This window comes from Marinobacter sp. bablab_jr008 (genome assembly GCF_016464145.1).
GTDB classification, from domain to species: domain Bacteria; phylum Pseudomonadota; class Gammaproteobacteria; order Pseudomonadales; family Oleiphilaceae; genus Marinobacter; species Marinobacter nauticus.
Genome location: NZ_JACDWW010000085.1, coordinates 1 through 57414 on the forward strand (window position 1 = coordinate 1; position 57414 = coordinate 57414).

52 protein-coding genes and 1 riboswitch (1 of these 53 only partly in view) are annotated in these 57414 nt (G+C 59.5%); of the genes, 26 read left to right on the forward strand and 26 right to left on the reverse strand.

Annotated elements, in window-relative coordinates; all coding sequences use genetic code 11:
- Positions 1-222 precede the first annotated feature (222 nt).
- Together JIF53_RS16990 and JIF53_RS16995 are read right to left on the reverse strand one after the other, a co-directional pair.
- Positions 223-876 carry a peroxiredoxin gene (locus JIF53_RS16990; RefSeq protein WP_011783808.1) on the reverse strand — a complete coding sequence of 218 codons (654 nt, stop codon included), beginning with the start codon at positions 874-876 and terminating at the stop codon, positions 223-225.
- Positions 877-1060: 184 nt separating this feature from the next.
- Positions 1061-2422 carry an alanine/glycine:cation symporter family protein gene (locus JIF53_RS16995; RefSeq protein ID WP_199453527.1) on the reverse strand — a complete coding sequence of 454 codons (1362 nt, stop codon included), beginning with the start codon at positions 2420-2422 and terminating at the stop codon, positions 1061-1063.
- A 198-nt stretch (positions 2423-2620) separates the two neighbouring features.
- Here JIF53_RS16995 and JIF53_RS17000 point away from each other — a divergent pair, with 198 nt between their 5' ends.
- Complete coding sequence (locus JIF53_RS17000; RefSeq protein ID WP_199453529.1) at positions 2621-3052, forward strand: CBS domain-containing protein; 432 nt, start codon at positions 2621-2623, stop codon at positions 3050-3052.
- Positions 3053-3085: 33 nt separating this feature from the next.
- Entirely contained in the window at positions 3086-3931 is an 846-nt protein-coding gene (fghA, locus tag JIF53_RS17005; RefSeq protein ID WP_199453531.1) for an S-formylglutathione hydrolase, read from the forward strand.
- 1 nt (position 3932) lies between these two features.
- Here the strand turns inward: fghA and JIF53_RS17010 are convergent, their stop codons facing one another.
- Complete coding sequence (locus JIF53_RS17010) at positions 3933-5060, reverse strand: HD-GYP domain-containing protein (RefSeq protein WP_199453533.1); 1128 nt, start codon at positions 5058-5060, stop codon at positions 3933-3935.
- Positions 5061-5309: 249 nt separating this feature from the next.
- Here JIF53_RS17010 and JIF53_RS17015 point away from each other — a divergent pair, with 249 nt between their 5' ends.
- Positions 5310-6329: a GGDEF domain-containing protein gene (locus JIF53_RS17015; protein WP_199453535.1), complete on the forward strand. Its 1020-nt coding sequence runs from the start codon at positions 5310-5312 to the stop codon at positions 6327-6329.
- Here the strand turns inward: JIF53_RS17015 and JIF53_RS17020 are convergent.
- Entirely contained in the window at positions 6290-7726 is a 1437-nt protein-coding gene (locus tag JIF53_RS17020) for an MATE family efflux transporter (protein ID WP_199453728.1), read from the reverse strand. The two genes, JIF53_RS17015 and JIF53_RS17020, sit on opposite strands and share 40 nt — an antisense overlap.
- A gap of 168 nt (positions 7727-7894) precedes the next feature.
- Between JIF53_RS17020 and JIF53_RS17025 the strand changes: the two genes are divergently transcribed.
- Together JIF53_RS17025 and JIF53_RS17030 are read left to right on the forward strand one after the other, a co-directional pair.
- Complete coding sequence (locus JIF53_RS17025) at positions 7895-8767, forward strand: carboxylate/amino acid/amine transporter (protein WP_199453537.1); 873 nt, start codon at positions 7895-7897, stop codon at positions 8765-8767.
- Positions 8768-9177: 410 nt separating this feature from the next.
- Complete coding sequence (locus JIF53_RS17030; protein WP_199453539.1) at positions 9178-10572, forward strand: sodium-dependent transporter; 1395 nt, start codon at positions 9178-9180, stop codon at positions 10570-10572.
- Positions 10573-10648: 76 nt separating this feature from the next.
- On the opposite strand, the gene JIF53_RS17035 is transcribed toward JIF53_RS17030, so the two are convergent.
- The 4 genes from JIF53_RS17035 to JIF53_RS17050 all read right to left on the reverse strand — a co-directional run bounded on the left by JIF53_RS17035 (position 10649) and on the right by JIF53_RS17050 (position 14585).
- On the reverse strand, positions 10649-11272 hold the full coding sequence (locus tag JIF53_RS17035) for a hypothetical protein (protein WP_199453541.1): 624 nt from the start codon (positions 11270-11272) through the stop codon (positions 10649-10651).
- Between the two features lie 83 nt (positions 11273-11355).
- Positions 11356-11934, reverse strand: coding sequence for a QsdR family transcriptional regulator (locus tag JIF53_RS17040; protein WP_011783819.1), 579 nt, complete (start codon positions 11932-11934; stop codon positions 11356-11358).
- Positions 11935-11995: 61 nt separating this feature from the next.
- Positions 11996-12718: a 3'-5' exonuclease gene (locus JIF53_RS17045; protein WP_199453544.1), complete on the reverse strand. Its 723-nt coding sequence runs from the start codon at positions 12716-12718 to the stop codon at positions 11996-11998.
- Positions 12711-14585: a putative nucleotidyltransferase substrate binding domain-containing protein gene (locus JIF53_RS17050; RefSeq protein WP_199453546.1), complete on the reverse strand. Its 1875-nt coding sequence runs from the start codon at positions 14583-14585 to the stop codon at positions 12711-12713. Before JIF53_RS17050 ends, JIF53_RS17045 begins: the two co-directional genes overlap by 8 nt.
- Positions 14586-14725: 140 nt before the next feature.
- Here JIF53_RS17050 and cobU point away from each other — a divergent pair, with 140 nt between their 5' ends.
- Complete coding sequence (gene cobU / locus JIF53_RS17055) at positions 14726-15256, forward strand: bifunctional adenosylcobinamide kinase/adenosylcobinamide-phosphate guanylyltransferase (protein ID WP_199453548.1); 531 nt, start codon at positions 14726-14728, stop codon at positions 15254-15256.
- On the opposite strand, the gene JIF53_RS17060 is transcribed toward cobU, so the two are convergent.
- Both JIF53_RS17060 and cobT read right to left on the reverse strand, forming a co-directional pair.
- Entirely contained in the window at positions 15240-15839 is a 600-nt protein-coding gene (locus JIF53_RS17060) for a histidine phosphatase family protein (protein WP_199453550.1), read from the reverse strand. The genes cobU and JIF53_RS17060 overlap by 17 nt on opposite strands.
- A gap of 4 nt (positions 15840-15843) precedes the next feature.
- Positions 15844-16896, reverse strand: a complete 1053-nt coding sequence (gene cobT / locus JIF53_RS17065) for a nicotinate-nucleotide--dimethylbenzimidazole phosphoribosyltransferase (protein WP_413231209.1) — start codon at positions 16894-16896, stop codon at positions 15844-15846.
- 120 nt (positions 16897-17016) lie between these two features.
- On the opposite strand from cobT, the gene cbiB reads away from it, so the two are divergent.
- From cbiB to bluB, 10 genes are all read left to right on the forward strand, one after another.
- Positions 17017-17976, forward strand: a complete 960-nt coding sequence (gene cbiB, locus JIF53_RS17070) for an adenosylcobinamide-phosphate synthase CbiB (protein WP_199453554.1) — start codon at positions 17017-17019, stop codon at positions 17974-17976.
- Complete coding sequence (cobD, locus tag JIF53_RS17075) at positions 17973-19037, forward strand: threonine-phosphate decarboxylase CobD (RefSeq protein ID WP_199453556.1); 1065 nt, start codon at positions 17973-17975, stop codon at positions 19035-19037. The genes cbiB and cobD overlap by 4 nt, the downstream gene beginning before the upstream one ends.
- A 24-nt stretch (positions 19038-19061) precedes the next feature.
- Positions 19062-19271: riboswitch (cobalamin riboswitch) on the forward strand.
- Between the two features lie 154 nt (positions 19272-19425).
- The gene (locus JIF53_RS17080; protein ID WP_199453558.1) at positions 19426-21234 is read left to right on the forward strand and encodes a TonB-dependent receptor domain-containing protein; all 1809 of its coding nucleotides are present in this window, start codon (positions 19426-19428) and stop codon (positions 21232-21234) included.
- Between the two features lie 26 nt (positions 21235-21260).
- On the forward strand, positions 21261-22151 hold the full coding sequence (locus JIF53_RS17085) for a cobalamin-binding protein (protein ID WP_199453560.1): 891 nt from the start codon (positions 21261-21263) through the stop codon (positions 22149-22151).
- A gap of 69 nt (positions 22152-22220) precedes the next feature.
- A complete protein-coding gene (locus JIF53_RS17090; RefSeq protein ID WP_199453730.1) occupies positions 22221-23135 on the forward strand; it encodes a FecCD family ABC transporter permease in 915 nt (304 codons plus the stop codon).
- Positions 23135-23929 carry an ABC transporter ATP-binding protein gene (locus tag JIF53_RS17095; protein ID WP_199453562.1) on the forward strand — a complete coding sequence of 265 codons (795 nt, stop codon included), beginning with the start codon at positions 23135-23137 and terminating at the stop codon, positions 23927-23929. Before JIF53_RS17090 ends, JIF53_RS17095 begins: the two co-directional genes overlap by 1 nt.
- A 152-nt stretch (positions 23930-24081) precedes the next feature.
- Positions 24082-25389: a cobyrinate a,c-diamide synthase gene (locus JIF53_RS17100; protein WP_199453564.1), complete on the forward strand. Its 1308-nt coding sequence runs from the start codon at positions 24082-24084 to the stop codon at positions 25387-25389.
- Between the two features lie 34 nt (positions 25390-25423).
- A complete protein-coding gene (cobO, locus tag JIF53_RS17105; RefSeq protein ID WP_199453566.1) occupies positions 25424-26035 on the forward strand; it encodes a cob(I)yrinic acid a,c-diamide adenosyltransferase in 612 nt (203 codons plus the stop codon).
- On the forward strand, positions 26036-27505 hold the full coding sequence (locus JIF53_RS17110) for a cobyric acid synthase (RefSeq protein ID WP_199453568.1): 1470 nt from the start codon (positions 26036-26038) through the stop codon (positions 27503-27505).
- Positions 27502-28203: a 5,6-dimethylbenzimidazole synthase gene (bluB, locus tag JIF53_RS17115; protein WP_199453570.1), complete on the forward strand. Its 702-nt coding sequence runs from the start codon at positions 27502-27504 to the stop codon at positions 28201-28203. The genes JIF53_RS17110 and bluB overlap by 4 nt, the downstream gene beginning before the upstream one ends.
- A 14-nt stretch (positions 28204-28217) precedes the next feature.
- Here the strand turns inward: bluB and JIF53_RS17120 are convergent, their stop codons facing one another.
- Positions 28218-28637 carry a hypothetical protein gene (locus tag JIF53_RS17120; RefSeq protein ID WP_023007792.1) on the reverse strand — a complete coding sequence of 140 codons (420 nt, stop codon included), beginning with the start codon at positions 28635-28637 and terminating at the stop codon, positions 28218-28220.
- A 15-nt stretch (positions 28638-28652) separates the two neighbouring features.
- Positions 28653-29249 carry a nucleotidyltransferase domain-containing protein gene (locus tag JIF53_RS17125; protein WP_323127210.1) on the reverse strand — a complete coding sequence of 199 codons (597 nt, stop codon included), beginning with the start codon at positions 29247-29249 and terminating at the stop codon, positions 28653-28655.
- A 96-nt stretch (positions 29250-29345) separates the two neighbouring features.
- Here JIF53_RS17125 and JIF53_RS17130 point away from each other — a divergent pair, with 96 nt between their 5' ends.
- Entirely contained in the window at positions 29346-30014 is a 669-nt protein-coding gene (locus JIF53_RS17130; protein WP_199453572.1) for a DNA-3-methyladenine glycosylase I, read from the forward strand.
- A 14-nt stretch (positions 30015-30028) separates the two neighbouring features.
- Here JIF53_RS17130 and cobS read toward each other — a convergent pair whose 3' ends face one another.
- The 9 genes from cobS to JIF53_RS17175 form a co-directional block, all read right to left on the reverse strand.
- Positions 30029-30790: an adenosylcobinamide-GDP ribazoletransferase gene (gene cobS / locus JIF53_RS17135; protein WP_199453574.1), complete on the reverse strand. Its 762-nt coding sequence runs from the start codon at positions 30788-30790 to the stop codon at positions 30029-30031.
- Between the two features lie 75 nt (positions 30791-30865).
- Positions 30866-32614 (reverse strand): ArnT family glycosyltransferase, encoded by a 1749-nt coding sequence (locus tag JIF53_RS17140; RefSeq protein WP_199453576.1) that lies wholly within the window; start codon positions 32612-32614, stop codon positions 30866-30868.
- Positions 32615-32623: 9 nt separating this feature from the next.
- Positions 32624-33292 (reverse strand): TVP38/TMEM64 family protein, encoded by a 669-nt coding sequence (locus JIF53_RS17145; RefSeq protein WP_011783837.1) that lies wholly within the window; start codon positions 33290-33292, stop codon positions 32624-32626.
- Between the two features lies 1 nt (position 33293).
- Positions 33294-34061, reverse strand: a complete 768-nt coding sequence (locus JIF53_RS17150; RefSeq protein WP_031211751.1) for a glycosyltransferase family 2 protein — start codon at positions 34059-34061, stop codon at positions 33294-33296.
- A gap of 87 nt (positions 34062-34148) precedes the next feature.
- A complete protein-coding gene (locus JIF53_RS17155) occupies positions 34149-35561 on the reverse strand; it encodes an ATP-binding protein (RefSeq protein ID WP_199453578.1) in 1413 nt (470 codons plus the stop codon).
- The gene (locus tag JIF53_RS17160) at positions 35558-36241 is read right to left on the reverse strand and encodes a response regulator transcription factor (RefSeq protein ID WP_022993398.1); all 684 of its coding nucleotides are present in this window, start codon (positions 36239-36241) and stop codon (positions 35558-35560) included. Before JIF53_RS17160 ends, JIF53_RS17155 begins: the two co-directional genes overlap by 4 nt.
- A 24-nt stretch (positions 36242-36265) precedes the next feature.
- Positions 36266-37813: an ArnT family glycosyltransferase gene (locus JIF53_RS17165; RefSeq protein WP_199453580.1), complete on the reverse strand. Its 1548-nt coding sequence runs from the start codon at positions 37811-37813 to the stop codon at positions 36266-36268.
- Positions 37797-38771, reverse strand: a complete 975-nt coding sequence (locus tag JIF53_RS17170; RefSeq protein WP_266096873.1) for a glycosyltransferase family 2 protein — start codon at positions 38769-38771, stop codon at positions 37797-37799. Before JIF53_RS17170 ends, JIF53_RS17165 begins: the two co-directional genes overlap by 17 nt.
- 4 nt (positions 38772-38775) lie before the next feature.
- Complete coding sequence (locus tag JIF53_RS17175) at positions 38776-39183, reverse strand: GtrA family protein (protein ID WP_011783843.1); 408 nt, start codon at positions 39181-39183, stop codon at positions 38776-38778.
- Positions 39184-39409: 226 nt separating this feature from the next.
- Between JIF53_RS17175 and JIF53_RS17180 the strand changes: the two genes are divergently transcribed.
- From JIF53_RS17180 to JIF53_RS17215, 8 genes are all read left to right on the forward strand, one after another.
- On the forward strand, positions 39410-40120 hold the full coding sequence (locus JIF53_RS17180; RefSeq protein ID WP_181861270.1) for a thermostable hemolysin: 711 nt from the start codon (positions 39410-39412) through the stop codon (positions 40118-40120).
- Positions 40104-42296 carry an AMP-binding protein gene (locus tag JIF53_RS17185; RefSeq protein WP_199453584.1) on the forward strand — a complete coding sequence of 731 codons (2193 nt, stop codon included), beginning with the start codon at positions 40104-40106 and terminating at the stop codon, positions 42294-42296. The genes JIF53_RS17180 and JIF53_RS17185 overlap by 17 nt, the downstream gene beginning before the upstream one ends.
- The gene (locus tag JIF53_RS17190) at positions 42283-43065 is read left to right on the forward strand and encodes an SDR family oxidoreductase (protein WP_199453586.1); all 783 of its coding nucleotides are present in this window, start codon (positions 42283-42285) and stop codon (positions 43063-43065) included. Before JIF53_RS17185 ends, JIF53_RS17190 begins: the two co-directional genes overlap by 14 nt.
- A complete protein-coding gene (locus JIF53_RS17195; RefSeq protein WP_199453588.1) occupies positions 43062-43682 on the forward strand; it encodes a hypothetical protein in 621 nt (206 codons plus the stop codon). The genes JIF53_RS17190 and JIF53_RS17195 overlap by 4 nt, the downstream gene beginning before the upstream one ends.
- Positions 43683-43760: 78 nt before the next feature.
- Complete coding sequence (locus JIF53_RS17200) at positions 43761-45275, forward strand: diguanylate cyclase (protein ID WP_199453591.1); 1515 nt, start codon at positions 43761-43763, stop codon at positions 45273-45275.
- An 82-nt stretch (positions 45276-45357) separates the two neighbouring features.
- On the forward strand, positions 45358-46224 hold the full coding sequence (locus JIF53_RS17205) for an MBL fold metallo-hydrolase (RefSeq protein WP_199453593.1): 867 nt from the start codon (positions 45358-45360) through the stop codon (positions 46222-46224).
- 7 nt (positions 46225-46231) lie between these two features.
- A complete protein-coding gene (locus JIF53_RS17210) occupies positions 46232-47956 on the forward strand; it encodes a SulP family inorganic anion transporter (RefSeq protein ID WP_199453595.1) in 1725 nt (574 codons plus the stop codon).
- A gap of 88 nt (positions 47957-48044) precedes the next feature.
- Positions 48045-48704 carry an energy-coupling factor ABC transporter permease gene (locus JIF53_RS17215; protein WP_114434334.1) on the forward strand — a complete coding sequence of 220 codons (660 nt, stop codon included), beginning with the start codon at positions 48045-48047 and terminating at the stop codon, positions 48702-48704.
- 9 nt (positions 48705-48713) lie between these two features.
- On the opposite strand, the gene JIF53_RS17220 is transcribed toward JIF53_RS17215, so the two are convergent.
- The 5 genes from JIF53_RS17220 to gdhA form a co-directional block, all read right to left on the reverse strand.
- On the reverse strand, positions 48714-50843 hold the full coding sequence (locus JIF53_RS17220) for a putative bifunctional diguanylate cyclase/phosphodiesterase (RefSeq protein ID WP_199453596.1): 2130 nt from the start codon (positions 50841-50843) through the stop codon (positions 48714-48716).
- A 250-nt stretch (positions 50844-51093) separates the two neighbouring features.
- Positions 51094-51627, reverse strand: a complete 534-nt coding sequence (locus JIF53_RS17225) for a response regulator transcription factor (protein ID WP_199453598.1) — start codon at positions 51625-51627, stop codon at positions 51094-51096.
- Positions 51628-51629: 2 nt separating this feature from the next.
- On the reverse strand, positions 51630-52901 hold the full coding sequence (locus JIF53_RS17230) for a sensor histidine kinase (RefSeq protein WP_199453600.1): 1272 nt from the start codon (positions 52899-52901) through the stop codon (positions 51630-51632).
- Positions 52902-52950: 49 nt separating this feature from the next.
- The gene (locus JIF53_RS17235; RefSeq protein ID WP_199453602.1) at positions 52951-55539 is read right to left on the reverse strand and encodes a PEP/pyruvate-binding domain-containing protein; all 2589 of its coding nucleotides are present in this window, start codon (positions 55537-55539) and stop codon (positions 52951-52953) included.
- Positions 55540-55546: 7 nt separating this feature from the next.
- A complete protein-coding gene (gene gdhA / locus JIF53_RS17240) occupies positions 55547-56896 on the reverse strand; it encodes an NADP-specific glutamate dehydrogenase (RefSeq protein WP_041654459.1) in 1350 nt (449 codons plus the stop codon).
- Positions 56897-57147: 251 nt separating this feature from the next.
- Here gdhA and JIF53_RS17245 point away from each other — a divergent pair, with 251 nt between their 5' ends.
- On the forward strand, positions 57148-57414 hold the 5' end (the start) of the coding sequence (locus tag JIF53_RS17245; RefSeq protein WP_199453604.1) for a TonB-dependent receptor domain-containing protein. It continues 1779 nt past the right edge of the window; the window shows 267 of its 2046 coding nt (coding positions 1-267); it begins with the start codon at positions 57148-57150; the stop codon falls past the right edge of the window.

Consider the following 57414-nt stretch of genomic DNA (forward strand, 5'->3'; position numbering starts at 1 on the left):
CAAATTCAGTGAATCCACAAACGCATCAATGACGCGAACCGGGTGATCTTCGGGGACATAATCTTCAACGCTGGGTGGGAGCAACAGCGCCTGACTTCGAGGGGTGCCTTCAAGATGCCTCATAAAAAATAACCGCGAGCCATGTCGCGGTTATTTTGCCAGCTTCGGAGGCTGTTTTCACACAGCCTCCATTTGGCTGCCCTTTTTGTTTGTGGCGGTGGATCAGTCACCACTCCAGTTAGCACGTGGGTCTGGTGTCATCCGCAGGTAGGACTTCACGGCTTTGTAGCCTTTCGGGAAGCGCTTTTTGATCTCATCTTCATCCTGCAGTGACGGCACAATCACCACATCACTGCCACTCTCCCAGTTGCCGGGTGTGGCCACGCGGTGTTCGTCGGTCAGTTGCAGGGAATCGATTACCCGCAGCACTTCATTGAAGTTACGACCGGTGGATGCCGGATAGGTGATGATCAGTCGAACCTTCTTGTTCGGGTCGATGATAAACAGCGAACGCACGGTCAGGCTGTCGTTGGCGTTCGGGTGGATCATGTCGTACTTCTCGGACACCTGGCGGTCGTGGTCCGCAATGATCGGGAAGTTGACCGTGCAGCCCTGAGTCTCGTTGATGTCCTTGATCCAGTCGTGGTGAGAATCGACCGGGTCGACACTCAGGGCAATGGCCTTGACGTTACGTTTGGCAAATTCGTCTTTGAGCTTGGCAGTCAGGCCCAGCTCGGTGGTGCACACCGGGGTGAAGTCGGCCGGGTGGGAAAACAGCACGCCCCAGCCATTGCCCAGCCACTCGTGAAAGCGAATGCGGCCCTCGGTGGAATCCTGTTCAAAATCGGGTGCAGTATCTCCAAGACGCAGACTCATACTTACTCTCCTTCGACACGGTTGTTGGCAAATTCGTGTATTGCGCCGGCGTTGCCCGCCGTTGTTGTCTGATCAGTGTATACGAGTAACTGTGGTGATGGATGCGCCAGTTACAAGGGGGACTTGATCTGGCGCATCCAACGGTTCGCTCACATCCTTGTGAGCGTCTTGCATAGACAGGGTATTACTCCACGCCCAGAGCCTTCTGCTTGTCGAAGTGCTCCCGGGTCAGTTTGAACACTACCGGGCTCAACAGCAGCAGGGCGATCAGGTTGGGCAGTGCCATCATGGCGTTCAGGGTATCGGCCACCAGCCAGATAAAGCCCAGGTTGATGGTGGCGCCCACCGGAATGGCCACAATCCACAGTACCCGGTAAGGCAGAATGGCCTTCACACCGAACAGGAATTCAATACAGCGCTCGCCGTAGAAAGACCAGCCAATGATGGTGGTGAACGCGAAGATCGCCAGGGCAATTGCCACCACGTAGTTGCCAAAGCCCGGCAGGCCGGTTTCAAAGGCCAGGGAAGTCAGTGCCGCGCCGGTTTCGCCGGACGTCCAGGCACCGGAGGTGATGATCACCAGGCCGGTGATGGAACACACGATAATGGTGTCGATGAAGGTGCCCAGCATGGCCACCATGCCCTGCTTGACCGGGTTCTTGGTTTGCGCTGCCGCGTGGGCGATGGGGGCCGAGCCCAGGCCGGCTTCGTTGGAGAAGATACCCCGGGCCACACCAAAGCGGATGGCAGCCCAGACCGCAGCACCGGCAAACCCGCCCTCGGCCGCGGCCGGGCTGAAGGCATAGCTGAACACCATGCTCACCGCTTCCGGAATCTGGTTGGCGTTAATGGCCAGCACAATCAGGCCAATCAGTACGTAAGACACGGCCATGAAGGGCACCAATGCGCTGGCTACCTGGCCGATACGCTTGATGCCGCCAATCAGTACCATGCCCACCAGTACCATCAGGATCACACCGGTTACCCAGTGGGGCAGGCCAAAATTGGTTTCCAGCACATCGGCGACGGAGTTGGCCTGAACCGTGTTACCGATGCCAAAGGCGGCCACAGAGGCAAACACCGCAAACAGGATGCCTAGCCAGGCCCACTTGCTGCCGAGGCCGTTACGGATGTAATACATGGGGCCGCCCACGTGGTTGCCGCGCTCGTCCACTTCCCGGAAGCGAACCGCCAGCACCGCCTCGGAGTATTTGGTGGCCATGCCCACCAGGGCTGTGAGCCACATCCAGAACAGCGCACCAGGGCCGCCCAGGAAGACTGCGGTGGCAACGCCGGCAATATTACCGGTACCCACGGTGGCAGACAGCGCGGTCATCAGGGCCTGGAACGGGGGAATGTCACCGTCGTCCTCGTCACCGCGGGCCCGGCCGCTCCACATCAGGCGGAAACCGGCCCCCAGTTTCATGATCGGCATCAATTTCAGGCCGATACTCAGAAACAGGCCGACGCCCAGGATCATCACCAGCATGGGAGGGCCCCATACCAGTCCGTTGATTTCACTTACAAAATTGGAAATGGCTTCCATGGGTTCTCCCACTGTTTACCACGGATGAATCAGGATTATTGAGCCCTGAAAGGGCATAACCCATTGAGTTTAGTCGACAATTATCCGATGTAAACCGTTTTCATAACGCCGGTTTTTCATTTCGGTGTGCTTTGCCTATGTTTAGAGTATGGAAGTGCTCAATCGGGCACCGTTATTCTGTCTGAAAGGAAGTTGTCGATGCGCTCATTGAAAATATCTGAAGTGATGTGGAACCACATTGAACCGATACGCTGTGGTACGCCGGTCACCAGGGTGGTGAAAGCCCTGCTGGCCAATCACGTCACCGGTTTGCCGGTGGTGGATGATCATCGCCGTGTGCTGGGCTTTGTCTCGGAACAGGACTGTATACACTCGCTGCTGGTCAGCAACTACCACCACGAAGGTGATCCCCTTGTGGATGACGTGATGTTCCGGCAGCCGATGACGGTATCGCCGGACATGTCGGTGGTGGATCTGGCCCAGAATCTGGGGGCTGGAAAGCCAAAAGTGTACCCGGTGGTTGATCATGGCAAACTGGTTGGTATCGTAACGCGTACTGCCATTCTGGCGGAATTTGCCAAGTCCGGTTTCAGCATCGACAAACCCAGCTATGCCGGGGCTGAGGACTGATCGCTAACCACATCTTTGACTCCGGGGGGATCTATGGACCTGTTATCCACCAACGTCTGTTTCGATGGCGAACACCGCCGCTATCGCCATACCTCCGCTACCCTGGAGTGCGACATGGAATTTGCGGTGTTTCTTCCTCCTGCGGCGCTGGGTGCTCAGGCCAAAGAGGTGCCGGTGCTGTACTGGTTGTCGGGCCTCACCTGCACCGATCAGAATTTCATGCAGAAAGCCGGCGCCCAGAAACTCGCTGCAAAGCTGGGCCTGGCCATTGTCTGCCCGGATACCAGCCCCCGTGGCGTAAATCTGCCCGGCGAGGATGACAGCTATGATTTTGGCTCCGGAGCCGGATTCTATGTGAACGCGACCCAGCAGCCCTGGGCGCCGCATTACCGGATGTATGACTATGTGGTCAAGGAGCTGCCGCAGCTGGTGGAAAACGAATTGCCGCTGAATGGTGAACGTTCGGTCAGTGGCCATTCCATGGGCGGGCACGGGGCTCTGATTGCGGCTTTGAAGAACCCGGGGTATTACAGGTCGGTATCGGCCTTTGCTCCAATTGCCAACCCGATGGCTTGCCCCTGGGGCCAGAAGGCGTTTAGCGGATACCTGGGTGACGATCAGTCGGCGTGGGAAGCCTGGGATGCCACCATGTTGATTCCGACGGCAAAGGAACGGCTGCCGCTACTGGTGGACCAGGGTACGGCCGATGAGTTTCTGGACAGCCAGCTGAATCCGGATGCCCTGGCCGATGTGTGTGAGAAGTTTCATCATCACCTGAACCTGCGTATGCATCGGGGCTATGACCACAGCTACTTCTTTATCGCCTCGTTCATTGACGATCACCTGAACCATCATGCCCGGGCGCTGGGGCTGACCTGAGTCAGGAGCGGAAGCCCCAGAGCATGCTGAAATCCATGGTTGGCATGATCTCGGGCTCTTCCGGCGCGCGCACGTTGTATTCCAGCAGGCTGGTATCGCGCTCAAAGGTGCCGCTGTAGCGGTTGCCTCGGGGGCCGAATATCGCCTTCACGAAAGGTCCCCGGGTTCGATCAGCCCGGCGTGTGACCACCCCCACCTCGTTATTCACCAGCCGGACCAGCATGCCCGGGGGGTGATCGCCCAGTACCTGCAGCAATGAACGCGGAATGGCCGGCCGGAACTTGCCATCTGCCAGGGTGGCGATGAGTTTGCGGGCCTCGGTGATGTTCATACGATTGCGGTAGGCCCGTTTGGTAATCATCGCCACATAGCGTTCAGACAGCGCCAGAATTTCCGCTTCCGGCAGGATTTCCCCGCCACTGAGGCCCTCCGGATAACCTGAACCATCCGCCTGTTCGTGGTGCTGGGCAACAATCCGGAGCAGCAGCTTGTTGCTTATGCCGGCAGACTTCAGTGCGTCGATACTGCGCAGGGGGTGCTTGCGAATCACCGCGCGCTGGTCGTCCGTGAGCACCTTATTGGAGGCGTTGAGTTGGTCTGCCACAGGCACCAGCGCGAGGTTGGCGGTGAGCGCGGCGGCGGTGAGCACGGTGGCCCGCTTTTCCTCCAGCCCGAACTGGCGTGCGATGAAATGGCACAGGATGCCGTAGAACAGGATCTGTTCATGGATAGTGGGGCCGATGGAATACAGGTGCACCAGTGCCAGGCTGGCGTCGGGTGCCTCCTGGCAGGTTTTATCCAGCATTCGGCACAGCCCCAGCAGGCGTTTCTGGGCGGTGGGATCTTCCGAGGTAATGGCGTTGAGTGTGACTTCCAGCGTGGTCAGCAAGTCACCGTATTCTGCAAACGGATTCCGCTGGCGCAGGTCTTCAAAGGTTTCCTCTTTCGGCCGCTCGATCTTTCGGGGCTTGAAGCGCCCTCTTTCAAACAGCTGCTCGAGCTGGCTGTTGGTCTGAATCACATAGCCCTGACGCAGAAGAATATTGCCTTCTGAGTCGAAAACATCCCAGGGCAGTGGCTTGCCTATGGTGAGTGCCCCGGGGGCTATTCTTATCAGTGAGTTAGACACAATGTTCCTGAATCTGCAGCCGGTGCGCGATAGTATGACTGGCCAATAGGTTTGAAGCTAATGATCGTTGCCTGGACGATTATAAAGTGGATTACATTGGAATATTAGAGAAAAGCAAAGCGTGATGCAGGTCACGTTATGTCGCCTTTGGTGGTAGATTTGTTAAGAATCGTTGCCCTGGAACGACCGTTTGAAAAGCTTGCGCTATTCTTGGATGCTAAATAAGACTTTTGTCGGATCCAGGGCTGCATGTTTCACCGTCTGAAAAACGATTTTCGTTTATCCATCATTACCTTGCTGGGCATCAGCGGGCTGGTGGGCATCACGCCGTTTGCGGTGCTGCGGTTTATGCAGGGAAACCTGTTGGCGGGTGTGGTGGATAGCGTGATCCTGGGCGGCATTGCGACGAGTATGGCTTATGCCTGGTTAACGGGAGATACCCGCAGGACGGGCCTGGTCATGGCAATTATTTCATCCTACGGTGCTGTGGTAGTGGGCAGCATCGTGGGTGATCCGGGGTTGTTCTGGTTGTACCCCTGCCTGGTCACTTCTTTCTTCCTGGTTGGTCCGAGAATCGCCGTGGGTATCAACCTGTCCGCTATCCTGGCGATGATGGTGGTAGGGCTGGCATTCAGTAGCCAGGAGCAGATGTGGTCGTTTTCTTCGACCGCCGTTGTGGTCAGTGCCTGTGCTTATGTCTTTGCTCATCGCAACCACAGCCAGCGCAGGCGCCTGGAGCAACTGGCCACCATTGACCCGCTGACCGGCGTAAAGAACCGCCGTTCCATGGATGAAGAGCTGGATGTGGCCGCTGCCAATGCCGAGCGTTCCGGCCTGCCCTACGCTCTGGTGTTGCTGGACCTTGATCACTTCAAGAAGATCAATGACGAATATGGCCACGGCGTGGGCGACGATGTGCTCACCGAGCTGGTGGCCCTGCTGGAGAGCAATACCCGCCGTTCCGATCAGTTGTTCCGATATGGCGGTGAGGAGTTTGTATTGCTGCTGCCAGGCGTTGATGGCGTGAATCTGCGTGCGGTGATGAACAATCTTCAGCAGGTGCTCCGAAAATACATGAAACACCCCGGCGGGCCGGTAACCGCGTCATTCGGCGTGGCCCTGCTGGGCCATGGCGAAAGTGTGGAAAGCTGGCTGGCCCGGGCCGATAACGCGCTGTACACCGCCAAGGAATCCGGGCGCGACCGGATTGTCTATGCCGAGGATATTGGTCAGCCCATGCCAGAGCCGGTGCCCACGGCTGCGGGTTGATTGTTTTCATCAACCGGTGGTGGCTGAAAACGAAACAGGCGCCAGCCAAGTAACAGGCTGGCGGAGGTCAGTCCGGCGGTCAGTCCTACCCAGAAGCCTGCAGCGCCCAGCGCCGGCCACAGCCAGTCGGTAAATGTCAGTACATACCCCAGCGGCAGGCCCACCCCCCAGAACGAAAACAGCATGATAAACATGGGAATGCGCGTGTCCTTGTAGCCGCGCAGGGCGCTGATGCAGGTTACCTGGATAACATCGGCAATCTGGAACATGGCGGCGAAGGTGAGCAGCCGAATGGTGACGGCCTGAACCTCGGCATCGCCGGAATACAGGCTGGCAATGGCGCCGGAGAACACGAACAGCAGGGTGGCAAACAGCAGCGCGATGGCCGAGGCCAGAATCAGCGAACTGCGGGAGATCAGCCGGGCGGAATCCGGGGCCCGCGCACCTACCAGAAAGCTCACCCGCAGGGTCAGCGCCATGCCGATGCTCAGCGGCAGCATGAACAGCAGCGACACCACATTCAGGGCAATCTGATGCCCGGCGACCACCACTGGCCCCAGCGGCGCCAGGAACAGTGCAATTATCGCAAACATGCTGGCTTCCACGAAGATGGTGAAGCCGATGGGCACGCCGATGCGCAGGATGTAGCGAATGCCGGCCAAGTCGGGCTTGACCCAATCGGCAATCAGATGAAACTGGCGGAAGGTCTCGCTGCGGTTCAGGTAGATCAGCATGGCGATGGCGGCGACACCGTTGGAGATGGATGTGGCCCAGCCACAGCCAACGCCGCCCATGGCGGGAAGCCCGAGTTTGCCGTAAATGAAGATGTAGTTCAGAGGCAAATTAATCAGGGTGCTGAGAACGGAAAACGCCATGATCACCCGGGTATGTCCCAGACCGTCGGTCAGGCCCCGGAGGGCGTTAATCAGCAACAGGGCGGGTATGCCCCAGGCAAAGGCGTCCAGATAACCCTGGGTGATGCCGGCGGTGTGCGGGTCGAGTTTCAGCAGGGCCAGGATGGGGTGGACATTGGTCAGCAACAGCGCCATCACCACGGTGCCGGCCGCCGCAATGTAGATGCCTTGCCAGGTGGCGGGCATGATCTTTTGGGTGGTGCGGGCACCGTTGTAGCCGGAAATGATCGGTTGCAAGGCGCCGAGCATACCCATGAAAAACAGGAAAAGCGGCATCCACAGGCTGCTGCCGATACCCACGGCCGCGAGATCTTCGGCACTGGCGTGGCCGGCCATCACGGTATCGATCACACCATTGGCCATCTGCGCCACCTGGGCAATCAGAATCGGGCCGCCCAGAATAGCCAGGGTTTTCCACTCGGCCAGCATGCGCTGAATCAGCGGCTGGCGGGCTTCGGGTAGTGGCTGATGGGTTTCGTCCATGGCGCTCTGGTCTTTCGGGAGTTGTAGCGTGGCACTGGTACAGGACCGGCCATGGTACCTCAACCGGCAGACTCCCGCTTATAGGGGTTTCCCCGCCTGCCACCGCTGCAAAACCCACCGTAAAGCAGTAAAGTAGGCGCCCGGCATACAACAGGGGTGATGCAATCAATGGTCTTACTGGTTCTGGTTACCGTGCTCTGGGCATTTTCGTTCAGCCTGATCGGCGAATTCCTGGCTGGCCGGGTAGATAGCGACTTCGCGGTATTGAGCCGGGTCTTGCTGGCAGCCCTGGTGTTCCTGCCGTTTACCCGCTGGCGCGGCGTTCCCTCCGGGATGAAGCTGGGCATACTGGTGACCGGTATGCTGCAGTTCGGCATCACCTATCTGTGCCTGTATCGCTCGTTCAGTTACCTGACGGTGCCGGAAGTGTTGCTGTTCACCATTTTTACCCCCCTGTACGTAACCCTGGTGGATGATGCCCTGGCCCGCCGGTTTTCGCCGGTGGCCTTGCTGGCCGCGGCCATTGCCACACTGGGGGCCGGTATTATTCGATATGATGGCCTCAGTGAGGATTTCATTACCGGGTTCCTGTTGCTGCAGGTGGCCAACTTCACCTTCGCCGCCGGGCAGGTAGGCTACAAGCACGTGATGCAACGTTATCCTCTGGCGCTGCCGGGGTATCGCACCTTCGGTTATTTCTTCTTTGGCGCCTTGATTATCGCGCTGCCCTCTTTCCTGATTTTCGGTAATCCGGACAAGTTGCCCTCAACGCCCTTGCAGTGGGGCATTCTTGCCTGGCTGGGCCTGGCGGCGTCCGGTCTGGGCCTGTACCTGTGGAATCGCGGTGCCTGTAAGGTGGATGCCGGCACCCTGGCGGTGATGAACAATGCGCTGGTGCCCGCCGGCCTGCTGGTCAATCTGCTGATCTGGAACCGCGACGCAGATCTACTGCGCCTGGCCGTCGGTGGCGTGGTGATCGGGTTCTCTCTGTGGGTGAATGCTCGCTATCACCCCAGGGCAAAGCTGGCTGCATCTGACTGAGTGACCTGCATTTTTTCTAAAGCGTCGTGGCCTGTTGTCGTTGCACGAGTAGGACACGGCGTAACTCATTCGCTATTTCATTGATATATCTATAACTAAGCTGTCGCCGTTAAATTTTATCGGGCCAATGGACCCGGTAGTCGACGGTACGCATCCACGAGGTAGTTAAAGATTTTCGTGTCTAGGTGGCAGGCGGTCCGAAAGACCTGATTGTCCGATTTGTCAGTAAAACCCGCTGATTAGCATTCCCGGGCCGCGCCGGGGACGATGAATTGTCCCGGCGCTCGCCCCTCAGCACTGGCATCATGCCGCCAGTGCTGGCAGAATCCCGCCCCAATAGCCTGCACGCCGTGTGCCGGGCGATCTGACAATTCGTATTTTCCTCAGCCAAAAGCACAGGAAGCAAACACATGAATCAGTCCAACTCCGCAGCAGACAGCGGGAACGGGGCTCGCGGACTCTGGTCTTCCAAGTTCGCGTTTATTCTGGCAGCCACCGGTTCCGCGGTTGGTCTCGGTAATATCTGGAAGTTCCCCTATGTCACCGGCGAGAACGGCGGTGGTGCCTTCGTTCTGGTGTACCTGCTCTGTATTGCCATCATCGGTATTCCTATCATGATGGCGGAAGTGTTTATCGGCCGGAATGGTCGTCATAACCCCATTACCAGTTTTCGGCTGGTGGCGGAGCGCAACCTGGCGTCGCCGGCCTGGCGAGTCTCGGCCATTGTCGGCATGCTGGCTGCATTTATCATTCTGTCGTTCTACTCGGTCATCGGTGGCTGGGCGGCCTCCTACATTGGCCACGCGGCCATGGGCGATTTCACCGGTGGTACTGCAGAATCTGTGGGCGAGCTGTTCGGTGGTCTGCTGGGCAGCCCGATTCAGCTGTTGGCCTGGCATACGGTGTTCATGGCGCTGGTGGTGCTGGTGGTTTCCCGGGGCTTGAAAGGCGGCCTGGAGCGCGCAGTCACCATCCTGATGCCGGCGCTGTTCCTGTTGCTGTTGCTGGTGGTTGGTTATGCGACGACGACCGGCCATTTCGGCGAGGCGGTTAGTTTCCTGTTCACCCCGAATTTTGAGGCATTGACGGTCAAAGGCGTACTGGTTGCCCTGGGGCACGCCTTCTTCACACTGAGCCTGGGTATGGCCATCATGATGGCTTACGGTTCCTACCTGGGCCGTGATGTCTCCATCGGCCGAACTGCCGTCAGTGTGGCGATCATGGATACTGTGGTGGCACTGCTGGCGGGTCTGGCCATTTTCCCGGTGGTGTTTGCCAACGGCCTGGAAGCCGGTGCCGGCCCCGGTCTGATCTTCCAGACCCTGCCCCTGGCGTTCGGTAACATGCCGATGGGCAGCCTGTTCGGCACCCTGTTCTTCGTTCTGTTGCTGTTTGCTGCCTGGACCTCTGGCATTTCCCTGCTGGAGCCGGTGGTTGAGTGGGTTGAAGAGAAAACCAGCCTGGCCCGCACCGGCAGCGCTATTCTGGTGGGCGTGCTGTGCTGGGCGCTGGGCATTGTTTCCATTCTGTCCCTGAACGTCTGGTCTGATGTGACGCCGCTGGGCATGTTCGCCGCCTTTGAAGGCAAGACGGTGTTCGACCTGCTGGACTACTTCACCGCCAACATCATGCTGCCACTGTCTGGCCTGCTGACCGCCATTTTTGTGGGCTGGTTTGTGGCCAAGGAATCGCTGAAGAGCGACCTGGCCCTGCAGGGTGGCGCGTTCAGCCTGTGGTACAACCTGATCCGGTTTGTGACCCCGATTGCCGTGGCGATCGTGTTTGTTTACAACCTGACGGCCTGATTGCCTCGCTGCTCAGGCAGCAAAAAGAAACCCCGGTGCTGGCGACAGTACCGGGGTTTTGTTTTTGGGGAGCGTGTTATTCGTAGTCGCTCTCGTCCTGCTCCATCACAGCCTTGAGGCGTTCTACGTGGGGCCTGACAGCACGTTTGTCGGCATCGCTCACTTGCTTCGCCGCACTGGATGCGCTTTTGACGGTCACCATCATCTGTTCCATCATTTCGCGCATCTGGGCTTTGGCGGCTTCGGGCATGTCGGGATTGTTTTCCATCTCGGCAATGGCGCGCTCCATTTCCGCGATATCCGGAGCCATGTCGGGCTGGGCTTCCATTTCAATGGCAAACCAGGCGCTGACGATGCGGTCGCCTTTGCGGGCCCAGGCTTCCGGGCTGGAGAATCCGAAGTCATCGACCAGGTCGTCCAGGTCATCGTACATTTCGTGCCCTTTCACTTCGTCCACCATCGAGGACATCATCCGGGCGAAATCCACTTCTCGCTCATCGTCGGCTGGATCTTCGATGGATTCGATGAAGTCCTGATGCTTGTCGATCAGGGGCTGCATGGCTTCCATGCTGGTGATGAAGGAAGTGACATCGTCCTCGGTGAGGTTTTCACTGTGCGCTAACGGTGCCAGAGCCAGGCTGAGCAGTAGCAGGCTGGCGTGCAGTACGCTAAGGCGAGGTTGGGTGGTTCGGGGGTTCATGGTGCACTCCTTGCTGATGATTTCCTGTGGATGTCAGCAAAGAGTAATCCCAGGCTGGCCAGGTTTCCAGCGGTATCAGGAGCTCAGACCTTTCCGCCCAGCAAAATGCGCACAGCAGTACAGGCATCCTCAAGCTCTTCATCCCGCGGTTCGCGGCCGCCGATGATGTCGCTGTACAGGCAGGACTCGGCGATTCGTACCATGAAGTAGGACAAGCTCTGGATGTTCATGGGTGGGCTCAGATGGCCGGCGCGCACTTCGTCTTTGAGTAAGCGGGTGTTCACTTCCACGGTGCGGGCGTGCAGCGTGGAGTGGGAGGAAGTGAGCATTTTCAGGGCGTATTCCGGATCCTGGTGCAGGAACTTTCGCAACGGGGCGAAGTGCAGGATGGTCATGTTGATGTGGCGGAACACGCCCACCACGTAGTCGACGCCATGGCCGGGGGTAACGGCTCGGGCTTCTTTGTACAGGGGCTCGTACAGGGACCACAGGATTTCACCAATCAGCAGGTCGCGGTTACCAACCCAGCGGAACAGGGTGGCGCGGCCGATGTGGAGGTCGTCGGCGAGGGCGGCCAGGCTGATTTTTTCTCCTTTTAGCCACATTCTTCTGGCGCGGCGGAAGGCGTCCAGGGGGGTGGTTTTGGCGGTTGGTGTGGTCACTTCGGTCCCTTTGACTGGTTTGGGGACATTTTATCGGTTGCCGGGGCTTGGGGCTATGGCATCACACCCACAGATCGCCAATGGGGGTCTCCGGGCTGAAGTGGTGCAGGATCTGGGCCTGCAGCAGTTCCGCGGTGGCGATGGCGTCGATCAGGGCGTTATGGGAGGCATAGTGGGGCAGGCCGTAGCGGAGCCGGCTGTCGGCGAGGCGGATGGAGATCGGCTTTTTGCCCATCAGTTGCTGCCAGCGGCTGGGATTGCGGTTTGGGTGCAGGTGGGCTTCGATGGCCATGGTGTCGATGACCGGGAAGCGGAGTTGTTCGTTCAGGCGCCATTGCAAGGCAGTATTCAGGAACGGGCGTTCGATGTTGCGGTAGTGCACCACGGGGATTCGGCCGTTGAGGTGTTCGAACAGCGGGTCGAGTACGTCTTCCAGGTCCGGGGCGTTTTCGATTTCGCTGTGGGTAATGCCGTGGATGGTCACAGAGGTTTTGTGCAGAGGCAGTCTGGGGCGAACCACCTGGTGCCAGCATTGGCCGAGCTGGATGCCTGTCAGGGTAAAGGGCACCAGGCCGATGCTGACGATGGAATGCTGGTCGGCTTCCAGGCCAGTGGTTTCGAAGTCCAGGGCCAGTAACGGGACATCCCGGACAGGCGTGTCCGGACTGGGGCAGCCGGCTTCGTAGAAGGCGCGAATTCTGGCGTCTTTCGCCTGTTCGGCGCCTTTGCGGTAGTTCTCTGGCCAATTCTGCTTGCTGTTGCTGCTTTTGATCACGCTAGACATTCCGGGTGGCTCCGGCGTTGTAGCGGAAGCGCAGGAATTTCTGGGCGTTGCTGACGATCTGGAAGGCGTCTTTCAGATGGCTGCGTTCAAACGGCGACAGGTCTTCCGGGCGAACGTTATTGTCTGGGTCGCGGCCCTCTTCGATGGCCAGGGCCTGATGGCGGATACGGACGATGGAGATGAATTCCAGAGCATCCCGCAGGTTGCCGGCGTCGTCGTCCAGCATGAGTTTGGTCTTGGCAATGTCCCGCAGCCGCTCGAACGAGTTCTGGGAGCGGGAACCGCAGGCCAGGGCGTGCACCCGGATGAGGTCAGAAACCGGTGCGGTGCCGCGGCGTTTGAGGTTGAAGGTTTTCTGGTGCTTGCCGTCTTCTTCCAGGACGAAGGTGCGGAAGAAGCCTAGGGGCGGCGTGCGGTTCAGGGCATTGCGGGCCAGGAAGGTAAGGAAGCGCTGGCTGTTGCTGGCCTTGTTCACGATCAGGGTTTTCAGCTGTTCGGCATAGTCAGTTTCGCCGTAGATGCCGTCCAGGTCGAAGAAGATGTTGCTGTTGAGCAGGGCTTCGGCCTTGGGATTGTCGATCCAGTCGGTGAAGTAACCCTTCCACACACTCAGCGGCTGCCGCCATTTCGGGTTGGTGGCCATGATGTCGCCGGTGCAGTAGGTGTAGCCGCATTCAGCCAGGCCGTCTGACACAAATTTGGCCAGGGCCAGGAAGTATTCGTCGTGCTCTTCCGGAATGAAGCTGTCGTCCAGCACCATGGCGTTGTCCTGGTCGGTAACAACCAGTTGTTCATCCCGGGCCATGGAGCCCAGGGCCATGAAGCAATACGGGATGGGTGGCGGGCCGAGTTTTTCTTCGCCCAGTTCCAGCAGGCGCTGGCTGAAACTGCGGCCGATGCCAGCCATGGCGCTGCCGATCATGTGGGAGTTGGCGTCTTCATTCACCATGCGCACGAAGCTGTCGCGCACTTCGCGGCTGATTTTCTTCAGGCCTTTGACGTCGTTCTGGTGGTAGATGTTGCTCACCAGGTACAGGCTGCTCTGGCTTTCGTATTTGACGATGTCGGACAGTGCAATAACGCCACGCACTTCGTGGTCTTCCATCACTGGCAGATGGTGCACGTTATTGTGCAGCATGGTAAGCATGGCTTCGAAGATGTAGCTGCGGGCGCTGATGGTAATCAGCCCTTCGGACATGATCTCGCTGATGGGGGTTTCTGATGGCAGGGCGTTGGTGACCGCCCGGGTGCGTAGATCCCGGTCGGTAATGATGCCCTTAAGCCGGGGTGACTCCCCACTTTCGTCCATCAGCAGCAGGGCCGACACGCCGTTGTCGGTCATGATCCGGGCCGCTTCCTGAAGGCGCACGGTGGTCGGGGCAGAGACCGGCTCCCGGGCAATCAATCGGGTGACCTTGGCGGACATCAGTTCGTTGGATTTGTGCCGGCGCGAGACCGCCGAACGCAGGCGACTGTGGTCTTCAATCTCGACAAAATCCGCGAAGTTCTCGTCGTTTTCCCACAGATACTGGAAGGTCTCGTAGGGGATTTTGTAGATCAGGCAGTCTTCGATGGCTTTGGCGGGGAAGCGCACTTTCTGATTGCGCAGCAGGCCGAACTGGCCAAAGATTTCGCCTTCGCCGATGCGGTTGTAAAGCTCGCCGGAGCGCCGGAAGATTTCCACCGCACCACTACGGATGTAGTGCAACCAGTAGTTCTGCTGGCCCAGCTCAAGGATCTGGGTGCCGGCCCGGTAATAGGCCACTTCGATGCCAGTGACGATGCGGTCGAGCAGTTCTTCGGGCATTTCGTCGAAGGGAGCGTGTTGGGCGATGTGGTTGCGGATGTCGAGCAGCTCGGCCTGCATGGGCTCTCCAGGGTTGATCGATCTTGTTCTAAAGCCGGCGTTGGTTGTGCCGGCTTTCCGGAGTGTGGCCAAACTATAGCAGTTGTCTGCCCGGTTGGTGTACCTTGGCGGCGAGAATGGCGCTGGTTGGAGAAAGGTTTATGGTCAACAAGTTACTGGTAACCGGCGGGATTCGCTCCGGTAAGACCGGGCTGGCTGAGCAGAGGGCCAAAGCGGCCGGTAACGACGTGGTTTATGTGGCGACCGCGACGGCAGGCGATGATGAAATGGCACTGCGTATCCAGCGTCACCAGGAACTGCGGCCGGACCACTGGCAACTTGCTGAAGAGTCGCTGCGCCTGGGTCAGGTATTATCAGAGTATGCCAGCGGCCCGGGAGAACCGCCGTTGCTGTTGGTGGACTGTATGAGCCTGTGGCTGAGCAATCTGCTGTTTGCCGACGGCGCCTTGTTCCAGCCCGAACGGGCGGCCTTTCTGGAGGCGGTTGAGGTCTATCCTGGCTCCCTGGTCATTGTGACCAACGAAGTGGGGCTCGGGACCATCGGCATGGATCCGCTGACCCGTCGCTTTGCGGATGAGCTGGGCTGGCTCAATCAGGCCCTGGCCCAGCGTTGTGATGAGGTGGTGATGGCCGTGGCGGGTTTGCCACTTACCCTCAAGGCTGGTGGCTGATCAGGCTGCGAAACACACCGAATTCGGACTGGTCCACCTGTATCCGGCTGCGGCAGGCGTAAGGCACGGCAAAGCCGGTGAATGATCTCTCCAGCGGAATGCCCAATACATTGGCCAGCACCATGCGGATCACGCCTCCGTGGCAGACCACCAAGACCCGTTTGCCGGCAAGTGTTTGCTGCCATCGATCAAAACCGTCAATAGTGCGCTGGTAGAAATCCGTCACAGCTTCACCGCCGGGGGGGAGGAAGTTGATGGGGTCCTGCCAGAAGTGGTTAAGATGATCCCCATAGCGCTCCTGGATCTGCCCAGCGGTCAACCCTTCCCACTCACCGAAGCCAATCTCCCGCAGATCTTTATCGATATGCAGTGGAATTCTGTGTTCCTCGGCCAGTTGCTGGGCAAAACGCTGGCATCGTTGCATGGGTGAACTGACGATAGCATCCCACTGATCACCCTCGGCGATGGCAGCTATCATCTGTTGCCACCCGGTGTCGCTCAAGGGGTCGTCTTTACTGCCCCGGAACATCTGGCCGCCTTCCGGTTCGCCGTGGCGTATCAGGTCGATTACTGTGGTGGTCATAGGGCTATTCTTCCGCTTTGTCACTGACGCCAGCGTCGGTAAAACTGGCCATCCGGTTATGCAGCGCGCAGGCGGCGCGTAACAGGGGAACGGCAACGGCGGCGCCACTGCCTTCGCCCAGGCGCATGCCAAGATCCAGAAGCGGCGAGGCATCAAGTGCCTCCAGCACGGCAGTGTGGCCGGGTTCGGCTGACCGATGCGCAAACAGAAGCCACTCGCGCGCAGCCGGTTGTTGATGCACAGCCACCAGTGCAGCGACTGAGACAATAAAACCGTCCACCAGAACCGGGATCCGGCGCGCGGAGCAGCCCAGGATGGCGCCGGTCAGTGCGGCTATTTCGAAGCCTCCAAGAGAAGCCAGTACCATCAGCGGATCACGGTCGGGACCATGCCGTTGCAACGCGTTTTCAACCACCCTCGCCTTGCGGGCAACGCCCTCGGAGTTCAGCCCGGTGCCCGGGCCAACGAGGGTGGTGGGCTGCTGCCCCAGCAGGGCACAGGCCAGTGCTGCAGCACTGGTGGTGTTGCCTATGCCCATGTCGCCACCAATAAACAGGCGGCAGCCAACGTTTGCAGCACGCCTGGCGGCTTCGTCGCCACTGGAGAGCGCGGATTCAACCTGGTGAGAGGACATGGCTGGCGAATCTGCCATGTTGGCCGTGGAAGGGGCGATAATCTGATGTATGACGCCCGGTAATTCCGGTACTTCGCCAACGGTACCCAGGTTGACCACTTCCAGACTGGCACCGAGTTCCTCGGCCATCACGCTGATGGCGGCGCCGCCGCTGGCAAAATTGGCGATCATCTGGGCGGTGACAGCCTGAGGAAAGGCGGAAACGCCTTCAGCGCAAACGCCGTGATCGCCGGCAAACACCACCATTCGCACCGGATCAACGCTGGGTCTGTCGGTGCCGTGCAGGCCCGCCAGACTGATGGCGAGCTGTTCCAGCTGCCCGAGAGAGCCGGGTGGCTTTGTGAGCACCTGCTGACGCTCGGCGGCAAGCGCTGTGTGCTGAACCGAGGGCCGTGGGGGAGACGTGAGCCAGCTGTCGGGCAGTGCCATGGCGATGGGTCCTTGTGGGCGGAAAACCGAGGATGGTCTAACCGGGAGGCAAGGCTGTCAAGTTTCGTGACCGGTCGGTTAGACTTGCCGGCAATTGAATCAGGGAGACCGGCTTTGGATACGTTTGTGGTTGCAGTGCTGGTGTGCGGTGCGGCGGTTTTGTTGGACTGGTTGATGGGGGAGCCCCGCCGGTGGCACCCGCTGGTGGGCTTCGGTCGGTGGGCATCCCTGTTGGAACACCGCCTGAATGATCAGCAGTCATTCCCGGCGCACAGCCTCTTGCTGGGGTTGCTGGCGACCCTGGTAGCGGTCATGCCAGTCGTCGTGCTGGCAATTTTGCTGCAATTCCTGCTGGAAGGCTGGCTGTGGCTGCTCACTCAGGTGGCCGGTGCCTGGCTTGCCATTTCATTACGGGGGCTGGCAGAGCATGGTCGGGCGGTGTCGAATGCGTTGGCGTGCGGGGATGGCGCCAGGGCCCGGCTGGCGGTTGGCCGAATTGTCAGTCGGGATGCAGCAGCGTTGAGTGACGAAGGCGTTGCCGCCGCGGCCTCGGAGTCCATGCTGGAAAACGGTGCGGATGCGGTGTTTTCAAGCTTGTTCTGGTATCTGGTCGCTGGCTTGCCCGGACTGGTTTTGCACCGGCTGGTAAACACGCTGGATGCCATGTGGGGCTACCGGACGCCACGATATCTGTATTTCGGACGCTGCGCCGCCAGGCTCGATGATGCTATGAACTGGGTGCCTGCCCGGCTAACTGCCTTGACCTATGCGTTGCTGGGCAATACCCGGCTGGCCGTGAAATGCTGGCGTGAACAGTCCAGGGCCTGGGACAGTCCGAACGCCGGCCCGGTGATGGCAGCAGGAGCGGGCGCGCTCGGTGTCACTCTGGGCGGCCCGGCGCCGTATTCCGGTGGCGTGAAGCAGCGACCGCTGCTGGGCAGCGGGCAAGGCGCCACGGCGCAAACGGTGGAGGGCGCGATTTCCCTGGTTCAGCGCGGCGTGGTGTTGTGGCTGTTGGTGTTGTTGGCCTTGGCCGCAAGTCTGAATGCGTTCTGGTCAGGAGGTATCGGGTGACAGCGTTCGATGGTGCTGATTTGCCGGAGCATGGAGGTCGCCTGAGGGCAGCGGCTCAGCACTGGGGCATTCCTCCGGAACAATGGCTGGATCTCTCCACCGGTATTAATCCTGTGCCCTGGCCGGTTCCGGCAATTCCGGCGGAGGTATGGCAACGGCTGCCGGAGCCGGAGGATGGGCTGGAAGAGATTATCCGTATCTGGGCCGGGGCACCGGAGCGTGCCTGCTGCCTGCCTGTGGCAGGCTCCCAGGCGGCGATCATGGCACTGCCAGCGGTTCGTGCCCGTAAGCATGGTTTCGGTCGGGTGGCCGTGCCCATGCCCGGTTATCGTGAGCATGGTCATGCCTGGCGGCGAGCGGGTTTCGACGTGGTGGCGATTCCTGAACAGGCGACAATGCAAGCGGAGCTGGCATGGTTGGATTCTGTGGATGTAGTAGTCTGGATACAGCCGAATAATCCGACCGGGAAGCTGATGGATCCTGCCCGTTTACGGTTTTGGCACGAGCGGCTGCGCGAGCGTGATGGCTGGCTGGTGCTGGATCAGGCGTTTATTGAGGGCGAGCCGGGCTTCGGCCTGGACCCGTGGACGGGCGCTCCGGGGCTGATCGTGTTGCGCTCACTGGGCAAGTTTTTCGGGCTGGCCGGTCTCCGTGCCGGTGCGGTCCTGGCCGACCCTGGTCTGGCGCGCGAGATGTCGAACGAACTTGGTCCCTGGACGGTCAGCGGTCCGGCCCGGTACCTGATGGCCCGGGCACTGCAAGACCGGGCCTGGCAGGTGGAGGCTCGTGCCAGCCTGCGAACGGCCAGACTGCGCATGGACGGCCTGCTCAGACAATATGGGATGTCGTCCCCCACCGGCACCCTGCTCTTCAGAACGGTTCAACATCCCCGCGCAGCGGACATTGCTGATCAGATGGCTTGCCGCGGCATTCTGGTCAGGCGTTTTGACGCACCCGTAGCCCTGCGCTTCGGTTTGCCGCCGGATGAAACCGGTTGGCAACGGCTGGAGGGTGCGTTGTCTGAATTAACATATCTCATTGACCACCCCCACCCTGGTTGATAGTCTTGCCCGCGATTTCAGGTGCTGTATGCATTTTGTCCAGGCTGGCGATAGTCCGGAGGAGTGCTCGCAGTGAAACGGGAAGCCGGTGACATTCCGGCGCTGCCCCCGCAACGGTAATCAGGTGAAAGGCAATCCAGTACGCCACTGTGCCAATGGCATGGGAAGGTGGTTGCCCCGGAGCATCGGCTCCGCCTGTAAGCCCGGAGACCGGCCTGAAAGGCGGAACCGTGAGTTCCGGACACCAGACGTTGCGGAGGGCAACGGCGGTGGGTGAACCTGGCTCGCATTTACTGACACGCCCTCCACCCCCGTCTGAGCAGTCTGTCTTCCTCCGCAGTTAATTGATCGACCGTACGGGTGCGTGCGGTGAACCGTGAGTGAAGCTATGAGTACTGCCAAAGCCCTTCCCGCCCTGATGTTGTTACCGCTGGCGTTGCCCGCTGTTGCCGCCGATGAAGCGTCGGATGAACGCAAGCTGGAACCGATTGTTGTTACCGCCACCCTTGGGCCTCTGACTGCGGGTGAAAGCCTGTCATCAGTTACGGTCATCGACGAAGAAACCATCCGCGAGCAAAGCCCCTCAGAATTCAGCCAGCTTCTGCGAGGACAACCCGGCATCAACGTGACCGGCAACGGTTCCTTCGGAAAAACCACCAGTGTCTACACCCGCGGCACGGCCAACGACTCCACGCTGCTGCTGGTTGATGGTGTGCGCCTGCGTTCGGCCACATCCGGTGGTCCCTCCTGGCAGTACTTTCCCGTTGAACTGATTGAGCGGGTGGAAATTGTCCGTGGCGCCCGGAGCTCACTTTACGGTTCCGATGCTGTTGGTGGCGTTGTGCAGGCTTTTACGCTGGACCCGGAAGACACGCCGGCAGGTTGGGTAGAAGCCGGTGCAGGCAATTTCAACACTCAGAAAGGCAGTGCCGGTGTTGCTGTCCGCGCTGGAAATACCCGTTTCAGCCTGAGTGGTTTGCATAAAGAAACCGACGGTACAGCAGTGATCACCGATGGTGACGACCGGGGCTTCCGTAACACCGCCGGTATCGGACGTGTCGTCCATGAGCTGGACTCCGGCGGAGAAGCCAGCCTGGTGATGGTGCAAAGCGAGGGCAATACCGAATACGAAGGCGGCGAAATTGATTTCATGATTCGCACCATCGGCTTCGGGCTGGAAACCCCGGTGAGTGACTACTGGCGGCATTCACTTCAGTTCTCTGAATCCCGGGACGAAACCGACAACATTACGCCCACGTTCAACAGCACCTTCAATACCCGTTCACGGGCAGCGCGTTGGGACAACACCTTTACCTGGAATGTCCATGAGCTGGTGGTAGGGGCAGAGTTAATGACCGACGAGGTCAGCGGTACCACCGATTACGCCGAGACCAGCCGCACCAACACCGCCCTTTACAGCCAGTTGCGCCTGAACTTCGGCCCCACCGACCTGCAGCTGAGCCTGCGCGGTGATGATAACGAAGCCTATGGCAAGAATGAGACCGGTGGCATTGCCCTTGGCCATGCTCTGGATCGATCCCACCGAGTGCGGATCAGTTATGGTACGTCTTTCCGGGCACCCACCTTCAACGATCTGTATTTTCCCGGAGCCAACCCGGACCTGGAGGCAGAAGAGTCCGGAACGGTGGAGTTGGGTGCCAGTGGCCACTATCAGACCTGGTTCTGGGATGCCGCCCTGTTCCAGCTGGATGTGGACAACCTGATTGCCTGGAGCCCGACCCCCAGTGGCTTGTGGACGCCAATGAATGTCAATGAAGCCCGAATCCGTGGTGCCGAGTTCAGTGCTGGTTTTGAGCGGGATGGTTGGCGCGGTGATGCGGCTCTGACGCTGCTGGACCCGGAAGACCGGGAAACCGGAAACCGACTCCAGCGCCGGAGTGGCAAAACCCTGCGCCTTGACCTGAGCAAGCGCGTTGGTACCTGGGACTTCGGTGGCACAGTGGTGGCCGAAGGGTACCGTTACGATGACCGTGCCAACGACGACAGGCTGCCCGGTTTTGCTACTCTGGACTTGCGGGCGGGCTGGCGCTTTGCCCCTGACTGGTCAACCCGGCTGACGCTGGCTAACGTGCTGGACAAGGAATACAGCACCGCTCGCTATGATCGGCAGAATGACCTGGACTACATTGCAGCCGGCCGCACTGCCATGCTGACCGTGCGTTACGATATCCGATAAAAACCGTTAAACCGGGGGAGGCCTCTGTGGCAGATCTGAAGGCAATGGCTATGATTCTGGGCGGGATGCTGCTGGCATTCCCCGCCCTGGCATCGCCGGTCTGTGCCACGGATGATCTGGGTAAAGAGATTTGCCTTGAGCAACCGGCAGAGCGCATTGCCGCGCTTTCGCCCGGGGCCACCGAGCTGGCCTGGGCTGCAGGCGCCGGCGATCAGGTGGTTGCAGTGGTCGCCTACAGTGACTACCCCCCGGCCGCCAAAGAAGTCACTTCGGTTGGCAGCCACACCCGCATGGACATGGAGCGCCTGTTTGAACTGCAGCCGGATCTGGTGATTGGCTGGGTAACCGGTAACCCGACCGAGCAGTTGGCGACACTCAGAGAAATGGGTGTGCCTGTGTTCTCCATCGAGCCCCGCAGTTTTGAGGCTGTGTCTCACACCATTGAACGTCTCTCTATCTTGGCCGGTACCGACGCCGCGGGTTTTGCCGAAGCTGAGCGATTTCGCAAAGGCATTACAGACCTGCGAGCCAGGTTTACCGATGCCGACCCGGTACCGGTGTTCTATCAGGTGTGGGATGAGCCTTTGATGACGATTAACGGTGACCATCTGATTGGTGAAATGATTGAGCTGTGTGGGGGTGACAACGTGTTTGGCCACCTGGAACGGTTGGTGCCCAGAATCAGTGCCGAGGCCGTTATTGCGGCCAATCCCGAAGCTATCCTGGCGGGCGGGATGGGGGAGGAAAACCGCCACTGGCTGACTCGATGGCAGTCATTCCCGAGCCTGACCGCCACAGAGCGGGACAACCTGTTTTTTATCCCGCCATCTCTGGTACAGCGACCAACACCGAGAATGCTCGAAGGTACGCGCCTGTTTTGTGAAAAACTGGAGGTAGCCCGTGGCCGGCGACCTTAATGGAGCCCTGGCGTGATCCGGCCGATCACTTTGCCACTGTTGGTGCTGGCTCTGACCGGCGTGCTGGCCATGGTGAGCTCGGTCGGTGTTGGAAGCGTGGCGATATCCCCTGCGGATGTGCTGTCGGTATTTCTGGGTGAAGGCTCGAACCTCCAGCGCACGCTGATCCTTGAACTCCGGCTACCCAGAACCTTGTCGGCCTTTGCCACCGGAGGTTTGCTGGCCGTGGCCGGAGCCCTGATGCAGGTATTGCTTCGTAACCCGCTTGCCGATCCCTATGTTCTGGGCCTGTCCGGCGGCGCCGCTGTTGGTGCGTTGCTGGCGATGCTGGCGGGGCTTGGCGGCGCGGTTATTTCCGGTTCTGCCTTTGCCGGAGCCCTGCTCGCGACCTTGATGGTGTTTGGGCTGGCCCATGGTACTGGCAGCTGGACGCCCTCCCGCCTGCTGCTGACCGGGGTGGTGGTGGCCGCTGGCTGGGGTGCGGTGATTACCCTGATGTTGGCGATCAGCCCGGCCCGGGAGTTGCCGGGCATGCTGTATTGGCTGATGGGCGATGTCTCTTACGCCCGGATACCATGGCCCGGACTGGGATTGTTGACGGTTGTTTGTGTTCTGGTGGTGCCACTGGGTCGGAGCCTGAATGTGTTGGCTCGGGGACCGATGCAGGCGGCGGCATTGGGTATTTCGGTGCGCCCGCTGGAATGGCTGATTTACATACTCGCCAGCTTGCTCACCGCCACGGCGGTCACCATGGCGGGCAGCATAGGCTTTGTCGGCCTTGTGGTTCCACATATGCTCCGGTTGGTGTTGGGCAATGATCAGCGACTGATCCTGCCAGCCTGTGCCTTGGCCGGCGGCACACTGCTGGTGCTGGCGGATACCCTGGCGCGGGTGGTGATCGCGCCGGAACAGCTACCGGTGGGTGTGATCACCGCGTTGCTGGGTGTTCCCACCTTCCTGTACTTGTTGTACCGGAGTCGCTGATGAACGCCATGCAGAGCCGCCAAATGCAGACCCTGAGTACCCGGAACCTGGTGATTGATATTCCCGGCCGCGCCGATGGCTACCCGCTGGATTTAACGATCGGCTCCGGTCAGATCTGGGGCGTGCTCGGGCCCAACGGTGCCGGCAAGACCACTTTGCTGCATACGCTCGCAGGCCTTCGGCCGCCTCGCGCTGGTGCTTTGTATCTTGATGATGTTTCGGTATCCGGAATAAAGCGCCGTGTGTTCTCTCAACAGCTGGGGCTGGTGTTCCAGGACCGGCAGGACGGCTTCCCGGCAACGGTACTGGAAACCGCGCTGATCGGTCGCCATCCCTGGTTGTCTCCGTGGCAGATGGAAGGGGCAGACGATCTGGCTATGGCGGAAAGGGCACTTGAAGCACTGGATGTTCTGCACCTGAAAGACCGTCTGGTCAGCACCCTCTCTGGCGGGGAACGCCAGCGTGTGGCGATTGCCACCCTGATGACCCAGTCGCCTCATACCTGGTTGCTGGATGAACCGACGAATCACCTGGATCTGCATCACCAGGTGGCCGTCATGAAACTGCTCACCGACCGTGCGGCAGCAGGGAACGCCATTTTCATGTGCCTGCACGATCTGAACCTGGCTGCCCGCTGGTGCGATCATATTCTGCTGATGTATCCCAACGGCGAAGCCTGCTGGGGCCCGGCAGAAAGGATGCTGGTGCCGAACGCTCTGGAACGTTTGTACAACCAGAAACTGGCAACGGTAGAAGTGGATGGCGCGCCTTTCTTTGTGCCGAGACGAACCTGACCTCGAGCCTTGTGCAGCAACCGGTGGCGGGGTGTGCCTCCCGGGACACGCTGTAAATACGTCCCTGTACGCTCGACAAAAACATCCCTGTTTTTGACGGTCCCGGGAGGCACACCCCGCCACCGGTCGCCAAACCTAAGGAGTTGGTTTGAATGATGGAGAATAAGGTCCCAGCGGCCATGATCACCGCCCCCGGCTCCGGCCAGGGCAAGTCCATGGTCACCGCCGCCCTGGCCCGACTGCACCGGAACGCCGGCCGGAACGTCCGGGTGTTCAAACACGGGCCGGATTATCTTGATCCCATGGTGCTGGAGGTAGCCTCCGGTAACCCGGTTTACCAGTTGCACCCCTGGATGACCGGCGAGGACGAGTGCCGGTGGCGGCTGGCGGAGGCTGCCCAGAGCGCCGACCTGATTCTGGTGGAGGGCTCCATGGGCTTGTTTGATGGCAGCCCCAGCAGCGGCGATCTGGCCAAGCTGGCGGGTATTCCGGCCCTGCCGGTGATTGATGCCAAAGGCATGGCTCAGACCTTCGGCGCGGTTGCCCTGGGGCTGGCTCGCTTCGACGCGGAATTGCCGGTTCATCAGGTGATTGCTAACAAGATTGGCAGTCCCTACCACGGCGAACTGCTACGGGAGAGCCTGCCGGAAGGTATTAGCCTGCTGGGCGCAATACCCCGAAACGATGCCATGAACATTCCGGACCGGCACCTTGGTCTGGTCCAGGCGGCTGAAATGGACGACCTCAGTGATCGGCTGGATAAGGCTGCCGAAGTCCTGATGTCAGCGGGTCTGGATGTGCTGCCCGAGCCCGTGTCGTTTCATTATGAGGCACCTTCCCGGCCAGAACAGCTGCTGGCGGGGTACAGGATCGCGGTTGCCAGGGATGCGGCCTTCAGTTTTATCTACCGCGCCAATCTGGATCTGCTCACCGCCATGGGCGCTGAGCTGGTGTATTTCTCGCCCCTGACAGATTCGGAAGTACCGATGGCTGACGCATTGTGGCTTCCGGGCGGCTACCCGGAACTGCATGCCAGCACTTTGTCGGAGAATCGCGCCATGTTGTCGTCGATTCGCGCCTTCCACCAGGCCGGCAAGCCCATTCTGGCAGAGTGCGGTGGTCTGATGGCCTGTGCTGAAGAGCTGGCAGATAAAGACGGCAAAGTATATCGTCTGCTGGGCCTGGTGCCCGGGCGGGCGACCATGGCTAACCGACTGACCGCATTGGGTCTGCAAAGTCTGGAAACCCAGCTCGGCGGGCTGCGGGGCCACACCTATCACCATTCCAGTCTTGAGACCCCGTGGCAACCTGCCGCCAGGGCTAAGAAGCAGGCTGGCTCTGAAGGTGAGGCCGTGTATCGCGACCAGAAACTGGTGGCCAGCTATTTTCACGGATACTTCCCGTCAGCGCCTGCTTTGATTAGCGCGATCTTTCGCGGTGAGGAAGTCCGGTTTTCCTGAGCAACTCGAACGCCTTAACCCAAGGAGAGTCATCATGCGTGAACGCGCCAAAGACCCCGAACGCCATGCCAGGCGCATGGCCGCCAAACAGAAAATCATGCAAGAGCGCATTGCCAGTGCCCAGAAAGAACAGGGCGTGTTACTGGTGCTCACCGGCCCCGGCAAGGGCAAAAGCAGTTCCGGCTTTGGCATGGTGGCCCGGGCTCTGGGCCACGGTATGAAAGTGGGCATCGTCCAGTTTATCAAAGGCGCATTCAGCACCGGTGAGGAAGCTTTCTTCCGTGGACTGCCGAACGTCACCTATCACGTCATGGGCCAGGGCTACACCTGGGACACCCAGAACCGGGAACAGGATGTGAAGAGCGCGACGGAAGCCTGGGATATCGCCGCAGGTATGCTCAAAGACGACAGCTACGACCTGATCCTGCTGGATGAACTCAATATCGCCCTGAAGTACGACTACATCGATCTGGACCGGGTGCTGGACGACCTGCAGGCCCGTCCGGAAATGCAGCATGTGGTGGTCACCGGTCGCGGGGCTCCGCAGGAACTGATTGATCTGGCTGATACGGTCACCGAGATGGGGGTGGTCAAACACGCCTTCAAGGACCAGGGCATCAAGGCCCAGAAGGGCGTGGAGCTGTAAATGCCCACGCTGATGGTGCAGGGCACCACCTCGGATGCCGGCAAAACCACGGTGGTGGCTGCCCTGTGCCGTTGGCTGGCGCGCCAGGGCGTGTCGGTGGCGCCATTCAAGCCCCAGAACATGGCGCTGAACAGCGCAGTCACCGTGGATGGCGGGGAAATTGGTCGCTCCACCGCACTGCAGGCGCTGGCCTGTGGCCTGGAGCCCCATAGCGACATGAACCCGGTGTTGTTGAAACCCCAGAGCGATTGCGGCGCCCAGGTGATCTTGCGGGGCAAGGTCCATGGCAATATGGATGCTCTGGATTACCACGCCTACAAAGCTGAGGCGATGAATTCGGTGATGGCGAGCTGGCGGGATCTGAGCGCTCGCTACGATGTGGTCATCGCCGAAGGCGCCGGCAGCCCCGCGGAAATCAACCTGCGGGCCAACGACATTGCCAACATGGGTTTTGCCGAAGCCGCCGATTGTCCGGTGTTGCTGGTAGGGGATATCGACAAGGGCGGTGTTTTCGCCCAGTTGGTGGGCACACTGGCGTTGCTTTCCGACAGTGAGCGGGACAGGACGGCGGGTTTTGTCATCAACCGGTTCCGGGGTGATATTGCGCTGTTGGAGCCCGGGCTGGACTGGCTGACGGAACACACGGGCAAGCCGGTGTTCGGCGTTTTGCCATACCTGCACGGGTTGGTGATCGACTCCGAAGACAGCGTCAGTGCCGCCGGCACCAGTGAGGCCGGCGCCCTGAAAGTGGTGGTGCCGGTATTGCCCCGGATCAGCAACCACAACGATTTTGATCCGTTGCGACTCCACCCGGGCGTTGACCTGGTGTTCGTGGGGCCGGATGAACCCATTCCGCCAGCCGATCTTGTTATTTTGCCCGGCAGCAAAAGCACCCGGCACGACCTGCAGTGGCTGAAGCAACAAGGCTGGCCGGAGGCCATCCAGAAACACCTGCGGTATGGCGGCAAGCTACTGGGTATCTGTGGCGGCTTCCAGATGCTGGGGCTTAAAGTGGAAGACCCGGAAGGGCTGGAAGGTGAAGTCGGCACTACGAAGGGCCTGGCCCTGTTCGAGATGGTTACCCGTATGGTGCCGGGCAAGCAGCTTCGAATGGTAAATGGCGGGCTGACCTCCCATATTGCCAGCACGGTGGTGACAGGCGCCCTGAAAGGCTATGAAATGCACAACGGTGTCACGGAAGGCGCGGCGCTGGTGCGCCCATTTGCAGAGCTGGAAGGCAGGCCGGATGGCGCCGTCAGTGCGGATGGCCAGGTGGCGGGTACCTACATCCACGGCGTCTTCGACGAGCCAGCCGCCTGCGAGGCCATTCTGGCCTGGGCAGGCCTTAAAGCACAGGGCGAGCAGTCGGTGGACTACCAGCGTCACCGTCTGCAGCAACTTGATCGCCTGGCCGATCAGGTGGAGCAGTGCCTGGACACAGACCGGTTAAGGAGGCTGTTGCAGTTGTGAGTAACCCGAATGATCCCTTCACCGAGGCCCAGCGCGAAGGCCTGTACCGGGCCATCTTCGAGCGCCGGGATGTGCGCTCCCAGTTCCTGCCGGATGCCATTCCGGAGGAGGTTCTGGCGCGCATCCTGAGAGCTGCCCACCATGCCCCGTCGGTCGGCTTCATGCAGCCCTGGGATTTTATCGTGATTGACAGCCTGGCGGTGCGCGAGCAGGTGCTGGAAAGTTTTAACGAGGAAAACGCAAAGGCCTCGGAAAACTACACCGGCGAGCGCCAGCAAACCTATCGGAGCCTGAAACTGCAGGGCATTCTGGAAAGCCCCATCAACCTCTGCATCACCTGTGATCGATCCCGCGGCGGCCCCAATGTCCTGGGGCGTAACTCTATTATGGAAATGGACCTGTTCAGCACCTGCCTGGCGGTGCAGAATCTCTGGCTGGCGGCTCGGGCCGAGGGTATTGGCGTGGGCTGGGTGAGCATCCTGGATCAGGATGTGCTGTCGAATATCCTGCAGTTGCCGGATCATGTATACCCACTGGCCTATCTCTGCCTGGGCTATGTCAGTGAATTCCTGGAGCAACCGGAATTACAGTCCAAAGGCTGGCGTTCCCGGCTGCCGCTGGAGGATCTGGTACATGGTAATACCTGGGGTGGCGCCCTTGATCAGGCGTCCCTGCTGGCCCGGTTAAAGCAGATCTGACATCGCGGTAGACGTCAGTTTCCTATTGGCGGCAGATCCCTCACCAGTGATTGCAGCTCGCGAGTGATCGCAATCAGCTCCTTCAGCAATTGGGGGTTCACGTCCATGTGGCCCTCGTATTCGGCCAGATTGCGGGCCGAATGACACTTGTCCAACACGCGCCATTTGGCATTGGGTAAGCCAATGGTGTGTTGCAGGCACTGGAACACAATATAGCGGCTTTCGGAACGATACCCGTGCCATCTCAGGGCGGCGAGCGATAATGCGTGGGCGGCGCCATAAGCCAGAGAGAACTGGCTGTCCTCAGACAATCCCTCAATGCAGGCGTCCCGGAGCTTGGTGTCGGCAGCCTTGAGCATGCCTTCGAACTCCCGGGCATCAGGTGGTTCTGCCTTGAGTCGTCGGATCCTGACCAGATTATCGAGTGCTTCCATGCAATGTGTCCTGTCTCAGTGGCCGAAGCGGAGGTCGAGGCGGGGTTGGTCCAGCACCCGGGTGACAAAACTCTGATTGTCTTTGATACGCTGCTCGAACTCGGCGGGAGAGTATAACGTGGGATTGATGGTTCGTTGTAATTGTTGTTCGGCGGGGGCCAGCAGTTCCATAACCTCGCTGTAACTGAGATCGTGGCCGATCAGCATGACATCGACATCGCTGCCCGCATGGGCATCCCCTTTTGCCACGGAACCGTAGATAAAGGCCTGTTCGAGAGTATCCGCCAGTGGCGCCAGGGCATTTCGGAGCACATCGGAAATACCAAAGGTTTTCTGGACGATGTGTTTCAGCTCATCGAAGATCGGGTTGTCCGGGTTGGCCTGGTAGTGGTTCTGGTTGCCTTGTCGGGTCATGACGACCAGACCGGAATCGGTCAGTTTGGCCAGCTCGCGGACAACGGTGCCGCGCCCTATATTTGCCAGCCGTACCAGTTCATTCAGGTACAGGCTCTGGTCTGGATGGCCATAGATAAGCGATAGCAGGCGCTGTTGGGTTTTGGTAAACAGTGCGTCACCGATACTGGTTCCGGGCATGGTCAGGTTGCATCTCATGAATCTCAATATGGGTACTTTAGTACCTGATTTGGGTATTTTCAATCCCAAATTGGGCTCTTTGGGTCCCAATTTGGGAATCTCTGTGGAGGGTCTATGAACTTTTCTGTGTTTTACCAGCAGGCCTTGGCCCGGAAGGGTGGCGAGCAGGCCCTGAAATCCCTGTTGCCTCCGGTCACCGAAAAGCATCGTTTGGCGGAGATCAGCGACGACCGTTACCTGTCCGAGATCACCCGATGCATTTTCAAGGCTGGTTTCGTCTGGCGGGTAATCGAGAACAAGTGGCCGGATTTTGAGGCGGCCTTCGAAGGGTTTGTGCCCGCCTACTGGCAGCAGGTGCCGCCAGAAGTGCTCGAGCAGCTGGCTACAGACGAGCGTATCGTTCGCAACATGCAGAAGATCCGGACCGTGCCGGAAAATGCCCGGATGATCATGGATGTGGCGAAAGACCATGGCAGCTTTGGTCAGTTTCTGGCCCAGTGGCCGTCGACCGATCAGGTGGGGCTGCTGCTCTACCTGAAGCGTAACGGTGAGCGTCTGGGCGGGAACTCGGCCCAGTATTTCCTGCGCCGGGTGGGTTGGGATGGCTTTATCCTGTCCCACGATGTGGTTACCGCCCTGACCCGGGCCGGAATTCTGGATGCCTCACCGGCCAGCAAGAAAGGCATGAGCCAGGCCCAGGAGGCGTTCAACCGTTGGCACGAAGAGACGGAAATGCCCATCAGCCACCTGTCCCGGATAGTGTCGTTCACGGTGGATAACTGACGATTTCCGGCGTGTTAGAGAGCCAGCAACAGCGCCAGTTCGCTGAACACGACAGCTGCGCCCAGGGTGTCGCCGGTGTAGCCACCGAGCTGGCTACGAAGATAGCTGCCCCAGAACACAGCAACCAGCAGGACGGCGGTTATGGCTGCGGGAATCAGTAACGGCTGCCAGAGTGATAATCCGGATGCCAGCAATAACACAAAGCCTGCCGCCGCCAGCAAACGGCTGCGGGAGAAACCGTCTGCCACCGGCTTGGATTTACTCTTGTCGGGGTCAGTGACGTACGGCAGGCAGGCCATCAATATCAGTGGTGTCAGCCGGGAAACCGCAGGTGCCACCAGCAACGCAAGCCAGATCAATTCAGCCTCAGCTAGCAGGGCTACTTTCAGCAGCAAGGCCATCACCAGTGCCACCGTGCCATAGGTTCCGATCCGGCTGTCTTTCATGATTTCCAGCCGTTTTTCAACGGTATAGCCGCCGCCGAGAGCATCAACACTGTCGGCCAGGCCATCTTCGTGGAAGGCCCCGGTGATAAACAGGTGCAGAATAACCACCAGGATAATGGCTGCCAGCGGGCTGGCCACCAATGAGAACAGAACGTAGGCGGCGCAATAGCCAAGGCCGAGCAGAAGGCCCACCAGGGGAAAATAGACGCTGCTCTGGTTCATCAGGCGCTGGGAGTAATCAATCCGGACGAGCATGGGGATACGAGTCAGGAATCCCAGTGCCAGCCAGAAAGCCTGCCATTCTTGTGCAATCCGCGAGCGAGGGAGCAAGGACGCCTCCTTGAGAATTCAAAAGCGCCCATTGTACGTGAGATCAGCAAAGTTTGCGGTGTTCTCAGAGTCGCATCAGTCCAGCCACTCCCCGGGGTTTTCGGTGGTAAAGCGTGTCACCTTGTCCGGGGGTTCACAGCTGTCAGTCATGTCCTGGTCGCTCAGCAGCACGTAGGTATCCCGGTGAGCGGTGCCAATTGATTTTGCGCCGTCAGTGGTGAAGCACGACAGAGCATGCCGATCGGCCACAATGAGGTAACTGTCTGGGGTCTTCTTCATCCAGACCCATGCATTACGATCTTCCTGTTCCAGTGAACTGAAGAAGCTGAAATGAGTGAAATCCCGCTTCGAGAAAAGAATAAACTGTTCACGGAAATCAATCATGCCAATTTGCCCGCCGACAGGCACGAACTGCTCGGCTGCGGCGAGCACATTTCTGGGTGTGCGCAGTGGCTCGAGAATCCGATAACCCCAGGTTGTGAACACCAGCCAACTCACCATCAGGGCAATGAACCAGCGCTCGAGTGCCCGGGAGCGCCAGAGCGCCATGAGACTTACGACCCAGATAACCCCAAGGGTGAACAACAGGGTGCCGGCTTCGTGCAGTCGAGCCGGATCCTGGGTGTAGTCAGCGACCTTTTCCACCAGACGAGGGTGGTCATTCCAGGCTAGCACGCCCAGGGTGATCAAGACTGCACCAAGCAGCAGATGCAGAGCACTGATGACTGCCCCGAACCAGCGTGCCGGGTTTTGTCCACTCAATGCCGGGGCCAGGCTCAGGGCCAGTGCCGGCAAAGCCGGGAGCACATACACTCCGCGTTTGCCCGGGCTCAGGCTGAAAAACGCCACCACCAACACGACCCACGCCAGCAGAACCACCACGTCCAGCCTGTGTTTGAGAATCTCACGAATGGGCCGCAGCAGTGCCAGGAATAGCAGCGGCAGCGGAAACCACAGCGAGGGAATCACGCTGGCGAGGTAGTAATACCAGGGCTGAATGTGCCCCCAGGAATCGGCATAGCGCTCGCCGGTCTGTTTGAACAGAATGTTGTCGCGATAGGCCAGGGCCTCGTCGGTGCCCAGGTGACTGACGGCCAGCACCATCGGCACCAGCCAGGCTGCCACAACGGCCAGCATGACCAGGGGGCCGAGGGCGCAGCGCCAGCGGAGTGTGCCCTGAAACCGAGAAGTGTCCTGCAGTTTCAGGGCCAGTATCGGAATGAACAGCAAGGCGGGCAGAAAGCCAACCCCTTTGGTAATAATGCCAAGCCCCATAAAGGCCCAGGCCACGAAATACCAACGCCAGGACGGCTGCACGAAAAAATGCCGGATCAGACCGTAACAGGCCACCATGATCCAGCAGGCCACCATGGCATCAATCTGGGCTCGCTGGGCCTGAATCAGGAACTGGGGTGCCACCATCAGCAGCAGTGCGGCAATGGCGCCGGTGCGTTGGTTCCACAAGCGTGTGCCCAGATCGAACACCAGGCCCAGGGTTAGCAGGCTGCACAGGGCGTTCGGTAGCAGAAACGCGATTTTCAGGTTGCCGGTCAGCCAGTAGAAAAAGGCAATGGCCCACATGAACACCGGTGGTTTGTCCGGGTAGAGTTCGCCGCCCCGCATGGGCAGCAGCCATTGCCCGGAGGCCACCATTTCCCGGGCGACTTCGGCGAATCGCGGTTCGTCGGCGGGCCACGGAGAGCGTAACCCGATGCCGGTCAGAATCATGAGTGCCGCGAAGGCCAGTACCACCAGTAACAATCGGTTGTACGGCAGATTGAATAAGGTGTCGGGTAAACGCCGAAGACGGAAGTCGAGTGTCATAATCGCAACTCAGGAGGGGTCAGATACGGAATCAGCAAGGGTCTGATTGCGCTGGTTGTGATACAGGTAAGCGCCAATGGCACTTGCCAGCGCGAACAGAACCGCGCTTACCACAAGCTGATCGAGACGGGCCTGGCCAATCCCTGCGCCGGCCATTGCAAAGATCACCATCTGGGGCAGGTAGCCAAGAACGCTGCCCAACAAAAATGGGACGAATCGTATCCCGGAACACCCGGCGAGGAGATTGGTGACAAGATTGCTGCCTACCGGCAACAGCCTGATCATGAGTATTTTGAGCAGAGTGCCTTCCGTGAACAGCAGGTCAAAACGTTGCATGCGATCTGAAAAACGGTTCAGGAGTGCTTTTCGCAAAAGCCAGCGTGCGACAAAAAAGCAGCCTGTCGCGCCAATGGCTGTAGCGATAGTCGATAGGATCGCACCCTGAATGCTGCCTGCGGCAAATCCCAGAACGAAAGCGAGGACCTGTCTGGGGGCTCCGAATCCAGTGAAAAGTGCACCGAGCAGCGTAATGGCTGAAAGTCCTGCCAGCCCATTACTGTTCAGGAAATCTGCCACGCGCTCCTGATCGGTCAGAAAACCGAACCAGTCCCCGCTCATGGTCAGATAGCCTGTTAATACCAGGATGGCGAAAGATAGCCAGCGCAGTCCCGAAGCCATATCAAGCCCGTTCCGTTGCCGGTCGACTGTTGTTCGGATCCTCTAGGTTTGCAATTTGAGGAACTCGTGTGCGGTGAAGTAACCACATAACGCCGATCATATCGACGATTCCGGCCCATGCACGGTTCCAGGCATTGTATTTGGAAATCCCGGCCATTCTTGGGCGATGATTGACCTCGACAATGGCGATTTCGCCTCCCGCGCCTTTCACCAGCGCGGGAATGAACCGATGGGCGTGATCGAACCACGGCAGTTTGAGAAAGGTCGACCGGGGAAACAGCTTCAGTCCACAGCCTGTATCGGGAACTCCATCATGTAGAAAGGCGTTGCGAATACGATTAGCCAGGCGTGATTGGAAACGTTTCCATGCTGTATCCTTCCGATTTCTGCGATAGCCGGCAATACAAAAGTCGGGATTGTGGAGTCTGTTCGCTTGTTGCAACAGTGCTGGAATATCGGCGGGGTCGTTTTGACCATCTCCGTCCATTGTCACAATCAGTTGGCCTGTGGCGCGAAGGATACCGGTCGCCAGTGCCCCGCTCTGTCCGATGCTCTGTTCATGTCGAACCGCCAATAGCCTGCCCCCCAAAGCCTCGGCAGTGCGACGAGCTGTTGCCAGTGTCTGGTCGGAACTGCCATCGTCCACGAGCACGACTTCAAAGCCCGGGTAATCCCTCATAACGTTGAAGGCCTCGGTCAGCAGCTTCGCGATGTTTTCCTGCTCGTTTTTTGCAGGAATGACCAGTGACAGAGTGCTGTGCTGAGACATTGAGATATTCTCCAAGATGTTAACCAAACCACGTTGCCGTGCGGTTTATGCCTTGGAGAATTATCAGCCTTGAAGCTTAACCGAATCTTAAGAGCGTTTCGTGAGCGCCGGGCATCGTGCTGGCAGCCATACTTGCACACAAAGCCCGGGTTGACCGTCTGCCCTGTCTGCCAGGATAAGATGGCCGCCATGGAGCTCGGCAATACGCCGAGCAATCGCCAGCCCCAGCCCTGCGCCTCCTCCTTTACGTTGATCCAGTCGCACAAACCGGCTGAGTGCGCGTTCACGCTCCTCCGCGGGAATTCCAGGACCCTGGTCACAAACCGAAATGGCGTAGCCTTCACCTGCGGGAACGAGATTGGTGGTGATTATGGTATGAGGCGGACTGTATTGGATGGCGTTGGCCAGCAAGGAGCGCATGAGGGTGTTAATCAGGGCACTATGGCAGCTAATCAGGGACGGACCTGTTTCGTCCTGGAGCACCGGCTCTATGTTTTTCTTTAGCGCCAGCGGTGCAACATCTGCGATGCTTTGTTCCAGAATGGCGGAAAGATTGTGATGCTCCGGCGGAAACTGAGCGCCGGAGTCCACCCGACTCAGTAACAGCATTTGTTCGACCAGATGAACCATTCGGTCTACGGCCTGGATAAGGTCTCCATATTGTTCGGGGTTGTCACCGTAAACTTTCTCCAGATTCAGGCGCAGCGCGGCCAATGGGGTTCGCAGCTCATGTGCCGCATCAGCGGAGAAGCGGCGTTCACGTTCCAGAGCCTGATTCAGCCGTCTCAACAGGCCGTTGACTGCGTGCACCAATCCAGCTACTTCTTTCGGAGCCTGACGATCATCGAGGGGATGGATGTTCTCAGGCGCCATGTTCCGAACCGGTTTTTCGAGTTTTCTCAAAGGCTTGAAGCTCACCTGAATTGATGCCAGGACGGCTATGGCCAGTAGAGGCAACGCCAACAGAAAAGGCAGAACGTTGCCCAGCGCAATTTCCTGGCTCAGTTCATCCCGAACGTCCTCTCGCTGGGCGGTACGTATCCAGAACCCGGTCGATGTATCTCGCATGGTAAACGTTCGCCATTGATAGCCGGCGGCCTCCTGCCAGGCAAATCCTGGCTCAAGGCCCTGGGCATCGTTAGCCCGGAGCGTGTCCAGCACAGGTTGTTGATCAGGAGACCAGACTTCGAAAGCGATTTTGCGTTCGTATTTATGCCCGGCACCGTCGGGCAGAATTTCGTCCTCTTCTTCATCGCCCTGAAATAATGCGTCCGGCAATTCGAGAGTTTTCGACAGCGTAAAGGCTAACTGCTCGATAGACTGAGTGCTCGAGAGATGTTCCACCAGCCCCTGCACAATCCGGGTACTTTGTGCCAGCTCCGCATCGAACAGTTCGTCCAACTGGTGATTGCTGACATAGAACCCCCAGCCTGCCGCGATCAGAGTGATCATAAAAACAGTGCTGGTAATTAGCAGAATCAGCTTCCGTGTCAGGCTCATATTTCTTGGCCTTCCGAGGCTGCTTTGCTGTCCAGCATGTAGCCAACGCCGCGCACAGTGCGAATGGCCTGCTTACCCAGTCGCCGGCGCAGATGGTGAACGTGAACTTCCAGGGCGTTGCTCTCGGCACCCTGATCCCAGCCGTAAAGTTGTTCCTCCAAACGTCGTCTGGTTGCCACCTGATCAGGGTGCCGCATCAGATAGTGAAGGATCTGCAGTTCGCTACGGGGTAGCACGAACGTCTCTGTGCCTACCTGCAATTGCGCAGAGTCCGGATCAAGCACGAGTCGCCCCACCTTGAGTCCTGAGACTCGTGTGCCTGAGCGGCGGCGAGTAACCGCCCTTATCCGGGCTTTCAGTTCTGACATGGCAAAGGGCTTGGTCAGGTAATCGTCTGCCCCTGCATCCAGTCCCTGTAGTTTTTCGGTCAGTTCGCTCCGCGCAGTCAGGATGATGATGGGCAACTCTACGCCCTGCTCCCTCACCTGGCGGACAATGTCCAGGCCATCGACACGGGGTAACGTCAAGTCAAGAATGGCCAGGTCAAAGCTCTCGTTCAGTAAGGCGTTCAGAGCCTGTTGGCCATCATCGACCCAATCTACGGTATTCTGGCCGTCCCGCAGCATGCTCAGCATGGTGTTGGCCAGTGGGTGATCGTCTTCGGTTAGAAGTATGCGCATTTGGCTACGCCATCCGGTTGGTTTTTAGCTCAAAGGTTGCTGGTGTTTTTCAGTGTAATGGAATGCGGGCAATTTGCGGTCCGAATTACTGTTCCCAGCCGTATTGTTGGTCATCGGTTCCAGCAGGAACAGCTTGTAACGCCGGTTTTCGTCGACCGGATCGGTAATCTGCTGCAACTGGCCAAGTAAGTCATGCTGGTTTTTTCCCACGGCCACCGCCAAAGGTCGCCGCAGAGTTCCATTCGCGAGCTGAAGACGAAGACTTTCCACGTCAATGCTATCGGCTCTGCCTGCGCTGTAAAACCTGGCCGAAAATGGCGGTTCGCCGGTGTACACAAGCCTGGCCGATGAACGCCCGGCCAGTTGACTGGCGGTCATCACCAGCTCCCGTTCCGTTCTCAGCAGCTCCGGATGAAGGCTCACCCAGCCGCTGGCAAGTGAGCCAAGCACGGGGATGAAAAGGGTGGCGGCCACTGAGGAACGCTTCAAGCGTCGGCCGATGTCTGGCATCAGTAGCCCGGAGCTGAGCGCGGCAACAAATGGCAGACCAGGCAGCACATAGGTCCAGAGTATGTTACCGGCTAGGGTAAAGAACACGGCCGGTGTCACCGCGGCCAGGAGTACCAGCGCGCTGACATGTTGTTCGCCAGTATGCCATTGCTGCAGCTGGAAGGCGCCGCACCAGTGGTTGCGAAGCACGCCAGCCACCGCGACAAGCCCCCAGGGCATGCTGGCAAGCACAAGATAGAGCCAGATCGTGCCCCGGGGGAAATCATGGGCACTGCCGTAAAGGTCACCCTGCCAGCCGCTGACCACAAAACGCTTGATGTGCTCACCGACAATGAAGTAATCCAGGAAACCAGGTGTCTTTAGCTCTGCCAGAACATACCAGGGGGCTGCAATCAGCAGGGTCAGGGCCAGTCCGCGCACCCAGGGCAAACTGTGCCAGAGGGTCTGCCAACGATTGAAGGCGAGCGCCCAGAGGAACACCGGCAGGCCAGCAAGCACCAGAACCAGTGGTCCCTTGGCCAGCAGGCCAGTAGCCAGGCCGATGAAGAACAGCCAGCCCCAGAGCGGCGGCCCCCCCTGCAGGCGAATGATCAGGCTCACCAGTGTCAGGCTGGTGCCAAGGGCCAGGAATGAATCCGTCATTACCGTGCCGGCAGACAGAAAGCCCAATGCCGTAGTGGCGTAGATTAACGCAGCCCAGAGCCCTTGAGTTTTGGCTCCGTGGCCGAGCGGGTCGGGGTGCAGGTAGCGACGCAGGTTGTAGACCAGCCAGACGATGCCGACATTGGCCAGCCAGGAGGGCAGTCGGCCGGCGAATTCGCTGACGCCGAACAGCTTGAACGACAGTGCCTGAGTCCAGAACGACAGGGGCGGCTTGCCCCAGAAAGGCACACCAATATCGAACCAGGGGGTTATCCAGTCGCCGGTTTCCGCCATGATCCGCGCCATCTCCGCGTAGCGGGGCTCGGTGGTGTCCGCGAACGGCAACAAGGCAGACAGGCCGAGCCTGGCGGCAAGCACCGAGACCAGCAGCCAGAGCAAGGTGTTACTGATTCTGGTCATGTCCGGCCACTCTCAGCAGGGGTTGTGCGTAAGCCATGGCTTCATGGCTGTCTTCCGCCACGATAAAGACCGGGCGTTGCTTGGTTTCCATATAGATGCGCCCGATGTATTCCCCCAGCAAGCCGACACACAGAAGCTGGACGCCGGACAGGAAGGTGACCATGGCGATCAGGGAGGCATACCCCGGTGTTGAAATGCCGAAGACCAGTGCCCGGATTACCTCCCACAGACCCACCGCTCCTCCGGCGCCCGCCGCCAGCAGGCCCAGCACAAGGGCCAGTCGCAGCGGTCGGGTCGAAAAGGAGGTGATGCCTTCCATGGCCAGGTGTACGAGTTTCAGGTAGTTCCACTTGGTGCTGCCTGCGATTCGGGGGTCGCGATCGAATTCCAGGGTTACGGTGGGCATACCGACCCAGGCAAACATGCCCTTGAGGTAACGGTTGCGTTCCGGAAGCCGGTTCAAGGCCTCGACCGTGCGCCGGCTCATCAGCCGGAAGTCGCCGGTATCGACCGGAATAGGAGAATCGCTGATCCGATTGATCAGACGATAGAACAGGCTTGCCGTGATGCGTTTAAGCCAGCTTTCGCCGGCCCGGGATCGGCGTTTCATCAGCACGACATCGGCCCCTTTGCGCCATTCGGCAAGCATGTCGGGAATCAGTTCGGGGGGATCCTGAAGGTCTGCATCCATCAGCACCACGGCCTCGCCGCGGGCGTGCTCCAGGCCGGCCGAGACTGCTGCCTCCTTGCCAAAGTTTCGGGATAACTGCAAGACACGGATTTCTGGCTGCCGTTGTCTGGCGGCCATCAGAATGGCGACCGAATCATCCCGACTGCCGTCGTCGACAAACAGCAGCTCAAAGCTGCCGTCGAGCTTTTGCCCGGTTGTCCAGAGTCGAGCCAGCAGGGCCGGGAGCACTTCAGCCTCGTTGTGGACCGGAATAACTATGCTCAGCATAGGTTCAGGGGAGCTTGAGCGTTGTTTTTTCATGGAAAACAAACCTCTTGGCAAAGAAGTAATTGGCAACCGTGACGAGTGCCGTGGCCAGGAACTGTGCTGACAGGACTTTGAGGCCAGCCAGGCTGAGAACGGAGAAGCTGAAAAGGTTCAGGGTCCAGCCCAGACTGGCTGCCGCCAGGTATCGTGGCATCGCGACTCGGTGCGGTAGGTTCGAGGCAAACGCGTACTGATGCTGGGCCACGTAGTTGAAAACCAGTCCGGCCGTGGCTCCGGTTGCTGTTGCTAGCCTGGGGTCAAGCCCGGCCTGAACCAGCAGGCCCATCATCAGCCAATGCAACAGCGTGGCCAGTCCGCCGGCTGCAAGGAAACGGGCAAGTCGGCGTTGAAAAAAATGGCGAGCTTTGGGCATAGGTGTTTGCGTCTGTGTCGATTGTTTTCGGGATAGCCCCGAGGTTGGCCGCAATCTACCCCTCCTTTCTTAAGTGAGCCTTAACCGTGCAGGCACAGAAACCTTAAGGCGCTCTTAAGGTTTCTGTGGTGCCGGCTTAAGACTGGTTTAAGCCAGCCTTTCTAATCTGTCAGCCATGACCCTGCGTCCGTCTGGGCCAGGAAAAGCAAGCAGAGAGAAGGCAGCCATGACTGATCCGTTAACAATGTCGACCTGTTGTCCTCCGGATTCCGGGGAGTTGGTTCCGGCCGTCCGTTGTGCTGGCCGGTGGTTTTGCGAAATCCAGTCCAATACGCCATTGGCCCACACGGTGTCGGATTTCATTCGGCGCCGCTTCCTCCACGCGTACGGGGCCGAGCCTTCCCTGCGTATTCCACGGCTTCTGGCCCTGACAACCGCTCAGGGAACGCTGCTGGCCGCCGTTGGCGTGCGCAATGCGGAACAGGAACGGCTTTTTCTGGAGGATTACCTGTCGGTGCCGGTGCAAACACTGATGCCGGAACCGGGAACCAGACGCAGCGGTATTGCCGAAATTGCCCACCTGGCCGGGGTGGAAGCCGGGGTCAGCCGCTATCTGTTCGCCTCGCTCTCAGTGTGGTTGGATGCTGCCGGCTATGACTGGGTGGTGTGTACCGGTACCGACCAGTTGCGCAACAGTTTCCATCGGCTCGGCATCGCCACGCAGGTGCTGGCGGATGCCGACCCTTCAAAATTGCCGGATGGCGGCGCAGGTTGGGGTCGCTATTACGACCATCATCCGGTGGTGATGACCATCAAGGTCGCTGATGGTATGGCGGCCTTGCGCGCCGCCGGCTTGCTGAAGCTGGTGCAGCCGGTTGTTGCGGTCGAGGATAAACCGCAGGCGGACTTGGGAGGTGCCTATGGCCGCCTTGCCTGATCTCCTGTCTCAGCGGGTCCGGCAACATCCGGAGCGCATTGCACTGCAGGGGCCAGACGCCAGTTTCAGTTATCAGCAGCTATGGCGGGCGGCGCAGTTGGTGGCCGAGCAGTTGCGGAGCCTGGGCGTGAAACGCATCGGCCTGTGTGGCGACAACACCCCGGCCTGGGTGGTTGCGGACCTGGCTTGTCTGATGGCGGACGTGGTGTGTGTACCGGTGCCGGTGTTTTTTTCCAGAAGCCAGACCGAGCACCTGATTCAGCGGGCCGGGCTGGATGCCCTGGTATTCAGTGGCGAAGCAGAACAGGCGGAGATGATCGGTCATGGCGTCTGGTTGAGACATTTGCCGGTGTCCCCTGCTGCCTCCTGGATGCCGGAACACACCGCCAAGATTACCTTCACCTCCGGCAGTACTGGTACCCCCAAGGGCGTGTGCCTGTCGGCGCAGCAGCTGGCGGCGACCGCCGGTGCGCTGCAGCAGCGGCTGGAAGGTGTGGAGCTGGAGCGACACCTGTGCATTCTGCCGCTGGCAACCCTGCTGGAGAACATTGCCGGGGTTTACCTGCCCCTGCTGATGGGCGCCGCGGTGACGGTTGCCCCGTTGCAGACCCTGGGCATGACCGGCAGCAGTGGCCTCGATCTCGGCCAGCTGGTGGCCGGCCTGAACCGGCATCAACCCCATTCCGTGATTCTGGTGCCTGAGCTGGCGATGGCGCTGGTCAATGCCGGCGAGCAGGGATTGCTGACAACGGATTCGTTTCGCTTCCTGGCGGTCGGCGGCGGCCGGGTATCGCCGGACCTGTTGGCCCGTGGACGGTCGATCGGGTTGCCTCTGTACGAGGGCTACGGCCTGTCCGAATGTGGCTCGGTGGTGGCGCTGAACGTGCCCGGAGCGGAACGTGAAGGCTCGGTGGGCCTCCCCCTGGGGCATGTTCAGGTAAAGGTGGATAACGAGCACCGGATTCTGGTCCGGGGCAATACCCATCTGGGATATCTCGGTGATGAGCCGCAAGCCGATGACTGGCTCGACACCGGCGATCTGGGCGACCAGGACACAGAGGGCTTTCTGACCGTCAACGGTCGGGCCAAGAACCTGTTGATTACCAGCTTTGGTCGGAACATCAGCCCGGAATGGCTGGAAAGTGAACTGGTCCAGGCATTAGGGGCTGCTCAGGCCGTGGTATTTGGCGATGGTGAGCCGCAACCCGGTGCGTTGGTGGTGATCACCGATAACCGAAGCCCTGACGATATACGTGCGGCCCTGACGTTGCTGAATGCCGGATTGCCGGATTATGCCCGCTTGCAGGCCGTGTACCTGCGCCGGCAACGGCTGACCCAGGCCGAGGGCCACATCACGGCCAACGGTCGCCCGGTGCGGCACCAGATTCAGGCGGACCTGCCCAGGCTCATGGCCGAATCCTTTCCCTTATTCATGAATCTCTCAGTGCCTGCGGGCACTTCTATCCGACAGCCAACGCCAGGAGACTCCAACATGGCATTTTTTGACCGACTGCAATCCGAAACTGAACAGGCCCGGGCCCATGTCACCGGAGCCCCGGTGATTCAGGCTATCCGCGAGGGTCGCTTTGATCTTGAGGGTTACACCTGGTTCCTGACCCAGGCCTATCACCACGTGAAGCACACCGTGCCACTGATGATGGCCTGTGGTGGCCGGCTGCCCGAACGGCTGGAATTCGTGCGCAAGGCACTGGTGGAATACATCGAGGAAGAATACGGCCACCACGAGTGGATTCTCAACGACCTTGAAGCCTGCGGTGAAGACAAGGAAGCCATTCGTCATGGCCAGCCCGATACCTCCATCGAGTTGATGGTGGCCTACCTGTATGACCGCATCCAGCGGGGTAACCCGGCGGCTTTTTTTGGCATGGTTCAGGTGCTGGAGGGCACCTCCATTGAGCTGGCCACGCCCCTGGGTGAAGCCATCCAGAAACAGCTGGGCCTGCCCAATCAGGCGTTCAGTTATCTTTACTCTCACGGCGCCCTGGATCAGGACCACTTCGAGTTCTTCCGCAACCTGATGAACGACATCACCGATCCGGAGGACCAGCAGGCCATCATCGAGGCTGCGCGCATGGTGTATCGCCTGTACGGCGATATGCTTCACAGTATTCCGCTGCGGGCCCATGGCAAGGAGCAACGTCATGAGGCTGCATGACCGTACCTTCCTGCTGCTGGGTGGTACCGGTGGCATTGGCCAGGCCCTGATCGGGCCGTTGGTGGAATGCGGTGCCCGGGTGATCGTTGCGACCCGGCATCCGGAGCGGCTGGAAAAGCGCGCCGGCGTTTCTCCGGTACACCTGGAGCTGGCCAGCCCGGAGCTGGATCGACAGCTTCAACAGTTGAGTGAGGTGTATCCCGATATTGATGGCGTGATTCATTGCGCCGGCCAGAACCGGTTTGCGGCGCTGGATGCCATGGCGATCAGTGACCTGGATGCCCAGCTTATGGTCAATCTGCGTTCCGCCATGCTGGTGGCCCGGCATTTTGTGCCTCGTTTCCGTAAAGCGGGCGTGGGCGCCCTGGTGTTGGTGGGGTCCACCTTCGGCAGCATCGGGTTTCCCGGCTACACCGCCTATTGCGCCAGCAAGTTCGGCCTGCGCGGATTCAGCGAAGCCCTGCGCCGGGAGCTGGCGGACACCCCGGTGCAGGTGGTGTACGTAGCGCCCAGAGCCACGGCCACGGCTATGAACCCGGCGCCGGTGAACGAGCTGAACCGTGCCCTGGGCAATGCCATGGACGCACCGGAAGCTGTCGCAGCCCAGATTCATCAGGCGATGGAAAAAGATGAACGCCGGCGGTTTCTCGGCTGGCCGGAAAAACTGTTTGTGGTGATCAACGGCATCCTGCCGAAGCTTGTGGATAAAGCGATGTTAAAACAGCTGCCGGTGATCCGGCGCTTTCTGGATTCAGGAGTGGTGTCATGAAGTGGATCGTAATGGTGTTGGCGGGGGTCATGGCCATGCCCCTCTGGGCTCAGGACATGCAGGCGGAACTGGCCCAAATCCAGCAACGCTGGGCGCAGATCCAGTATCAGTTGCCAGACGATGATAAGGAAAAGGCATTTGAGTCACTGGCCAAAGAGGCCGAGACCTTTGTCGCTGATTATCCGGGCCGTGCCGAACCGCTGATCTGGCAGGGTATTGTGCTCAGCACCTACGCCGGTGCCAAAGGCGGCCTGGGTGCGCTGGGGCTGGTGAAAGAGGCCCGGGCCTCCCTGGAAGCGGCCCTGAAGATCGCTCCGGATGCGCTGGATGGCTCAGCCTATACCTCGCTGGGTAGCCTGTATTATCAGGTGCCGGGCTGGCCGCTGGGGTTCGGGGATGATGAGATGGCCCGGAAGTACCTTCAGAAATCGCTGGCAATCAACCCGGACGGTATCGATGCCAATTATTTCTTCGGTGATTTTCTGGCACAACAGAACGAGTCGCAACGGGCCCGGGTCTATCTTGAAAAAGTGTTGGCAGCCCCGTCGAGACCTGGTCGTGAAGTGGCGGATGCCGGCCGTAAGGCAGAAGCAAAGGCCCGCCTGGACAGTCTTTGAAGAGCATTCGCCGCGACTGTCGGGCTGGACTACACTAAAAGAACCTAGTGTAGACAATAGCAGGGAGACCGGCCATTTATGGCGAGCCAGCCCGACGATGAGCAGCCAGAGGGCCTGTCGGCCCGGTTTTTTCAGAAGCTGGCATCCGGCGTGCCGGGCGTGCTGTTTACCTATTGGCTCAGTGCCGATCATCAGTCACACCGCTATCCCTACGTCAGCGACCAGGTAAAAGAACTGTTCGGCGTCGAGCCGCAAAAGCTCCGGGAAAATGCCGATGCGGTTTTCCGGGTCATTCATCCTGACGATGCGGCCGGAGTAGGTGAGAGCATCCTGCACTCGGTGCGAACGCTGCAACCCTGGTGTTACCGCGCCCGGCTGAGGATGAAGAATGGCGAGTACCAATGGTACGAAGCCCATTCCGTGCCGGAGCGGCAATCGGACGGCAGCACCCTCTGGTATGGCCAGTTCCACAACATTCAGCACTACAAGGAGCTGGAGCAGCATCTTCGGGATAGTGAAGCGGAATTCTCGTTCCAGGCGGGTTTCCAGAAGCTGATTGCCCGGCTTTCCAGTGAGTTCATTCATCTCGGATTTGGCTCCATCGACGACTGCATTGATGAGTTGCTCAGATCCATCGGCGCCTTCTTCAGCGTTGATCGCGCCTACGTCTATGCCTTTTCGCCGGACTTTGCCACCATGACCAATACCCACGAATGGTGTGCCCCGGGTGTGCCATCGTTGATGGCGGATCAGCAGGCGGTGCCGATTGACGATTTCCGCTGGTGGCAGCAACAGATTCGCCTGATGGAGGCCCAGAGCAAGGTGGTGTTCATTGAGGATACTGCGGATTTGCCGCCTGAGGCCGCAAATGAGCGGGCATTGCTGGAGCAGCAGGGAGTCAGTTCCATGTTCTGCGTCCCTGTCCGGATCCGCGGCCAGGTGATGGGCTTCTTTGGTGTGGATTCGTTATCCCGGCGGAGTTGGCGGCGGGATATGGCGGATCTGTTGATTATTGTCTCTGGTCTGCTGTCCGGTGCGTTGGAACGCAACCGGCTGGAAGAGGACCTGCTTAACCAGTCGATTCGTGATCCCCTGACTGGACTGCATAACCGTCGTTACCTGATGCCCCGGCTGGACGAGATCCTTGCTGCCAGCAATCGCCATGGTGACCGTTTCTGCCTGGCCATGTTCGATATTGATCACTTCAAACGGATAAACGACAGCCTGGGCCACCTGGCAGGCGATCAGGTACTGATGCGATTTACCGACCTCCTGCTCGCCCACACCAGAACCACCGATGTAGTGTCCCGCTTCGGGGGTGAGGAATTTCTGGTGGTCTTTACCGGAGTAACCGAGAGGGATGTGCAAGCCCTGGTGATGCGAATCATGGAAGCAGTAAGGGAGGAGGAATGGTTGGTCGACGGCAAGGCATTGAGCATTACGGTCAGCGCCGGGGCGGTGTGCGTGTCGGAGCTGACAGACGAGCCGGCCACCCCGGAGGCAATGATTGCCAGGGCAGATGATAGGCTGTACCAGGCCAAAGATGGGGGCCGGGATTGCCTGGTTGATGCATCGGGATTATCGCGCATATAAGAAAACAGCATTTCACCTTATATATCGTTTCAGTATATCCTTAGATCAAATTAAAGAACTGGCGACTTCAAAGGTGAACACCATGACTCAGCCCATCGTTCAGCATTTTTTCGACGAACCCACTAACACCTTCAGTTATGTCGTGCGCGATCCCGGCAGCCGGGCTTGTGCGATTCTGGATTCGGTGCTGGATTTCGATTATGCCGCTGGCCGCACCGATGTGCGCTCGGCCGACGAGATTATTCAGTACATCCAGGCGAACGATCTGACCGTGGAATGGATTCTGGAAACTCACGTACATGCGGATCACCTGTCAGCAGCTCCCTACCTGCATGACAAGCTCGGAGGCAAAACCGGTATCGGGGCAAAAATCATTCAGGTACAGGAAATTTTCGGCAAGGCCTTTAACGCCGGTACCGAGTTTGCCCGCGATGGCAGTCAGTTTGACCGGCTCTTTGAGGAAGGCGACACCTTTGCGATCGGCAGCCTCGAAGGCAGTGTGCTACATACGCCCGGCCATACACCGGCCTGCCTCACCTATGTGATTGGCGACGCCGCATTTGTGGGCGATACCCTGTTTATGCCGGATTACGGCACGGCCCGCTGTGATTTCCCGGGCGGAGATGCCCGGGTTCTGTATCAGTCCATCCAGAAAGTTCTGGCGTTGCCGCCGGAGACTCGCATCTTCCTGTGCCATGATTACAAGGCTCCTGACCGTGATGAATACCAGCACATGACCACCGTGGCCGAGCAGCGCCGGGCCAATGTGCACGTGCACGATGGTGTGTCGGAAGAGCAGTTCGTGAAGATGCGCACCGAGCGGGACGCAACGCTGGATATGCCGAGACTTATCCTGCCGTCGGTGCAGGTGAATATGCGGGCGGGCCATATGCCGCCTGCAGAAGACAACGGCCAGGTGTACCTGAAGGTACCGGTCAACCTGTTCTGAGCCGCGCATGAATCTGAAACGCTATCTGCCCATTCTGCAATGGGCGCCATCCTACGGTCGTGACCAGGCCACCAGTGATCTGGTGGCTGCCGTCATTGTCACCGTTATGCTGATTCCGCAGTCCCTGGCCTACGCTCTGCTGGCAGGCCTCCCGGCGCAGGTCGGGTTGTACGCCAGCATCCTGCCACTGGTGATCTATGCGGTGTTCGGAACCAGTCGCACCCTCTCTGTTGGCCCGGTGGCGGTGGCCTCGCTGATGACGGCGGCTGCTCTGGCGCCACTGGCCGAGGCGGGCACTGCTGAGTATCTGGCTGGAGCTATCTTGCTGGCGGTGATGTCTGGCCTGATGCTGACCTTGATGGGGGTGCTGCGGCTGGGATTCCTGGCTAACTTCCTGAGCCATCCGGTGATATCCGGGTTTATTACCGCCTCGGGCATTGTCATTGCCGCCAGCCAGCTCAAGCACTTGTTCGGTATCCAGGCCAATGGCCACAACTTGCTGGATATTGGTCACTCGTTACTGGTTTCCCTGGGCAATACCAACGTGCCCACGCTGTTGATCGGGGGCGGGGCCTTGATGTTCCTGTTGTGGTCGCGCCGGTACCTGAAACCGGTACTGCATCGATTTGGCCTGGCGCCCCGGGCGGCCGATATCCTGACCAAGACCGCGCCCATTCTGGCGGTGCTGATCACGACTCTGGTTGCCTGGGTATTGCGGCTTGATGAGCAGGGCGTGCGACTGGTCGGTGAGGTACCGTCAGGATTGCCTGCCTTCACCATGCCCAGTCTGGATCTTGGCCTGTGGTCCCAACTGGCGGTCAGCGCCTTGCTGATCAGTGTGGTGGGTTTCGTGGAATCGGTTTCCGTGGGTCAGACCCTGGCGGCCAAACGGCGCCAGCGCATTGACCCGGACCAGGAGCTGATTGGTCTGGGGACCGCCAACCTGGGGTCCGGCCTGTCGGGCGGTATGCCGGTTACCGGTGGCTTTTCCCGTTCGGTGGTGAACTTCGATGCCGGCGCAGAAACACCGGCCGCCGGTGCCTACACGGCGGTGGGCATTGCCCTGGCGACCCTGTTCCTCACGCCGGCGATAGCCTGGCTGCCCCAGGCGACGCTGGCGGCGACCATTATTGTGGCGGTGATCACCCTGATTGATCTGCCTGCCCTGGGCCGCACCTTCCGCTATTCCCGTACCGATTTCGGGGCCATGCTGGCGACCATCCTGCTCACGCTCGCTCACAGTGTCGAGGCCGGTATCATTGCCGGGGTGGCGTTATCGATCGGTCTGTTCCTGTACCGCACCAGTCGCCCCCACAGTGCGGTGGTGGGCCGGGTGCCGGGCACCGAGCATTTCCGCAACGTGTTGCGCCATGAGGTGGAACTTTGCCCCAAGGTTACCTTCCTGCGGGTGGATGAAAGCCTGTATTTCGCCAATGCCCGTTTCCTTGAAGAAACCGTGATGGATCTGGTTACCCGGGAGCCGGAGCTGACCGATCTGGTGCTGGTGTGCCCGGCGGTGAACCTGATTGATGCCTCAGCCCTGGAAAGCCTGGAAGCGATTAACGAACGGCTGCGCGACGCCGGGGTGCGTCTGCATTTCTCGGAAATCAAGGGCCCGGTCATGGACCGGCTCAAAGGCACGGAGTTGCTGGAACACCTAGGCGGACGCATCTTCCTGAGCACTTATGAAGCCTGGCAGGCGCTCACGGACCGGGCGGCGTTGGCGGCTTGATCTGAACGGTGTGATCCCATTGACGGTGTATGGGGTATGTGTAGACACTGCCCCCTATTTCCAATCGCACCCGCACCGGTAAAACGCCATGGGAATGACCGACAACCTGCTCTCCACCAGTCAATGGCTGATCACCGCCGTGTTGTTTGCGGTGATCCTGTTAAACGCGGTGCGTTCTGTCGACTGGTCCGCCTTGCGCAAGGATAACGCTCTGCAGCATTCGTTTTTTGGTGCTGCGGTGATTCTGGGTTTTGTCTGGCAGTTACGGGCAGGTATTTCACCAGGATTGGCGATTCACATCTTTGGCATCACGGTGATTACCCTGATGCTGGGTTGGGCTCTGGCCGTGCTGGCGGGCCTGCTGGCCCTGGTGATCACCGTCATCACCGGGCGCGAGCCGCTACTGATGTTTGCCGCTAACGGCCTGATTACGGTGATGGTGCCAGCCCTGGTCAGCCATGGCATCATGTTGTGGGAACGGCGGCGCAATTTCCGTAACTTCTTCGCCTACATCTTCTTCTGTGGTTTTTTTGGAGCCGGTCTGTCGGTTGCCGCGGCGGGCATGGTGATGTGCCTGATGCTATGGAGCAGCGGTACCTACAGTTTTGATGAACTGGTGCATGAGTATCTGAGGTATCTGCCGCTGTTCATGATTCCGGAGGGTTTCATCAACGGCACCTTTGTCACTGGCCTGATGGTATTCCATCCGGACCGGCTCAGTACGCTGGATCAGAGCCGCTACCGGTAACCCTGCTGTTCAGATGCCCTCACCTTGCTCCGAAACGGTCTGCAGTTCACGAATGTCCCTGTTGGAGTGGCTTCTCTGACGCCAGTTGTCCAGCCAGTCCAGTACTTCGTCTGACGGCATAGGCCGGGCGATGCCATAGCCCTGAACCAGGTTGCAGCCCATGTCCCGCAGTGCGGTGGCGTGCTCCAGCGTTTCCACCCCTTCGGCCACTACGGGGTGGTCAAAACGCTGTGCGAGGAAAATGACGCTTTCGACGATGGCACGGTCATTGGCGTCGGTAAGCATGTTGCGGACGAAACTCTTGTCAATCTTGATGACGTCCACGGGCAGGGTGCGCAGGTAGGTCAACGAGGAAAAGCCGGTGCCAAAGTCGTCCAGCGCCACCTGCAGACCCAGAGACTGGCAGCGCGCCAGCACATTGCTGGCGCGTTTGGTGTCTTCCAGCGCCGTGGATTCTAGCACTTCCAGAGTGATTTGCCCGGGGCTCACTTCCGGATGGCTTTGCAGATAGCCTTCCAGGTAGTCCGCAAACTTCCGGTCCATCAGGTGGGGCGCGCTGATATTGATGCTGACTGCCAGAGCTTCGCCGGCTTCCCGCCATCGGTTCATCTGGTGAATCGCTTCTTTCAGCACCCATTGGCCCAGGGAGATCTCCAGGTGACTGTTGGCCGCCGCCGGCAGAAAGGCATCGGGGGTAATCAGTCCTTTTTCGGGGTGGTTCCAGCGAATCAGGGCCTCAAAGGCAATCACCTGACAGTCGGCCATGCGCAGTTGTGGCTGGAAGTAGAGTGCTAATTCCTCGTTCTCCAGGGCGCGGGAAATCTCCATCAGCAGGTTCCGACGTTCCTTGCGGAAGGCATATTGGCCTGGATCGAAAATATAAAACTGGTTGCGGCCTTTCTCTTTGGCAGCATACATGGCCTGGTCGGCATGGCGGATCAGGCCTTCGGCGTCGGTATCATCCTCCGGGTACAGGGTGACGCCGAGGCTGGCGGTCAGATTTACCGCTTTACCCGCCATGTCGAAAGGCTCACTGACCGAGCTCAGGATACGCTGATACAGCGGCTCCGAATGATCGCTCTGAATCAGCAGAACAAATTCATCGCCGCCGATTCGGGCGACGGTATCTCCGCTGCGGAGACTTCGGGTGAGCCGTTCCGCCACCATGCGGAGCGCCTCGTCGCCGAAATCGTGGCCGAGTTCATCGTTGATACCCTTGAATCCGTCCAGGTCAAGATAGCAGATGGCGAGTGAGCGTTTCTGCCGGTCCGCGTGCGCCCTGGCGGATCGCAACCGCTCTTCCAGAAGCTGGCGGTTGGGCAGGCCGGTGAGGTCGTCGTAATTCGCGGCCCGGTCGAGCTCTTTGGCGTGATTCTTCAGGGCGGTGATATCGGAGAACGCCGCCACATAATAATGTTTGCCGGGTTCTTCCAGGTGCACCCGGCTGATCGATAGCAGTTCCACATATTCCTCACCGTTTTTGCGGCGATTCCACACCTCTCCGCGCCAGTGATCGGTTTTTTCGATGGACTGCCACATGGAACGGTAGTATTCCCGGGAATGGCGGCCAGAGCTCAGAATGGAAGGGTTGAGGCCGAGTACTTCCTGACGGCTGTAGCCGGTAATCCGGGAAAACGCTGGGTTTACATCGATAATGTGGTTGAGGTGATCGGTGATGACAATCGCCTCGTGGCTGCGATCAAAGACGCTGGCAGCGATGCGCAGGCCGCGTTCGCTGTTTTTCCGGTCGGAGATGTTGGTCTGGATTACCACAAAGCCGGGTTCAATGCCGTCCTCTCCATCGACGGGTGTGCAGTAGGTGTGTACCCAGTAAGGTTCGCCGTTGGCGGTGTAGTGCAGGATGTCTTCTTCAAACGCCTCGCCCCGGAACAGGTGGCGGTGTATCCGGCTGACCGTCTCCGGATCCGTGTCCGGGCCGGCCAGAACCTGGCTGGGCAGTTTCCCGCGCACCGAATCCAGCGAGTAGCCAGTGTGCTTCTCAAACGCCTGATTGACCCACTCGATGCAGCCACTGGCGTCCAGAATCAGTGCCATGTTGCGGGTGGCGGTGGCCACCAGCGCCAGTCGTTTCGGGTCGATATCCGTGGCAGGCTGAGGGGTATCCGGGGTGTTGGGCATAGATCAGGTGTTCCGGTTATCGGTGGCTTTCGGCTTCCTCCTCTCCATGTGAGAACTGTTTGCGAGTATAGCAATGATGGCTACCCGCAACCTCCGTATTTGCCATGTACCTGTTATCCGTTTATTGCAAAGGGAGGTTGCGTGGGATGCTACCGTATCCGGGATTGGAAGGCATTCGACCTTGGTTTCAGGAAGTTGACCATCGTCAATTCGAAGTGAGATTTTTACCGTTTCAGGACAGCTGGGAGATTCACTGTCGCCAGCGGGAATGCTTCTGGAGTTTTCGTTGCAGAGTTCGGCGGTGCATGTTCAGAGCCCTGGCCGTTGCCGATATATTGCCCTCGTGTTCATTCAGCACCCGCTGGATATGTTCCCACTCCATTTCCTCCACCGAGGGCGGTTCCTGGCGGAGTGCGGGGCCGCCCTCAAGGGGTTCAAAGCCCTGTATCAGCTGGCTGACGGTGACCGGTTTGCACAGATAGTTTGCGGCGCCACGGCGCATGGCCTCCACCGCCGTGGCGATACTGCCGTAGCCGGTCAGTACCAGTACCTCCAGATTGTCATCGTGTTGCAGCAGCTCTGGCAGTAATTGCAGGCCGCTTTCACCCGCCAGATTGAGGTCCAGCACGCAGCGGTTAAAGCGGTACTCATCAAGTGCCCGTAGCGCATCCTCGCGGTTACTGGCCGTGACGCTCTCTACGCCTTGCCGCGATAGGGAGCGGCCCAGCACCTGAAGAAAGGTTTCATCATCATCAATCAGCAACCAGCGTTCGCCGTCTGTCATGTTCAGATAACCCCCGTAGAAGGCTCGTCAGTCACCGGAAGGTCGATCACCATGGTGGTGCCCTGGTCGCTTACCCGGGCACGAAGGTGGCCACCCAGTCGCTGTATGGTGGCGTTGGACAGAAACAGCCCCACACCCAGACCATTGCGGGAATCCACCACGTCTTCGCCCGGCGCACCGGCAAAGGCACTTTCCAGACCATCGCCGTGGTCTTCGACGATAATCTCCACCCGTGCATTGTCTGAGCTGCGGCAACTGACCGCGACCCATTGCGGACTGGCGGTCAGGGCGTTGGCGAGCAGGTTCAGTACCGCCTGATCGAGGGTGGCATCTACCGCGACCGTTGCCTCAGGACACTCGTCTGCCCAGCGTATCGGCCCGGCGGGCCAGAGCAATGTTGCAGACTCCCGAAGCCGCTTGAGCCAGGTGGATACCGCCAGGTTTTCCAGTTTTGCGTTGCGGGCTTCGATGGCGGCCTGGGTCAGCTGTTGCAGATGGCCACTGCACAGTGCCAGCTGTTGCTGCATCATGCCCAGGTCCTCTTCCAGATGTTCGTCGCCCCGCCCCGCGGTGGCAGAACGAATTTCATCCAGCAACAGCGTCATGGTGTTCAGAGGTGTTCCAAGCCGATGGGCGACGGCAGCGGCCGACAGGCCCAGGGAAATTATCTGCTCGTCCCGAAGCCGGTCTTCCCGGAACTGCCCAAGCTGGGACTGCTGTGCTCTCAGCTGGCGGGCCAGGGTTCCCACCACCAGCAGCAGAATGGCGGCGGTCAGGGCAAAGGTTACCCACATGCCGACCAGATGCAGCTGGGCCAGGTCGCTGCCGTGGTGCTGGTGTTCAATGGCAGGCGTGTGCCAGAGCACCAGGGCGGTATACACCAGAATACCGGATACCGTCAGGACGATACCCTGACGCCCGGGCACCAGGATGATGGCGACCGCAATCGGCAGCAGCAGGAGCGAGACCAGGGGGTTGGTGTAGCCCCCGGTGAGGTAAAGCCAGAACCCGATAAGCACCAGATCGGCCGCCAGGGTAAGGCTGACAAAAACCGCAGAGGCGGGCGGGCGCCGGCTGAACCATAACCACCCGAACGTGGCCAGTACACCGTACAGCAGGCATAGCAGCAGCGCCTCGGCCCGATGAGCAAGGGTGATGGTGGTTTCGGCAACGGCAACGGCCACCAGCAAGGTAACAATGATGGCCAGGCGCATGCCCAGAAGGTAACGGGCGGCCTGCCGAAAACCGGTCTGTGAGTGTGTCAGCCATTCCATGGGGGCATTCTAGCAGCGTGCGGCCGGTTCCGGCGCGAAAAACGCTTGGCTATTGCTTCGGGTCAACCGGCCGGTAGCACACCAGTTCTTGGCGAACCACATCGCCGGCCAGCTGAAGGGGCGACTGATCCATGACATACACCCTGATGGCGCGTTCAATGTCACTGGCGTTCTCAGGCTGGGGGATTTCACCGGGCAGAAGGTCAGGCTGGTAGTGGCACTGGCCGGATTCGGGAAACAGCGCCACATAGGCGATACCGGTTTCCACCAGGTCCTGAAAGAAATGAGAGCCGTAGGACAGATCCGGCACCATGTCGCCGGCGTTTTCGGATACCTCCACCAAAGCACTGACTCCGGCGATGTCGCCAAACCTGACCGGTACGCCCAGTTCCGGGCTGCTGGTGCCCCAGCGGCCGGGGCCGATCAGCAGGGTGCTGTCGCTGGATGCCCGCACCACCTCGCCGACACGGCGGGCCACCTCGTAACGCTCGTTGGTATTGAGATTGGCGTAAACAGCTGCATCCACACGGATAACCCGCTCGATCGCCAGATTGATGTTGCCGCCCATGAAATGGCCCTGGGTGCGGAAAATCTCCCGCTCTGCTGGCAGGTGTTCCGGCAGTGTGACCGGACCGGTTTCACCAATCGTGGCCAGTGGCCGGCACTGAACCAGATTGAAGGAGGGTTCGCCCTGTTCATCAATATGCAGGGTGAACTCGACGTCCACGGGATGCTGATAGCCGGCCTCCAGGGTAGATAACAGAGATGACAGCCGCTGAATAAACGAGCTGGCCTGAACCAGCGGCCGGAAGGTGAGCCGCCACACTGGCCCTGGTAGGCCAATCTGTTCCGCCCGAGCACTGGCGGCCCGGTCGATCTCGCCCATGTGTGCCATGGGCAGGTCGCTAACGGTTTCCAGTAACTGGCTCAGGGGCTGGGTTTCCAGATGGCCTTCCTGCAGATCGAGCAGATCCACCAGATGCTGGGAGAACCGGTAGTGTTCGTCCGGATTGCGGAATGGTTGCCGAGCGGGATGGTCCAGCGCCATCACGCAGGCGTGGTCGCCTTCAATTCGGTCCACGGCCCGGGTGCCCAACCCCATAACCAGGCGCACCATGCCCGCTTTTGGGTCCATGTTGCTGTCCCAGGCAAAGGTGTTTCTGGATACGCCAACGCCGGCCGCATCGGGCAGATAGTAGCGGCCGTGGAAACGGCCATTCACCCGCTGGATCAGCAGAGCCATGGGCTCCTCGCGCTGGTCCAGCCCCCGTTGTTTGCGGTACACCAGAGCATCTTCGCTCATGGACGAGGCGTAGACCTGGCGGATGGCGTTTTCCAGTTCTGTCAGGCGCTGTTCCGGCGCCCCCTGGTTGATCAGGAATACGCTATCGTATTTGCCGGCGAAGGCGTTGCCGAAGCCATCCTCCTGCAGGCTGGATGAGCGCACTAGAATGGGGTACTGGCCGTAGTGGTCGAGCAAGCGCTCCAGTTCCGAGCGGACTTCCGCCGGGAACTGCCCGGTCAGAATGGCCTGGCGCAGGGAGGGTGCTTCACTCAGATAACCCTCTGGCGAGCGTTGTCGCATGATTGCCGGCCACAGGCCATTGTGGACCAGAAACGCATAGTAGGCATCGGTGCCCAGGTAGCTGGAATCGTGGGGTTCCAGATTCGGCTGCCAGAGTTCCGGGGCGTCTTGCAGCAGGATGTTTCTGGCGATCAGCATGCCCGTGGCCTTGCCGCCAATGTAACCGCTGCCAACCAGACGGCTGCGGATGGTGAGCAGATCTTCCAGGGTCAGGTAGCGGCGGGCCAGTTCCAGAATCTGGGGGTCCCGGCTGATCATAACCTGCAGAACCTGCTCCTGCAGATCGGACATGCAGGCCTGGTCCTGTTCATAGATGGCCCGGCTGACTTCCTGAAACAGTCTGTCCCAGTAATCCAGCAGGGGTTGGCGATGCAGGTGCTCGGATTCCAGCGAGGCCTGTAAGCGGGTGGCATCGCTGCTGTCGGTAATTGGCCGAAACTGGCCAGCCTGTTCCCGATGAGGCAGGAACATGGTCGGCGACTGGCGGCGCCAGGCCTTGATGGGATGAATCTGCACATCCTCGCCGTGGCGGTGCACATCGATCATCACCTGGGTGGTCTGGCGAATCCGGTCCAGGGTCATCCGGGAGTGTCGGTCCGGGTGCAGGGCGAACCAGGCGACAGTATCCAGCTCGAACAGGAAGGGACACACCACCCGGAAAAAATTTCCCACCATGGCATCGGTGGCCCAGGCGTTCAGTAGCTCACTCAGGCTGTCGCACACGTAGAAGGCGCCGCGGCCATGCTGTTCTATCAGGTGCCAGACCCGGCTGGTAAAACTTTCGAAGCCGCCGAGGGCATCAATGGTGATGGTGCGCACCGCGGGGTGCCGGTCAATGATCGGGGGATGCTCGCCGAAGCGGAGGTAGATGATCTGCCGGCCGGCGTCGGCGGCAGCGTCCAGGAAGGGAAGAACGAATCGGCGGTAGTCGTCCAGATCGGAGACCCGCCAGACAACGTTGTCGCCGATTCGCAGGCCATCCAGCACCTCATCCAGACCGGGCAGCCCGGTGGACACCCGGTCTGCGGTCTGGTGAGGCTGCTGGCTGGTCATGGCTCGATCAGATCACGCCCATGGCGGTCATGGCCTTGGCCACACGGATGAAGCCGTTGATATTGGCACCCAGCACGTAGTTACCCTGCGCGCCAAACTCAGCGGCCGTTTCGTAACAGTTCTTGTGGATATCGATCATGATTTCCTCAAGGCGCTTCTGGGTGTAATCGAAGGTCCAGGAGTCGCGGCTGGCGTTCTGCTGCATTTCCAGGGCAGAAGTGGCAACACCGCCGGCGTTGGCGGCCTTGCCTGGGCCGTACGCTATCTTGGCGTCCTGGAAGATGATGATGCCTTCCGGCGTGGTGGGCATGTTGGCGCCTTCGGCAACCGCGATACAGCCATTTTCTACCAGCATCTTGGCATCGCTGCCATTGAGCTCGTTCTGGGTGGCGCAAGGCAGGGCCACATCACACGGAATGCTCCAGATGTTGCCGTCTTCCACGTACTTGGCGTCTTTATGGTACTCAGTGTAGGCGCTGATGCGGCGGCGCTCCACTTCCTTGATGCGCTTGACGGTCTGCAGGTCAATGCCTTTCTCATGCACGATCATGCCCTGGGAGTCAGAGCAGGCAATCACTTTAGCGCCCAGTTCGTGGCACTTTTCGATGGCATAGATGGCCACGTTGCCAGAGCCTGAAACCACCACGGTCTTGCCTTCCAGCGAGTCACCACGGGCCTTGAGCATTTCGTGGGTGAAGAACACGGTGCCGTAACCGGTGGCTTCGGTACGGGCGCGGCTTCCGCCCCAGTCCAGGCCCTTGCCGGTGAACACGCCGGATTCATAACGGTTGGTGATGCGCTTGTACTGGCCAAACAGGTAGCCGATCTCGCGGCCACCGACGCCGATGTCGCCGGCGGGAACGTCGGTGTACTCGCCCAGATGGCGGTACAGTTCGGTCATCAGGCTCTGGCAGAAACGCATGATTTCGTCGTCAGACTTGCCTTTCGGGTCGAAGTCGCTGCCGCCTTTACCGCCCCCGATGGGCAGGCCCGTCAGGGCGTTCTTGAAGATCTGTTCAAAGCCCAGGAACTTGATGATGCCCAGGTACACCGATGGGTGAAAACGCATGCCACCTTTATAGGGGCCAAGGGCGCTGTTGAACTCGACACGGAAGGCGCGGTTAATGTGGATTTCACCGCTATCATCCTGCCAGGGCACTCGGAAGATAATCTGGCGTTCGGGTTCACAGATGCGCTGGATAATCTTCTTGTCCGCGAACTCCGGGTATTTCACCAGCACGGGCCCCAGGGTTTCCAGCACTTCGTGAACCGCCTGGTGGAATTCCTTCTCACCCGGGTTGCGATGAAGAACATCCTGGAAGATCGGTTCGAGCTTTTCGTCGAGTTTTGCAGTCATGGTGTCATGCCCTCGGAATACGCGTATTGAAGGTCGCAAGAAAATGCGGTCGCCCAAAAAAAGGGCACTGATTGCACCACAGCGGTGCGGTATTTGGCAAGTGAATCTGCTGCAAAGCCCGGCGTTCTACCCGTCGGAGATACCCCCAAGGGGGTGCGGCATTGTGTCTCAAGCCAGTGAAAAAGAAGCGACATACAATTCCGGCTAATTCGCAAAATACCTGATCAAAACGCTCCAAGGACCGCCACCCCATGATGAGAAAGACCCATCTGGCTCGCTGTATCAGCCTTGTGATGGCCGGCTATGCTGTCGCACCTCTTGCCAATGCCCAGTCTGAAACCACTGCCCCGATGTTGATCCGGGTGACCGAAGGTCAGTCGGCCGAAGCCGCCCGGCTGTCTGCCGCGGCCATTCAGACTGAACCGGTGCAGCGACTGTCCTCCGATGCGGGGGTTTCCCTGTCACGCATGGGGGGCCGTGGTCTGGACCCGGTGATCCGTGGCCAGAATGAAGAACGG

What these genes read in the sequence shown, in the direction of transcription:
- JIF53_RS16990 (WP_011783808.1), bottom strand. Translation starts at nt 876, where the DNA reads ATGAGTCTGCGTCTTGGAGATACTGCACCCGATTTTGAACAGGATTCC.
- JIF53_RS16995 (WP_199453527.1), bottom strand. Translation starts at nt 2,422, where the DNA reads ATGGAAGCCATTTCCAATTTTGTAAGTGAAATCAACGGACTGGTATGG.
- JIF53_RS17000 (WP_199453529.1), top strand. Translation starts at nt 2,621, where the DNA reads ATGCGCTCATTGAAAATATCTGAAGTGATGTGGAACCACATTGAACCG.
- fghA (WP_199453531.1), top strand. Translation starts at nt 3,086, where the DNA reads ATGGACCTGTTATCCACCAACGTCTGTTTCGATGGCGAACACCGCCGC.
- JIF53_RS17015 (WP_199453535.1), top strand. Translation starts at nt 5,310, where the DNA reads ATGTTTCACCGTCTGAAAAACGATTTTCGTTTATCCATCATTACCTTG.
- JIF53_RS17020 (WP_199453728.1), bottom strand. Translation starts at nt 7,726, where the DNA reads ATGGACGAAACCCATCAGCCACTACCCGAAGCCCGCCAGCCGCTGATT.
- JIF53_RS17025 (WP_199453537.1), top strand. Translation starts at nt 7,895, where the DNA reads ATGGTCTTACTGGTTCTGGTTACCGTGCTCTGGGCATTTTCGTTCAGC.
- JIF53_RS17030 (WP_199453539.1), top strand. Translation starts at nt 9,178, where the DNA reads ATGAATCAGTCCAACTCCGCAGCAGACAGCGGGAACGGGGCTCGCGGA.
- JIF53_RS17035 (WP_199453541.1), bottom strand. Translation starts at nt 11,272, where the DNA reads ATGAACCCCCGAACCACCCAACCTCGCCTTAGCGTACTGCACGCCAGC.
- JIF53_RS17045 (WP_199453544.1), bottom strand. Translation starts at nt 12,718, where the DNA reads ATGTCTAGCGTGATCAAAAGCAGCAACAGCAAGCAGAATTGGCCAGAG.
- JIF53_RS17050 (WP_199453546.1), bottom strand. Translation starts at nt 14,585, where the DNA reads ATGCAGGCCGAGCTGCTCGACATCCGCAACCACATCGCCCAACACGCT.
- cobU (WP_199453548.1), top strand. Translation starts at nt 14,726, where the DNA reads ATGGTCAACAAGTTACTGGTAACCGGCGGGATTCGCTCCGGTAAGACC.
- JIF53_RS17060 (WP_199453550.1), bottom strand. Translation starts at nt 15,839, where the DNA reads ATGACCACCACAGTAATCGACCTGATACGCCACGGCGAACCGGAAGGC.
- JIF53_RS17080 (WP_199453558.1), top strand. Translation starts at nt 19,426, where the DNA reads ATGAGTACTGCCAAAGCCCTTCCCGCCCTGATGTTGTTACCGCTGGCG.
- JIF53_RS17090 (WP_199453730.1), top strand. Translation starts at nt 22,221, where the DNA reads ATGGTGAGCTCGGTCGGTGTTGGAAGCGTGGCGATATCCCCTGCGGAT.
- JIF53_RS17095 (WP_199453562.1), top strand. Translation starts at nt 23,135, where the DNA reads ATGAACGCCATGCAGAGCCGCCAAATGCAGACCCTGAGTACCCGGAAC.
- JIF53_RS17100 (WP_199453564.1), top strand. Translation starts at nt 24,082, where the DNA reads ATGATGGAGAATAAGGTCCCAGCGGCCATGATCACCGCCCCCGGCTCC.
- cobO (WP_199453566.1), top strand. Translation starts at nt 25,424, where the DNA reads ATGCGTGAACGCGCCAAAGACCCCGAACGCCATGCCAGGCGCATGGCC.
- JIF53_RS17110 (WP_199453568.1), top strand. Translation starts at nt 26,036, where the DNA reads ATGCCCACGCTGATGGTGCAGGGCACCACCTCGGATGCCGGCAAAACC.
- JIF53_RS17120 (WP_023007792.1), bottom strand. Translation starts at nt 28,637, where the DNA reads ATGGAAGCACTCGATAATCTGGTCAGGATCCGACGACTCAAGGCAGAA.
- JIF53_RS17125 (WP_323127210.1), bottom strand. Translation starts at nt 29,249, where the DNA reads ATGAGATGCAACCTGACCATGCCCGGAACCAGTATCGGTGACGCACTG.
- JIF53_RS17130 (WP_199453572.1), top strand. Translation starts at nt 29,346, where the DNA reads ATGAACTTTTCTGTGTTTTACCAGCAGGCCTTGGCCCGGAAGGGTGGC.
- JIF53_RS17140 (WP_199453576.1), bottom strand. Translation starts at nt 32,614, where the DNA reads ATGACACTCGACTTCCGTCTTCGGCGTTTACCCGACACCTTATTCAAT.
- JIF53_RS17145 (WP_011783837.1), bottom strand. Translation starts at nt 33,292, where the DNA reads ATGGCTTCGGGACTGCGCTGGCTATCTTTCGCCATCCTGGTATTAACA.
- JIF53_RS17150 (WP_031211751.1), bottom strand. Translation starts at nt 34,061, where the DNA reads ATGTCTCAGCACAGCACTCTGTCACTGGTCATTCCTGCAAAAAACGAG.
- JIF53_RS17155 (WP_199453578.1), bottom strand. Translation starts at nt 35,561, where the DNA reads ATGAGCCTGACACGGAAGCTGATTCTGCTAATTACCAGCACTGTTTTT.
- JIF53_RS17160 (WP_022993398.1), bottom strand. Translation starts at nt 36,241, where the DNA reads ATGCGCATACTTCTAACCGAAGACGATCACCCACTGGCCAACACCATG.
- JIF53_RS17165 (WP_199453580.1), bottom strand. Translation starts at nt 37,813, where the DNA reads ATGACCAGAATCAGTAACACCTTGCTCTGGCTGCTGGTCTCGGTGCTT.
- JIF53_RS17170 (WP_266096873.1), bottom strand. Translation starts at nt 38,771, where the DNA reads ATGCTGAGCATAGTTATTCCGGTCCACAACGAGGCTGAAGTGCTCCCG.
- JIF53_RS17175 (WP_011783843.1), bottom strand. Translation starts at nt 39,183, where the DNA reads ATGCCCAAAGCTCGCCATTTTTTTCAACGCCGACTTGCCCGTTTCCTT.
- JIF53_RS17180 (WP_181861270.1), top strand. Translation starts at nt 39,410, where the DNA reads ATGACTGATCCGTTAACAATGTCGACCTGTTGTCCTCCGGATTCCGGG.
- JIF53_RS17185 (WP_199453584.1), top strand. Translation starts at nt 40,104, where the DNA reads ATGGCCGCCTTGCCTGATCTCCTGTCTCAGCGGGTCCGGCAACATCCG.
- JIF53_RS17190 (WP_199453586.1), top strand. Translation starts at nt 42,283, where the DNA reads ATGAGGCTGCATGACCGTACCTTCCTGCTGCTGGGTGGTACCGGTGGC.
- JIF53_RS17195 (WP_199453588.1), top strand. Translation starts at nt 43,062, where the DNA reads ATGAAGTGGATCGTAATGGTGTTGGCGGGGGTCATGGCCATGCCCCTC.
- JIF53_RS17200 (WP_199453591.1), top strand. Translation starts at nt 43,761, where the DNA reads ATGGCGAGCCAGCCCGACGATGAGCAGCCAGAGGGCCTGTCGGCCCGG.
- JIF53_RS17205 (WP_199453593.1), top strand. Translation starts at nt 45,358, where the DNA reads ATGACTCAGCCCATCGTTCAGCATTTTTTCGACGAACCCACTAACACC.
- JIF53_RS17210 (WP_199453595.1), top strand. Translation starts at nt 46,232, where the DNA reads ATGAATCTGAAACGCTATCTGCCCATTCTGCAATGGGCGCCATCCTAC.
- JIF53_RS17215 (WP_114434334.1), top strand. Translation starts at nt 48,045, where the DNA reads ATGGGAATGACCGACAACCTGCTCTCCACCAGTCAATGGCTGATCACC.
- JIF53_RS17220 (WP_199453596.1), bottom strand. Translation starts at nt 50,843, where the DNA reads ATGCCCAACACCCCGGATACCCCTCAGCCTGCCACGGATATCGACCCG.
- JIF53_RS17225 (WP_199453598.1), bottom strand. Translation starts at nt 51,627, where the DNA reads ATGACAGACGGCGAACGCTGGTTGCTGATTGATGATGATGAAACCTTT.
- JIF53_RS17230 (WP_199453600.1), bottom strand. Translation starts at nt 52,901, where the DNA reads ATGGAATGGCTGACACACTCACAGACCGGTTTTCGGCAGGCCGCCCGT.
- JIF53_RS17235 (WP_199453602.1), bottom strand. Translation starts at nt 55,539, where the DNA reads ATGACCAGCCAGCAGCCTCACCAGACCGCAGACCGGGTGTCCACCGGG.
- gdhA (WP_041654459.1), bottom strand. Translation starts at nt 56,896, where the DNA reads ATGACTGCAAAACTCGACGAAAAGCTCGAACCGATCTTCCAGGATGTT.